This is a genomic window from Mycobacterium sp. E3198, from assembly GCF_001667015.1.
Lineage (GTDB): Bacteria > Actinomycetota > Actinomycetes > Mycobacteriales > Mycobacteriaceae > Mycobacterium.
Genome location: NZ_LZIS01000203.1, coordinates 1 through 56,598, shown reverse-complemented (window position 1 = coordinate 56,598; position 56,598 = coordinate 1). Strand labels below are relative to the sequence as shown.

Annotated in this window: 54 protein-coding genes and 2 pseudogenes (1 of these 56 only partly in view); 29 read left to right on the top strand and 27 right to left on the bottom strand. The window is 67.9% G+C overall.

The window, feature by feature from the left end; all coding sequences use genetic code 11:
- Window positions 1-155, top strand: partial view of an LGFP repeat-containing protein gene (locus A5673_RS22385; protein ID WP_068237634.1) — the 3' portion only. The gene continues 454 nt to the left of window position 1, outside the view; 155 of the gene's 609 nt are visible here — the last part of the coding sequence; its start codon lies off the left edge, out of view; its stop codon occupies window positions 153-155.
- A gap of 222 nt (window positions 156-377) precedes the next feature.
- Here A5673_RS22385 and A5673_RS22380 read toward each other — a convergent pair whose 3' ends face one another.
- The 4 genes from A5673_RS22380 to A5673_RS22365 all read right to left on the bottom strand — a co-directional run bounded on the left by A5673_RS22380 (window position 378) and on the right by A5673_RS22365 (window position 4,103).
- Window positions 378-1,646 (bottom strand): cytochrome P450, encoded by a 1,269-nt coding sequence (locus A5673_RS22380; RefSeq protein ID WP_156748480.1) that lies wholly within the window; start codon window positions 1,644-1,646, stop codon window positions 378-380.
- Between the two features lie 305 nt (window positions 1,647-1,951).
- A complete protein-coding gene (locus tag A5673_RS22375; RefSeq protein ID WP_156748478.1) occupies window positions 1,952-2,350 on the bottom strand; it encodes a hypothetical protein in 399 nt (132 codons plus the stop codon).
- Window positions 2,351-2,520: 170 nt separating this feature from the next.
- A complete protein-coding gene (locus A5673_RS22370) occupies window positions 2,521-2,724 on the bottom strand; it encodes a cold-shock protein (RefSeq protein WP_066969694.1) in 204 nt (67 codons plus the stop codon).
- 101 nt (window positions 2,725-2,825) lie between these two features.
- Window positions 2,826-4,103: a DEAD/DEAH box helicase gene (locus tag A5673_RS22365; protein ID WP_068237686.1), complete on the bottom strand. Its 1,278-nt coding sequence runs from the start codon at window positions 4,101-4,103 to the stop codon at window positions 2,826-2,828.
- 378 nt (window positions 4,104-4,481) lie between these two features.
- On the opposite strand from A5673_RS22365, the gene A5673_RS22360 reads away from it, so the two are divergent.
- A complete protein-coding gene (locus tag A5673_RS22360; protein ID WP_068237628.1) occupies window positions 4,482-6,053 on the top strand; it encodes a PPE family protein in 1,572 nt (523 codons plus the stop codon).
- A gap of 99 nt (window positions 6,054-6,152) precedes the next feature.
- Here the strand turns inward: A5673_RS22360 and A5673_RS22355 are convergent.
- A pseudogene (locus A5673_RS22355) lies at window positions 6,153-6,811 on the bottom strand (nitroreductase family protein).
- Between the two features lie 22 nt (window positions 6,812-6,833).
- A pseudogene (locus A5673_RS22350) lies at window positions 6,834-7,547 on the bottom strand (2OG-Fe(II) oxygenase).
- Between the two features lie 205 nt (window positions 7,548-7,752).
- Between A5673_RS22350 and A5673_RS22345 the strand changes: the two are divergent.
- Window positions 7,753-8,259, top strand: a complete 507-nt coding sequence (locus A5673_RS22345; protein ID WP_068237624.1) for an RNA polymerase sigma factor — start codon at window positions 7,753-7,755, stop codon at window positions 8,257-8,259.
- On the top strand, window positions 8,256-8,870 hold the full coding sequence (locus tag A5673_RS22340) for a methylated-DNA--[protein]-cysteine S-methyltransferase (RefSeq protein ID WP_068237621.1): 615 nt from the start codon (window positions 8,256-8,258) through the stop codon (window positions 8,868-8,870). Before A5673_RS22345 ends, A5673_RS22340 begins: the two co-directional genes overlap by 4 nt.
- 11 nt (window positions 8,871-8,881) lie before the next feature.
- Here A5673_RS22340 and A5673_RS22335 read toward each other — a convergent pair whose 3' ends face one another.
- Complete coding sequence (locus A5673_RS22335; protein ID WP_068237684.1) at window positions 8,882-10,258, bottom strand: aldehyde dehydrogenase; 1,377 nt, start codon at window positions 10,256-10,258, stop codon at window positions 8,882-8,884.
- A 122-nt stretch (window positions 10,259-10,380) separates the two neighbouring features.
- Here A5673_RS22335 and A5673_RS22330 point away from each other — a divergent pair, with 122 nt between their 5' ends.
- The 4 genes from A5673_RS22330 (at window position 10,381) to A5673_RS22315 (ending at window position 15,537) form a co-directional block, all read left to right on the top strand.
- Window positions 10,381-11,304, top strand: coding sequence for an alpha/beta hydrolase (locus A5673_RS22330; RefSeq protein ID WP_068237618.1), 924 nt, complete (start codon window positions 10,381-10,383; stop codon window positions 11,302-11,304).
- 58 nt (window positions 11,305-11,362) lie between these two features.
- Window positions 11,363-11,998 (top strand): TetR/AcrR family transcriptional regulator, encoded by a 636-nt coding sequence (locus tag A5673_RS22325; RefSeq protein ID WP_068237615.1) that lies wholly within the window; start codon window positions 11,363-11,365, stop codon window positions 11,996-11,998.
- Between the two features lie 213 nt (window positions 11,999-12,211).
- Window positions 12,212-12,646: an MmpS family transport accessory protein gene (locus A5673_RS22320; protein ID WP_197518451.1), complete on the top strand. Its 435-nt coding sequence runs from the start codon at window positions 12,212-12,214 to the stop codon at window positions 12,644-12,646.
- Window positions 12,643-15,537: an RND family transporter gene (locus A5673_RS22315; RefSeq protein ID WP_068237612.1), complete on the top strand. Its 2,895-nt coding sequence runs from the start codon at window positions 12,643-12,645 to the stop codon at window positions 15,535-15,537. The genes A5673_RS22320 and A5673_RS22315 overlap by 4 nt, the downstream gene beginning before the upstream one ends.
- An 81-nt stretch (window positions 15,538-15,618) precedes the next feature.
- On the opposite strand, the gene A5673_RS22310 is transcribed toward A5673_RS22315, so the two are convergent.
- The 6 genes from A5673_RS22310 to A5673_RS22285 form a co-directional block, all read right to left on the bottom strand.
- A complete protein-coding gene (locus A5673_RS22310) occupies window positions 15,619-16,401 on the bottom strand; it encodes an SDR family oxidoreductase (RefSeq protein WP_068237609.1) in 783 nt (260 codons plus the stop codon).
- Window positions 16,402-16,505: 104 nt separating this feature from the next.
- A complete protein-coding gene (locus A5673_RS22305; protein WP_068237606.1) occupies window positions 16,506-16,853 on the bottom strand; it encodes a DUF732 domain-containing protein in 348 nt (115 codons plus the stop codon).
- Window positions 16,854-17,017: 164 nt separating this feature from the next.
- Entirely contained in the window at window positions 17,018-17,890 is an 873-nt protein-coding gene (locus A5673_RS22300; protein WP_068237603.1) for a hypothetical protein, read from the bottom strand.
- Window positions 17,887-19,134 (bottom strand): acyl-CoA dehydrogenase family protein, encoded by a 1,248-nt coding sequence (locus tag A5673_RS22295; RefSeq protein WP_068237601.1) that lies wholly within the window; start codon window positions 19,132-19,134, stop codon window positions 17,887-17,889. The genes A5673_RS22300 and A5673_RS22295 overlap by 4 nt, the downstream gene beginning before the upstream one ends.
- A gap of 87 nt (window positions 19,135-19,221) precedes the next feature.
- Window positions 19,222-19,587 (bottom strand): DUF1801 domain-containing protein, encoded by a 366-nt coding sequence (locus tag A5673_RS22290; RefSeq protein WP_068237597.1) that lies wholly within the window; start codon window positions 19,585-19,587, stop codon window positions 19,222-19,224.
- 20 nt (window positions 19,588-19,607) lie between these two features.
- The gene (locus tag A5673_RS22285; protein ID WP_068237595.1) at window positions 19,608-20,627 is read right to left on the bottom strand and encodes an NAD(P)-dependent alcohol dehydrogenase; all 1,020 of its coding nucleotides are present in this window, start codon (window positions 20,625-20,627) and stop codon (window positions 19,608-19,610) included.
- A gap of 137 nt (window positions 20,628-20,764) precedes the next feature.
- Between A5673_RS22285 and A5673_RS22280 the strand changes: the two genes are divergently transcribed.
- The 3 genes from A5673_RS22280 to A5673_RS22270 all read left to right on the top strand — a co-directional run bounded on the left by A5673_RS22280 (window position 20,765) and on the right by A5673_RS22270 (window position 23,267).
- On the top strand, window positions 20,765-21,574 hold the full coding sequence (locus A5673_RS22280) for an acyl-CoA thioesterase II (protein ID WP_068237592.1): 810 nt from the start codon (window positions 20,765-20,767) through the stop codon (window positions 21,572-21,574).
- Window positions 21,575-21,641: 67 nt separating this feature from the next.
- The gene (locus tag A5673_RS22275; protein ID WP_068237589.1) at window positions 21,642-22,160 is read left to right on the top strand and encodes a nuclear transport factor 2 family protein; all 519 of its coding nucleotides are present in this window, start codon (window positions 21,642-21,644) and stop codon (window positions 22,158-22,160) included.
- Between the two features lie 6 nt (window positions 22,161-22,166).
- A complete protein-coding gene (locus tag A5673_RS22270) occupies window positions 22,167-23,267 on the top strand; it encodes an NAD(P)-dependent oxidoreductase (protein ID WP_068237586.1) in 1,101 nt (366 codons plus the stop codon).
- Here A5673_RS22270 and A5673_RS22265 read toward each other — a convergent pair.
- Window positions 23,264-24,247, bottom strand: a complete 984-nt coding sequence (locus tag A5673_RS22265; RefSeq protein WP_231971427.1) for an NAD-dependent epimerase/dehydratase family protein — start codon at window positions 24,245-24,247, stop codon at window positions 23,264-23,266. The two genes, A5673_RS22270 and A5673_RS22265, sit on opposite strands and share 4 nt — an antisense overlap.
- Window positions 24,247-25,218: an aldo/keto reductase gene (locus tag A5673_RS22260; protein WP_068237581.1), complete on the bottom strand. Its 972-nt coding sequence runs from the start codon at window positions 25,216-25,218 to the stop codon at window positions 24,247-24,249. Before A5673_RS22260 ends, A5673_RS22265 begins: the two co-directional genes overlap by 1 nt.
- 54 nt (window positions 25,219-25,272) lie before the next feature.
- Here A5673_RS22260 and A5673_RS22255 point away from each other — a divergent pair, with 54 nt between their 5' ends.
- From A5673_RS22255 to A5673_RS22200, 12 genes are all read left to right on the top strand, one after another.
- Complete coding sequence (locus tag A5673_RS22255; protein WP_068237677.1) at window positions 25,273-26,604, top strand: acyltransferase; 1,332 nt, start codon at window positions 25,273-25,275, stop codon at window positions 26,602-26,604.
- A gap of 153 nt (window positions 26,605-26,757) precedes the next feature.
- Complete coding sequence (locus A5673_RS22250) at window positions 26,758-27,075, top strand: hypothetical protein (protein ID WP_068237579.1); 318 nt, start codon at window positions 26,758-26,760, stop codon at window positions 27,073-27,075.
- Between the two features lie 235 nt (window positions 27,076-27,310).
- The gene (locus A5673_RS22245; RefSeq protein WP_068237578.1) at window positions 27,311-27,982 is read left to right on the top strand and encodes a TetR/AcrR family transcriptional regulator; all 672 of its coding nucleotides are present in this window, start codon (window positions 27,311-27,313) and stop codon (window positions 27,980-27,982) included.
- A gap of 449 nt (window positions 27,983-28,431) precedes the next feature.
- Entirely contained in the window at window positions 28,432-29,145 is a 714-nt protein-coding gene (locus tag A5673_RS22240; RefSeq protein ID WP_369806517.1) for an MlaE family ABC transporter permease, read from the top strand.
- A 1-nt stretch (window position 29,146) separates the two neighbouring features.
- A complete protein-coding gene (locus A5673_RS22235) occupies window positions 29,147-30,019 on the top strand; it encodes an ABC transporter permease (RefSeq protein WP_068237572.1) in 873 nt (290 codons plus the stop codon).
- Window positions 30,020-30,024: 5 nt separating this feature from the next.
- A complete protein-coding gene (locus A5673_RS22230; RefSeq protein ID WP_068237570.1) occupies window positions 30,025-31,341 on the top strand; it encodes an MCE family protein in 1,317 nt (438 codons plus the stop codon).
- Entirely contained in the window at window positions 31,338-32,378 is a 1,041-nt protein-coding gene (locus A5673_RS22225) for a virulence factor Mce family protein (RefSeq protein WP_068237567.1), read from the top strand. The genes A5673_RS22230 and A5673_RS22225 overlap by 4 nt, the downstream gene beginning before the upstream one ends.
- Window positions 32,375-33,934 carry a virulence factor Mce family protein gene (locus tag A5673_RS22220; RefSeq protein ID WP_068237565.1) on the top strand — a complete coding sequence of 520 codons (1,560 nt, stop codon included), beginning with the start codon at window positions 32,375-32,377 and terminating at the stop codon, window positions 33,932-33,934. The genes A5673_RS22225 and A5673_RS22220 overlap by 4 nt, the downstream gene beginning before the upstream one ends.
- Window positions 33,931-35,484 (top strand): virulence factor Mce family protein, encoded by a 1,554-nt coding sequence (locus A5673_RS22215; RefSeq protein WP_068237564.1) that lies wholly within the window; start codon window positions 33,931-33,933, stop codon window positions 35,482-35,484. Before A5673_RS22220 ends, A5673_RS22215 begins: the two co-directional genes overlap by 4 nt.
- Window positions 35,481-36,650, top strand: coding sequence for a virulence factor Mce family protein (locus A5673_RS22210; protein ID WP_369806514.1), 1,170 nt, complete (start codon window positions 35,481-35,483; stop codon window positions 36,648-36,650). Before A5673_RS22215 ends, A5673_RS22210 begins: the two co-directional genes overlap by 4 nt.
- Window positions 36,644-38,194 carry an MlaD family protein gene (locus A5673_RS22205; protein WP_068237563.1) on the top strand — a complete coding sequence of 517 codons (1,551 nt, stop codon included), beginning with the start codon at window positions 36,644-36,646 and terminating at the stop codon, window positions 38,192-38,194. The genes A5673_RS22210 and A5673_RS22205 overlap by 7 nt, the downstream gene beginning before the upstream one ends.
- A 210-nt stretch (window positions 38,195-38,404) precedes the next feature.
- Window positions 38,405-38,902 carry a type II toxin-antitoxin system Phd/YefM family antitoxin gene (locus A5673_RS22200; RefSeq protein ID WP_156748476.1) on the top strand — a complete coding sequence of 166 codons (498 nt, stop codon included), beginning with the start codon at window positions 38,405-38,407 and terminating at the stop codon, window positions 38,900-38,902.
- 290 nt (window positions 38,903-39,192) lie between these two features.
- Here A5673_RS22200 and A5673_RS22195 read toward each other — a convergent pair whose 3' ends face one another.
- Window positions 39,193-39,837, bottom strand: a complete 645-nt coding sequence (locus A5673_RS22195) for a TetR/AcrR family transcriptional regulator (RefSeq protein ID WP_369806516.1) — start codon at window positions 39,835-39,837, stop codon at window positions 39,193-39,195.
- Between the two features lie 107 nt (window positions 39,838-39,944).
- Here A5673_RS22195 and A5673_RS22190 point away from each other — a divergent pair, with 107 nt between their 5' ends.
- From A5673_RS22190 to A5673_RS22180, 3 genes are read left to right on the top strand one after another with little or no spacing between them, the layout of a single operon-like run.
- The gene (locus A5673_RS22190) at window positions 39,945-41,075 is read left to right on the top strand and encodes a VOC family protein (RefSeq protein ID WP_068237671.1); all 1,131 of its coding nucleotides are present in this window, start codon (window positions 39,945-39,947) and stop codon (window positions 41,073-41,075) included.
- Complete coding sequence (locus A5673_RS22185; RefSeq protein WP_068237554.1) at window positions 41,072-42,022, top strand: fumarylacetoacetate hydrolase family protein; 951 nt, start codon at window positions 41,072-41,074, stop codon at window positions 42,020-42,022. The genes A5673_RS22190 and A5673_RS22185 overlap by 4 nt, the downstream gene beginning before the upstream one ends.
- Window positions 42,019-43,554, top strand: a complete 1,536-nt coding sequence (locus A5673_RS22180; RefSeq protein ID WP_068237551.1) for a bifunctional 3-(3-hydroxy-phenyl)propionate/3-hydroxycinnamic acid hydroxylase — start codon at window positions 42,019-42,021, stop codon at window positions 43,552-43,554. The genes A5673_RS22185 and A5673_RS22180 overlap by 4 nt, the downstream gene beginning before the upstream one ends.
- An 81-nt stretch (window positions 43,555-43,635) precedes the next feature.
- On the opposite strand, the gene A5673_RS22175 is transcribed toward A5673_RS22180, so the two are convergent.
- Complete coding sequence (locus tag A5673_RS22175) at window positions 43,636-44,523, bottom strand: universal stress protein (RefSeq protein ID WP_068237548.1); 888 nt, start codon at window positions 44,521-44,523, stop codon at window positions 43,636-43,638.
- 180 nt (window positions 44,524-44,703) lie between these two features.
- A complete protein-coding gene (locus A5673_RS22170) occupies window positions 44,704-45,540 on the bottom strand; it encodes a DUF3097 domain-containing protein (protein WP_068237545.1) in 837 nt (278 codons plus the stop codon).
- A 231-nt stretch (window positions 45,541-45,771) separates the two neighbouring features.
- On the opposite strand from A5673_RS22170, the gene A5673_RS22165 reads away from it, so the two are divergent.
- Window positions 45,772-46,059 (top strand): DUF3349 domain-containing protein, encoded by a 288-nt coding sequence (locus A5673_RS22165; RefSeq protein ID WP_068237542.1) that lies wholly within the window; start codon window positions 45,772-45,774, stop codon window positions 46,057-46,059.
- On the opposite strand, the gene A5673_RS22160 is transcribed toward A5673_RS22165, so the two are convergent.
- From A5673_RS22160 to A5673_RS22140, 5 genes are read right to left on the bottom strand one after another with little or no spacing between them, the layout of a single operon-like run.
- Window positions 46,060-47,130 carry an ABC transporter ATP-binding protein gene (locus A5673_RS22160; protein WP_068237535.1) on the bottom strand — a complete coding sequence of 357 codons (1,071 nt, stop codon included), beginning with the start codon at window positions 47,128-47,130 and terminating at the stop codon, window positions 46,060-46,062.
- A gap of 2 nt (window positions 47,131-47,132) precedes the next feature.
- A complete protein-coding gene (locus A5673_RS22155) occupies window positions 47,133-47,957 on the bottom strand; it encodes a carbohydrate ABC transporter permease (protein ID WP_369806515.1) in 825 nt (274 codons plus the stop codon).
- A gap of 4 nt (window positions 47,958-47,961) precedes the next feature.
- Entirely contained in the window at window positions 47,962-48,897 is a 936-nt protein-coding gene (locus A5673_RS22150) for a carbohydrate ABC transporter permease (protein WP_068237528.1), read from the bottom strand.
- Window positions 48,894-50,216 carry a sugar ABC transporter substrate-binding protein gene (locus A5673_RS22145; protein ID WP_068237525.1) on the bottom strand — a complete coding sequence of 441 codons (1,323 nt, stop codon included), beginning with the start codon at window positions 50,214-50,216 and terminating at the stop codon, window positions 48,894-48,896. The genes A5673_RS22150 and A5673_RS22145 overlap by 4 nt, the downstream gene beginning before the upstream one ends.
- Window positions 50,206-51,138 carry a sigma-70 family RNA polymerase sigma factor gene (locus tag A5673_RS22140; protein WP_068237522.1) on the bottom strand — a complete coding sequence of 311 codons (933 nt, stop codon included), beginning with the start codon at window positions 51,136-51,138 and terminating at the stop codon, window positions 50,206-50,208. Before A5673_RS22140 ends, A5673_RS22145 begins: the two co-directional genes overlap by 11 nt.
- A 168-nt stretch (window positions 51,139-51,306) precedes the next feature.
- Between A5673_RS22140 and A5673_RS22135 the strand changes: the two genes are divergently transcribed.
- Window positions 51,307-51,657, top strand: coding sequence for a DoxX family protein (locus tag A5673_RS22135; RefSeq protein WP_068237516.1), 351 nt, complete (start codon window positions 51,307-51,309; stop codon window positions 51,655-51,657).
- A 13-nt stretch (window positions 51,658-51,670) separates the two neighbouring features.
- Here the strand turns inward: A5673_RS22135 and A5673_RS22130 are convergent, their stop codons facing one another.
- The gene (locus tag A5673_RS22130) at window positions 51,671-52,471 is read right to left on the bottom strand and encodes a ketosteroid isomerase family protein (RefSeq protein WP_068237513.1); all 801 of its coding nucleotides are present in this window, start codon (window positions 52,469-52,471) and stop codon (window positions 51,671-51,673) included.
- Window positions 52,471-53,031: a pyrazinamidase PncA gene (gene pncA / locus A5673_RS22125; protein WP_068237511.1), complete on the bottom strand. Its 561-nt coding sequence runs from the start codon at window positions 53,029-53,031 to the stop codon at window positions 52,471-52,473. Before pncA ends, A5673_RS22130 begins: the two co-directional genes overlap by 1 nt.
- A gap of 86 nt (window positions 53,032-53,117) precedes the next feature.
- On the opposite strand from pncA, the gene A5673_RS22120 reads away from it, so the two are divergent.
- Window positions 53,118-54,164 (top strand): DoxX family protein, encoded by a 1,047-nt coding sequence (locus tag A5673_RS22120; RefSeq protein WP_068237509.1) that lies wholly within the window; start codon window positions 53,118-53,120, stop codon window positions 54,162-54,164.
- A gap of 21 nt (window positions 54,165-54,185) precedes the next feature.
- On the opposite strand, the gene A5673_RS22115 is transcribed toward A5673_RS22120, so the two are convergent.
- Window positions 54,186-54,701, bottom strand: a complete 516-nt coding sequence (locus A5673_RS22115) for a gluconokinase (protein WP_231971426.1) — start codon at window positions 54,699-54,701, stop codon at window positions 54,186-54,188.
- The coding region (locus tag A5673_RS22110; RefSeq protein ID WP_068237506.1) for a phosphotransferase at window positions 54,677-56,598 on the bottom strand (1,922 nt) is incomplete at its 5' end. The genes A5673_RS22110 and A5673_RS22115, both read right to left, overlap by 25 nt.

Here is a 56,598-nt window from a genome sequence, read left to right as displayed (position 1 = left end):
GTTCGGCAGGTCCACTGGGCTTCCCAACCAGCGACCAGAACGCCGTCGGCGATCTACTCGTAACGACCTTCGAGCACGGGAAGATCGAGTACAACCCGAAAACCGGCCAGGTCGAGGTAACGGTAAACGACAAGGTCGTACCATCCGGGCTGTAGCCCGAATCAGGTGCATCAGACAGGTCGATTCGTGCATATTCCTCGAAACGCGTCTCCGGCAGGGGAGCGGCGCGGCGAAACGGAAGGCTTCATTACGGTCGGCAACTGCCGCACTCACGGCCGCGGGCGCGGCGGCCGTAACCGGACGGTGTGTCGCGCGGTGCTTAGCCGAAACTGGCGACCAGCGCGGCATTCACGGCAATTACCCGCCGGCGGTCTGACTCAATGCCAGCGCAGCGGCAAACTCGACAGTCGGACCGCGTCATCGAGGATAACCGGCGGCACGGACTCAGCATCTAACCCGAACGCGGGGATAGTGCGTAACCATTCGCTGACCAACAGAGTCAACGCTGTTTTCGCCAGACTGACGGCCACACAGCGGTGCGGGCCCCCGCCGAATGCCCAGTAGTCCGCCCGCGACCCGTGGCCGTCCGCCATGTCTTCTTGGATGGCCGCCCCTACGCATAGCCCGACCCGGGCCCCTGCCGGTATCTCGACACCCGCCACGGTGACGTTCTGAGCGGCCCTGCGGATGATCACCGGGGCCGGCGGCTCGCGGCGCAGCACGTCTTCGACGAATCCCTCAATCCCTGCGGGGTTTTCGCGGAGCGAAGCGCATAGCCGCGGGTCGCGGGCAAGGTCAAGAAACACGAAACCCACCGCGCTCCTAAACGGCGTAATGCCCGCAGCGATCAGCGTTTCAACTACCGCGCACGCCTCTGCTTCGTCGAACCCATTGTCGCCGGCAACCAACCCGGAAAGAACACCCGCAATATCAGGTCTGGCGCGGCGCTGCGCGAAAGCCTCCGCCAAATAGGCGAGCATCTCAAATTTTTGCACCAGATCCTCGAAACGGACACCTGTGACCGCGGCCAGAGGCGCCCGCTGGATCGCCCAAAGCGCTTTCTCCCAGCGCAGCAACCTATCCCCGTCTTGCGGCGGCAACCCCAACACTGTCAGAAGGACCTGAGCCGCGAATGGCTCCGCAACATCGGCGATCACCTCACAACTACCCTGCGGGGCGACCGCTTCGACCACCGCCGCGGCCTGATCTTGCAACGCGGGTTCCATCTCTTTCACCGCGCGGGAACTCAATAACGGCTGCAAGATCGCGCGCCAACGCGCATGGTCCGGCCGATCCAAAGCGTTAAGCGAAAACACTTCCGGGTTACGCAGCGCTGCGAGCACGTCATCGGCCCGTGTGAGGCAATAGCCGTTCATAAACGCGCTGTCCTCGATAAACACGACCGGCCCGCGCTTGCGCAGCGCGTCCCAAAGCTCGCTGCGATCGTCTGTGAAGAAATCAGGCAGCAACTCGTCACCGCTCCTCCCGCGCCAGCGGATATTCGCCGCACGGCGGCCCTGATTTACGCCACCCAACATACCCGACGCCTCGGGAACATCTTGGTCCGCGCCAACGGGAGGAGCGGTGACCGACAGGAGGTCAGGCAACAATTCATCTGATGCGATATGCAGTGGTTTACCTGACATAATGTCGCTTATCGGTACAACCGGATCATGGGCTTTGTATCGCGAGATGCGCCCGCGCCGAAGGCTGGCTGGTCAGCCGCCCCCGCCCCCGTCATCGTCCCCGTTCGCGTTGCCTCGCCGTCGAGGCGCGCGTCCCAACGATGAAGCCGCCGCTTTTCTGTTGACGCGCGCCCATAACGTGATGCTCCGACGGGGCCGTTCGGCAACCCCGACCCGCCGCCGCCCCGCCCGCCCCATCGTTCGCAATACGTCACAGTGACGAATTGGGTTCTGCCTCGGGTTGATTCCCGTATGCGGGCCGAGCCTTAACAGCGGTGCAAGTAAGCCGGGTCGATCGCGTGATAACCCGAGGTTGTAACGAACCAGAGCAAACAGAAAATCGCGATGACCGCACCGATTACCGCCGCCGCGACGGCCACCCAAAAATGCGCGCCCCGCACCCGAGCGGGCCCGCTCACACTTCTCAGCGCGAGCGCTGCCGCGACGACACCCAACAGACCCGCGGCGACCGTGCACAGCATGCCGACGCCCTCTAACGATCTGTCGACGATGCACCCGCTCGTCATCGCATGGCTGGCTAACGTGAAACCCACGCTGAGGGCCGCCCCCAGGCCACCGAGCGCCGCCGCGGTCAGCGCAAGGGCCACCAGACGATTTCGCGGTTTGGCGGGCTCGATCTGGATGGATTGCGGCGGATCAGTCATCCCAGCATGATATTCGAGCCGATGCCCCAAAGGTGTGATACAACCATCACCCAGATATTTCGTCACGGTGACGGAATGGCCTCGTGCACGCCGGCGCGTCCCCAAAGTTCGAGAAGAACCAGTGGGCTGGTGCGAAGCAACGCACCAGCCCACTGTCACGAGTGTGAGTTCTAGACGGCAGAGACTCCTATTGCCTGGGGTCCCTTGGCTCCTTGCCCGACCTCGAATTGAACACGCTGGTTCTCCTCGAGCGAGCGGTAGCCGCTCCCCTGGATCTCCGAGTAGTGGACGAAGAGGTCCTTCGCGCCGTCGTCGGGGGTGATGAAGCCGAAGCCCTTCTCACCGTTGAACCATTTCACAGTTCCCTGTGCCATTTACTTTCTTCTCTCTTAACTGTGGGATGTACCAAAAACATCCGCACGACCAAATTAGCACGAGCCAGTTCTTTATGAAAACCGTTGTGCGGCTTGAATAATTAACGGGGCGCGGCGCCGGATCGACGGCGACGCCTGCGACCGGCCGTACCCGAACGGTGGGGCTGCGACGGATGCGACGTGGCCGCCTTCCTCGGCGCGGGAGCCCGGTAGGGCGCCAGTTCACCGACCACCGCATGCACGGCGGCCGAGTCGACGGTGACCTCCTGGGGAGTGACACGGATGCCCGCGCGGCGCATCAGCGCGTGGGTGTCCTTGCGCTGCTCGGGCAGGACGACCGTCACGACGTCACCCACGTTGCCCGCCCGCGCCGTCCGCCCGGACCGGTGCAGGTAAGCCTTGTGCTCGGCGGGCGGATCGATGTGCACCACCAATTCGATCCCGTCGACATGCACGCCGCGCGCCGCGATGTCGGTGGCCACCAACACGCGCGCTTCGCCGGTGCTGAAGGCGGCGAGGTTCCGGTCGCGAGCCGGCTGAGACAGGTTGCCGTGCAAATCGACTGCCGGAACACCGGATTCGGTGAGCTGCTTGGCGAGCTTGCGGGCCTGATGCTTGGTGCGCATGAACAGGATTCGGCGACCGCTGCCGGAGGCGAGCCGGTGTACCAATTCCTTCTTGGCCTGGACCCCGGAGACATGGAACACGTGGTGGGTCATTTCTGACACCGGCGAGTCGGAGCCGTCGACAGAGTGCAGCACCGCGTTGCGCAGGAATCGGTTGACCAGCTTGTCGACGCCGTTGTCGAGGGTGGCCGAGAACAGGAGCCGCTGGCCGCCGCTCGGCGTGGCCGCCAGGATGCGAGTCACGCCGGGCAGGAAGCCGAGATCGGCCATGTGATCGGCTTCGTCGATCACCGTCACCTCGATCGCGTCGAGACTGATCAGCCGTTGCTTCATCAGGTCTTCGAGCCGGCCGGGGCACGCCACGACAATGTCGACGCCCGCTTTCAGCGCGGCCACCTGCCTGCCCTGCGGTACGCCGCCGAAGATCGTGGTCACGCGAAGGTTGTTGGCGGCGGCCAACGGTTCCAGCGTCGCGGTTATCTGGCTGGCGAGCTCGCGGGTGGGGGCTAAAACGAGACCCGACGGTCGGGACGGCCGGCGGGGATGTCCGGCCAGCCTGCTGACCATGGGGAGCGAAAAGGCGAGCGTCTTGCCGCTGCCCGTCTTGCCGCGGCCGAGGACGTCTCGACCGGCGAGTGTGTCGGGCAGCGTTTCGATTTGGATGGGAAAGGGGTGGGTGATCCCCCGCGCGGTCAGCACCTCGATGAGCGCTTCAGCCACGCCGAGATCGGCAAATGTCTTGCCAGTGGTCACTTTGATGTCTTTCAGCATCGGTTGTGCCAGGTCGGCGTCGAAAGCGCGCGATCTGTCAGCACAGGGTGGCGAGATTGCCGGTGGGCAAAATCGATCGCCGCGATACGAACTGTGCCGGGTTCAGTGCGTCAGCCACTGATGAGGGCTGGCGCCGGAAGGAGGAAGAAGCGTTTCACGACGTGCCGGCCATCGGGTGAGACAGCCAACGTTGACCAAAGCATAGCAGTAGGGCGATCTGGTCCCGACCAGCCCGGCGATGGGCTGGCGTCGATGCGGTTAAAATACTTTGCTTCACCCTCATCTACGGTAATAATAGACTTATACATCTGTATCTACGGTTCGCTATTGGGGAGGCCGTGTGACGCGGTTGGGTGGGCCATGACGGCCCCGGTCTGGATGGCGGTCCCGCCCGAGGTGCACTCGGCGACGCTATCCAGCGGGCCGGGAGCGGGCTCCTTGGTCGCCGCGGCGGCGGCCTGGAACTCGCTGAGCGCCGAATATGCCGCGGCGGCAGACGAACTCACCGGACTGCTCGCATCGGTACAGGCCGGCGCGTGGGAAGGCCCGAGCGCTGCGCAATACCTGGCCGCGCATGTGCCATACATCGCGTGGCTGGTGCAGGCCGGCGCCAACAGCGCCGCGGTGGCCGCCCAACACGAGGTCGCGGCAACGGCCTATGCGACGGCGCTGGCGACGATGCCGACACTGGCGGAGCTGGCCGCCAACCACGCCACCCACGCCGTGTTGGTGGCCACGAACTTCTTTGGCATCAATACCATTCCGATCGCCCTCAACGAGGCGGATTACGCGCGGATGTGGATCCAGGCCGCCACCACCATGAGCACCTATCAGGCCGTTTCGACAACCGCGGTGGCGGCCGCGCCGGACAGCACACCGTCGCCCCGGATCATGAAGGCGGATAACGGCGCCATGGGGAATTCGGGCGGCATGGGATCTGGGTCCGGCTCGGGGATGGGCGGCATGGGCAACATGCCCGGGATGGGCACCGGGTTGCCCACCAGCCCCGAGAAATGGCTACAGGCCATCTTTCCGTTCAATCCTTTTGGCCCCCCAGCGACGTTGAAGCCGAGCCTGTCGATGTTCCTGTCGCGCGCCGAGACCATGATTCCGATGTACGCCAACAACCCCGAACAGCTGGTGCAAGCCCTCGTGCTCCTCGGGACCCAGTTTGTCGTGCATCGAACCCTGTTATTGATCAACATCTTTTACAACTACCCCACGTTGATGGCGACCCTGCCCACCTTTGTCGCCAACAATCCGGTCTATTCCGTGGGCCTGATGGCTCCCCTCGCGACCGCCCCAGTAGGGGCCACCGGTGGGTTCGCCGGTCTCGCCGGGATCGGCGGCATCGCGCCACCGGCGCCGACTCCGCCGGCAACCGCACCGAGCCCGATCGCCTCGGTGGCGGGCGCGCCGGCGGTCGGCGTCGCTTCCTCCGCGGGAACTGTCTCATCGCCTTCCCCGGTTTCGATTTCGGCGGCGACGCCGACCGCCCCAGTCCCGCCGGGCGCCGCGCCAACGCCCCCGGGTGCGGGCACGGGCGGTGCGGTGGGCGCGCAGAGCTTTGCCTGCCAATACCTGATCGGCGCCTCCCGGGCCGGTGCACACGCGAGTGCCCGCGGCACCGCTCGGACGCCGGAGGCGCGGGACGCCGCGGCGCCGGCACCCGCCGCGGCGCCGGCCGTCGAGCGCACTCCGGCGGGGCGGCGAAAGTCTCTGGTACCCAAAGATATTGAGCGGGGCTACCGCTACGAGTACCTGGACGCCTCGCCGGTCGCCTCCGGCCAGGGCGCGGGGCAGATGGGCTTCGCCGGCACCGATGCCGACCCCACGATGGGCCGGGCTTCGGGACTGACCACGCTGGCCGGCGACAACTTCGGCGGCGGACCGAGCATCCCGATGCTGCCCGGCAGCGCAGAGATCGGCTAGCCCGACGCCACCACCGACTTGGAGTTCCACGGGGCCAGCCGATCGGGTAAACCCCTGTCCGAAGATGCGGCAAACCCCGGCTGTCCGTTCTCTTGAGAGCTAACGGCCGAACGGTGCGCCGTCAAAGCGCTCGCGGGTCGCGAATTCACCGACCGGCCGTCGTCGCAACTTCGTCACCTGGCGCACCGGCTTGCCGAGCGGCACGACCGCGGCGACGGCGTACGGGTCGGGCACGCCGAGCAGCTCCTTGACGCGCGGCTCCTCGGCCACGGCCATCGTGGTCAACACCCCGCCGTAACCCTCATTGCGCGCGGCCAGCAAGACGTTCCACGCGAACGGGTAGACCGAGGCCCCGGGCACCACGCCGACACGCTCGAGGTCCTGGTCGGTGGCGGCGACAACGCCGAGATCCACGCAGATCACCAACACCACCGGCGCCTCGCGGATCGGAGCCGACATCTGCGGGGGCGGCTCGGTCGCGTCGATCGTCGGGGCATCGACGCCGCTCGGCTGCAACGGATTCCATGGCGACTCGCCGTGTGCGAGCTGCGCGGTGTAGCGGCGGGCAGTCCGAGGTCGGCCAGGGCCGAGCGGGTCTGCGCGTCGCGGAGGACTATGACGCGCACGCCCTGCCGATTGCCGCCGGTCGGCGCAAACCGGGCGTTGTCCAGGATGCGCGCCAGCACGTCATCGGAAAGCGGGTCGTCGGCGAATTCGCGCACGGCGGGCGTGGACCGCATGACGTCGTACAACTCCATGGCACCATCGTGCCGTAGGTGGTCAGGCGGCGTCGTGGAAGATCAAGCCGAGCGTGCAGCGCTCACCGGAGCGCACCACCGAAACCCCGTGACGTACGGGGGCGGCCGACCAGCCGCGTGTCGAGCGGATCGGGCGTTCACGGGTGGTGAAGGCTTAGCCGTGCCCTTGCGGCAGCGTGGTGGCGGTGCCGCGGGACTGCGCTCGCGGTCGCTGCTCGACGAGCAGGAACTCGCCGCCGGTGTGCGCCACGCCCGGCTCGTTGAGATTGATCACGACCTGGAGCGGAAAGACGAGATCCCCGTAGAGGTCTCGATGCAGCGCATTCCAGTCACCGGGCCCGTATTTGAGCAGCAATGCCGTGGGTTTGGTTTGGCCGGCGCGGTGGCATAGGTCCAGCCACTCGTCGAGCGTGTCGGGCCAGGGCGGCTCGCGGCGCAGCTTGGTCCACCAGTCGCGGGCGATCGGCAGGAGCCGGGGGTAGAGCGCCTGCTTGAGCTGTTCGATCGGGGGCGGGTAGGGCCGCTTGAAGTAGCGGTATTCACCCTGCCCGTAGCGATGGCGCGTCATGTCGACGGTGGCGCGAAACAGGCCGTCGTCGGGGTAGAGACCAAGCACCGTCGCACACTCGGCCGGAGTCATCAGCTGCGGAAGCAGTGCGCCGCCAACGTCATTCATGTCGGCGGCGACGGCCGCCCAGTCTGCGGCGTTCACCCGTCGGTCCCATTTCGAGGGCATCAGAAGTCGGCGGCCAATGTGAGCTCACGGAGTGGGCTGCCGGTCATCGTGTGTCGTGTCTGCATCGTTGCACCTCCCCACACGGTAAACGATGGGCACCCGGGAAACGTGAGCTCTAGATTCGTTGCATCCGCATCTCACATTCGACAACGCTCCGGCGTCTTCCCAGTAAGAGTCGCTGAAAGTCAGGGAGGAACCACGAACGGTGAACGTTCCTCGGCACGTCAAACCGCCGTTCGAAGCCATCGTCGCTTGCCACGGTGCCACGGTGTTGCGGGTCGTTCGCGCCGTGGTCGGTCACGCCGACGCCGACGACGCCTGGTCAGACACGTTTCTGGCCGCCTTGAAGGCCTACCCGCAGCTGCCCGGCGACGCCAACGTCGAGGCGTGGCTGGTGACGATCGCGCATCGCAAAGCCATCGACGTCGCCCGCGCGACTTCGCGCCGGGCCGTCCCGCTCGCCGATCCCCCCGACTCCCCCGCCCGCGAGCGCGCCGACAGCCACGATCTCGACCTCGACGCCGCGGTGGGTGCGCTGCCACCCAAGCAGCGTCAGGCGGTGGCCTACCGCTATCTGGCCGGCCTCCCCTATGCCGACATCGCCGCGATTCTCGGCGGCAGCGTGGCCGCCGCGCGACGGGCCGCCGCCGACGGGATCGCCACCCTCCGACGCACCTATCCCCGCCTCGACACCGCAAGGAACCACGAATGAGCACACCCGATCTGACCAAGCACTACCCCGTCGACCGCGAGCACCTTCGGCGCCTGCATGCCCGGCTGGAAAGGGTCGCCCAGGCCAGCGACCTCCTCGACATCGCATACCGCACAGTTGATTCCGCGGTCGGGCCGCTGCTGTTGGCGGCCACCAACCGAGGGTTGCTGCGAGTGGCGTTCGCCAACGAGGACCGCGCCGGCGTGCTGCAGGACCTCGCACAGCGCGTCAGCCCGCGGGTGCTCGAGTCGCCGGCACGGCTGGATCCCGCTGCGCGGCAACTCGACGAATATCTCGCCGGCCGTCGCCGCCGCTTCGACGTCGCGCTGGACTGGTCGCTGTCCCAGGGTTTTCGGCGCACCGTCCTCGAGCACCTCAGCGCCGACGTCGGCTATGGGGAGACGGCCAGCTACGCCACGCTGGCCGGGCTCGCGGGCTCCCCCAGGGCCGTGCGCGCCGTGGGCACGGCGTGCGCGACCAACCCGATTCCCATTTTCGTGCCGTGCCATCGGGTGATCCGTTCCGACGGAACGATGGGCGCCTACCGCGGCGGCACCGCCGCCAAGCGCGTCCTGCTGGATCTAGAGGGCCAACCGCGAAAGTGCAACTAGCGGAACGTTTCTCAAGTGGAGGCGTCGGTACTTGCACTTTCGCGGGACACGGTCGCGGGCGACCAGTGCACCACCTTCATGGTGGTCATCTCGTCGAGGAGTTCGGGACCGAAGCCGAACCCCGTTCCGCTGGCGCGGCGCGGTTGGGACGCGCCCCCGGGTGCGCCGCCGAACACATTGTTGATCTTGACGGTGCCCACCGGCAGGCTGTGCCACGCCTCCTGCGCATGCGCCATGTCAGCGGTCAGCACGGTCGCGGCCAACCCGTAGCGGTCGTCGGCCGCCTCGGCCAGGGCGCCGGCGAAGTCGGGAACCATCCGCACCGCCGCCACAGGGCCGAACGTTTCCTCGCTCATCACCGACATGTCGGGCGTGCAGTCGGTCAGCACCGTGGGCGGATAAAAGGCCCCCGGGCCGGATCCCGGTTCACCGCCGGCCAAGACGTGGGCGCCGCGCCGGACCGCGTCCTCGACGTGCGCGTGCACCTGATCGCGATGACGCTCGTCGACCAACGGACCGATCCGGTCGGCCCACGATGCCGCCTCGCCCGCCAGCGCGCCGACGAACGCGTCGGCGATCGACTGGACGACATAGATGCGCTCCACCGACACGCAGATCTGACCCGCGTTGGCGAAGGCGCCCAGCGCGGCTTGGCCGGCCGCCCAGGCGGGGTCGACGTCGGCGTCGACGATCAACGCGTCGTTCCCGCCGTTCTCCAGCAGCGCCTTCGCGCCGCGGTCGGCGCAGGCGCGGGCGATCTCTCGGCCGGCCGCGCTGCTGCCCACGTGTGCGACCACGTCGACGCTGCCCGCCTCGGCCAGGCGCGCGCCGACCGTTTCGTCGCCGTCGACGATCTGCAGCACACCGTCGGGCAGCCGGGCGGCCAACAGTTCGGCGAACCGCCGGCCCGTCTGCGGGCAGCGCTCGCTGGGCTTGTGCACCACAGTATTTCCGGTCACCAGCGCCGCGCCGGGCAGCCCGGCCGCCACCGCGACGGGATCGTTCCACGGCGTGAGCACCGCCACCACGCCGCGTGGCTGCGGAAACATCAGGTCGGTCGCCGACCACCCGCCCTGCAAGCTGCGCCCGCGGTGCAACGGCCCGAGCTGGGCGTATTGCATGAGGGTGCCGACTCCGGCGTCCACGCCGCCGAGCGCGTCGTCGCGCAGCTTCCCGGTTTCCCGTTCGTTCAGTTCGGCGAGTTCATGGGCCGCGGCGCGGACATCGGCCGCCGCCGCAGCGATCGCGGCGGCGCGTTCGGCGGCTGGCGTGCGCGCCCAGCCGGGTGCGGCTTCCGCGGCGCGCCGGATCGCCTCGTCGCAGTCGGCCGGCTCGGTGATGGGCACCTGCGACACGGTGTCGCCGGTGCGAGGGTCCAGGACGCTGATGATCTTGGTCAGGGCGGAAGACACGACCCCGTTTACCCTCTCGGCGCGCGGGCCAATCAGTTAATGCCGACGGACATTATTGGCTTCAGGTAGGGTCGGCGAACCGGACCGAAGGGCACGCGATGGCAAACACCTACGCCGACAACGCCTTCACGTCGCGGCACGCGTTGGACCCCGGTTTGCGTGCGGCGGCCCGATTCTTGCCGCGGGGCTACGCCCTGCACCGCGGCTACAAGATCCAGCGCCGGCTGATGAACCTGATGGGCAACGCGGGGCGGATTCGCCACGTCCCGGTGGCCGCGGTCAACGAGCACGTCACCGTCCGGCTGCATCGTCCGGCCGGGCTTCCCGTCCGGGCGCCGGCGATGCTGTGGATCCACGGCGGCGGCACGATCATGGGCCACGCGGCCCAGGACGACAAATTCCTGCGGAAGATGTCGCATCTCGCCGGCGTCGCGGTGGCCGCGGTGGACCACCGGCTGGCACCCGAGCACCCCTACCCGATCCCGGTCGAGGATTGTTACGCGGCGCTGCGATGGCTGGCGCGCCAGCCCTGGGTCGACCCGGACCGCGTCGCGGTCGGCGGCGCCAGCGCCGGCGGCCACTTCGCGGCGGCCGTGGCGCAGCGGGCGCACGATCGCGAGGACGTCAACGTTGCGTTTCAGATGCTGGTGTATCCGATGCTCGACGACCGCACCGGCGCCGACCGCGGCGGGCACAAGCGGCTCATGTGGACCGAGACCGACAACCAGCAGGCCTGGCGGTGGTACCTGAACGGCGCGGATCCCGTTGAGGCCGCGCCGGCGCGCCGCGAGGATCTCTCGGGCCTGCCGCCGGCCTGGATCGGCGTTGGGACGCTGGACCTGTTCTATCGGGAGTGCCTCGACTACGCGCGACGGCTGCGCGAGGCGGGCGTTCGCGTGCACGAGGAGATCGCCCCGGGCGCGTTTCACGCGTTCGACCAGATCGCGGACAAGGCGCCGATTTCGGTGAAGTTCTTCGCCAGCCAGTGCGATCACCTGCGCGACGCCCTCGCCGCGCCGTGAACGGCCGGCTCCGATCAAGTTGACTGCAAAGTTTGCGGTTTGTGCAACTATTAGTGGCATGGGCAACCACTGCAATCCGATGGGCCTGCGCGAGCGGCGGCGCCGCCAGACGAGCGCGGACATCCGAGACGCCGCGGTGCGCCTGGCGACCGGCCGCGGTTTCGACAAGGTGACCATCGAGGAGATCTGCGCCGAGGCGGGAATCTCGACGCGGACGTTCTTCAACTACTTCCCCACCAAGGAGTCCGCGATCGCCTACGGCCCCTCCGACCTGCCCGCGGAGCTGGCCGAAGACTTCGTCGCCGCCGGGCCCGCCCCGTATCGGGTGGTCCTGGCGGAGCTGATCACGCTGGCGGCGCACCACCTCCGCGATATGCCACCGCGACGCGAACAGGCCGCCGGCATGCTCGAGCTCGCCAAAACCAGCCCCGCCGTGTTGGCCGCGTTTCTTGCCGAGCTGGAGCGGTTCCAGAACCAGCTGACCGACATCGTCGCCCGCCGCCAGGCGATGCGACTGGACGACGAGATACCCGCCTTGATCGCCGCACTCGCGCTGACGGCCGTGCGCTCCGGCATCGAACGCTGGGCCAGCGGTGAGCCGAAGGACGCCGACGACACGCCGATGCCCTACGTGGAAAGCGCTGCCGCGCTCGTCAACGGCATCTTCGCCAGTGACCGCCGGATAGTTACCTAGATCACCTTCGTTTGCATGGTCTGCAAATTATGCAGGCGATGTATTATGCTGTGGTGGCATCAGGCGGGGGTTCGCGATCCGGGCACGGACCTCCCGGGCCCCGACGGCCATATCACGGCGGCATATGAACTCCGTTGTGGCGCAACCTAATACGGTGATCACCGCGAAGGCGACGCACCAACGTTGATTTGACGACGAGAGGAATCCACGCAGGTGCAGCTATCCAAGGTCGTGCGCAATGCGTGGTTGCCGCTGTTGATCGTGGCGGTCGTGGTGATCGGCGGGTTCACCGTGGCGCGGGTCAAGTCGTTCTTCACGGCCAACGACACTGGTGTCCTGACGAGCCCACGGCAGGAGGATTCCAAGCCGTTCAAGCCGAAGGTCGTCAAGTACGAGGTCTTCGGCTCGGCCAGTCACGCCAACGTCAACTACCTCGATCTGGCCGCCGACCCGAAGCGGATCGACGGCGCGCCGCTGCCCTGGACCCTGGTGCTGTCCACGACGGCCCCGTCGGTCTTTCCGAACCTGTCGGCACAAAGCGACGGTGACCGCCTAGGTTGTCGCATCACCATCGACGACGAAGTCAAGGACGAGAAGATAACCAACGGCGTGCACGCCCTGACCTTTTGCCTGGTGAAGTCCGCATGAGCGCAAGCAGCGAACACCCGACCGATACCCTCCCCATCGCCAGGCACGCAGAGCGCCCGGCGATCCCACGGATGATCCGACGCTTCGCCGTGCCGGTCATCCTGGGCTGGATCGCGATCATCGCGGTGCTCAACACGATCGTCCCGCAGCTGGACGAGGTCGGGAAGATGCGCTCGGTCTCGATGAGCCCGGACGACGCGCAATCGGTCATCGCGACCAAACACATGGGTGAGGTGTTCCACGAGTACAAGTCCAACAGCTCGGTGATGATCGTGCTGGAGGGCCAAAATCCGTTGGGCGCCGACGCCCACGCCTACTACGACCAGATGGTCAAAAAGCTCGACGCCGACACCAAACACGTCGAGCACGTCCAGGACATGTGGAGCGATCCACTGAGTGGGGCCGGCGTCCAGAGCAACGACGGCAAGGCCGCGTACGTCCAGGTCTACCTGGCCGGCAACCAGGGTGAGGCCTTGGCCAACGAGTCGGTCGAGGCCGTCCAAGACATCGTCAAGAGCATGCCCACGCCCAGCGGGGTCAAGGCCTACGTCACCGGACCCGCTGCGGTGCAAGCGGATCAGCACATCGCCGGCGACCGCAGCCTGCAGGTGATCACCACCGTCACGTTCATCGTGATCATCGCGATGCTGCTGATGGTCTACCGGTCCATCGTCACGGTGCTGCTCACGTTGGTGATGGTGGTGCTCGAGCTGGCCGCCGCCCGCGGCATGGTGGCGTTCCTCGGCTACTACAACATCATCGGGCTCTCCACCTTCGCCACGAACCTGTTGGTGACGCTGGCGATCGCGGCCGCCACCGATTACGCGATCTTCCTGATCGGGCGCTATCAGGAAGCCCGGTCGATCGGCGAATCGCGAGAAGACGCCTATTACACGATGTTTGGGGGCACCGCGCACGTCGTGGCCGGGTCGGGTCTGACCATCGCGGGCGCGACGTTCTGCCTGCACTTCACCAACCTGCCGTACTTCCAGACGCTGGGCATCCCGTTGGCCATCGGCATGGTGGTCGTCGTCGCGGCGGCCCTGACGCTGGGCCCCGCGGTCATCTCGGTGGCGTCGCGCTTCCGCCAGACACTCGAGCCGCGGCGGGCGCAACGGATCCGCGGCTGGCGCAAGGTCGGCGCCGTCGTCGTCCGGTGGCCCGGTCCCGTTCTGATCGTGACGATCGCGATCGCGCTCGTCGGCCTGCTCACCCTGCCCGGGTACCGAACCAACTACAACGACCGCAAGTACCTGCCCGCCGATCTGCCGGCGAACGCCGGCTACGCTGCCGCCGACCGGCACTTCTCCAAGGCGCGGATGAACCCCGAGCTCCTGATGATCGAAAGTGACCACGACCTACGCAATTCCGCCGACTTCCTGGTCATCGACAAGATCGCCAAGTCGATCTTCCGGGTGCCCGGAATCTCGCGCGTGCAGGCGATCACGCGGCCGCAGGGCACGCCGATCGAGCACACCTCGATCCCGTTTCAGATCAGCATGCAGGGCGTCTCCCAGCAGATGAATCAGAAGTACCAAGCGGATCAGATGGCCGACATGCTGCACCAGGCCGACATGATGCAGACCACCATCGACAGCATGGAAAAGATGCAGAGCATCACCGCGCAGATGGCCGACAGCATGCACATCATGGTCAGAAAGATGCACGAGATGACCATCGACATCGAGGAATTGCGCCAGCACATGGCGGATTTCGAGGACTTCTTCCGGCCGATCCGCAGCTATTTCTACTGGGAAAAGCATTGCTACGACATCCCGGTCTGCTTCTCGCTTCGCTCGGTGTTCGACGCGCTCGACGGCATCGACACGATGACCGATGACATCCAGAGCCTGCTGCCCGTCATGGACCACCTCGACACCCTGATGCCTCAGATGGTGGCGCTGATGCCGTCGATGATCGAGAACATGAAGGCCATGAAAACGACGATGCTGACGATGTATTCGACCCAGAAGGGTCTGCAGGATCAGCAGAACGAGGCCCAGAAGAACTCCAGCGCCATGGGCAAGGCGTTCGACGCGTCCAAGAACGACGACTCGTTCTACCTGCCCCCGGAGACCTTCAACAACGCCGAGTTCAAGAAGGGCATGAAGAATTTCCTGCCGCCCGACGGCCACGCGGTGCGCTTCATCATCAGCCACGACGGCGATCCCATGACGCCGGAGGGCATTTCGCACATCGATGCGATCAAGAAGGCCGCTTACGAAGCGCTCAAGGGCACGCCGCTGGAAGGCTCCAAGATCTACCTGGGCGGCACCGCGGCGACCTACAAGGACATGCAGGACGGCAGCAACTATGACCTGCTGATCGCCGGAATCGCCTCGCTGTGCCTGATTTTCATCATCATGCTGATCATCACGCGAAGTGTCGTGGCCTCAGCCGTGATCGTGGGCACCGTCCTGCTCTCGCTCGGGGCGTCCTTCGGGCTCTCGGTGCTCATCTGGCAGCACCTGATCGGCATCGAACTGCACTGGATGGTGCTGGCGATGTCGGTCATCATCCTGCTGGCCGTGGGCGCCGACTACAACCTGCTGTTGGTGTCCCGGTTCAAGGAGGAGATCCACGCCGGCCTGAACACCGGCATCATCCGGGCGATGGGCGGAACCGGATCCGTGGTCACCTCGGCGGGACTGGTGTTCGCCTTCACGATGATGACGATGGCGGTCAGTGAGCTCACGGTCATCGGCCAGGTCGGCACGACCATCGGCCTCGGCCTGCTCTTCGACACGCTGATCGTGCGGTCGCTGATGACGCCGTCGATCGCCGCGTCGCTGGGCAAGTGGTTCTGGTGGCCCCAACGGGTGCGCCAGCGGCCGGTCCCGTCGCCCTGGCCCGCGCCGGCAACGGAGCGCGAATCGTTCGCGGTGGTCTAACCCGCTGCGCCGAGCCTGCGCACAGCGCGTGCTGAACCCCGATTTTCTAGCGCTGGACGCAGTTTCGATGTGTGGCTGCCGCTAGGTAACCCACTCGGGCTGCTGGCTGGCGTCGACCGCGGAGAAGTCCTTGTGCGCCAGGCCGGCGGTCGTGCCGCCGTCGACGACGAACTCGGACCCGGTCGAGTAACTCGATTCGTCGCTGGCCAGGTACACGACCAGGTTCGAGACCTCCCTGGGCTGGGCGATCCGGCCCAACGCGGTGTTGAAGATGTCCTCGGGGACCCACTCGGTCATCGGCGTCTTGATGAGCCCGGGATGGATCGAGTTGACCCGGATGCCGCTCGGGCCCAGCTCCAGCGCCGCCGACTTCGTCAGGCCCCGGACCGCGAATTTGGTTGCGGTGTAACCGTGGCAGGCGATGGTTCCGGCCATGCCCTCGATCGAGGAGATGTTGATGATCGATCCCCGCCCGGCTTCCTTCATGGGTTTCACCACCGCGCGAATGCCGAGAAACACGCCCGTCAGATTGATGTCCAGGATCCGATGCCACTCCGAGAGCGCGTAGTCCTCCAGGGTGCCGATGTTGATGATGCCCGCATTGTTCACCAGCACGTCGACGCCGCCGTACTCGGCGATGGCGGTGGCCACCGCCGCGTCCCAGTCCTCCGGTTTCGTGACGTCGAGGTGCACGTAGCGGGACGCCTCCCCGACCTCGGCCGCCACCGCCTTGCCCTCGTCGTCGAGGATGTCGCCGAACACCACCTTGGCCCCCTCGGCCACCAGCGTTCGCACGTGCGAGGCGCCCATCCCCCGCGCGCCGCCGCTGATGAGCGCGACCTTTCCCGCCAAGCGTTCTGCCACTGGTCTTCTCCTGTCGTGCCCATGGGTTTGTTGCACCATACATATGCACGCAGATGTATGACCAGGGTTTCGTCAGCGGCCGCTTGGCCGGCAGCTCGCGGCGGCTACTTGCCTTTCGGCCGCGTAGGGCTGTGCTTTCCGGGGCAGTAATCCGCGGTGGCGGCGCCGACGAACATCTCGGCTTGCGACTGGTTCAACCGGTGCGCGCCGGTCAGCTGGTCGATCTCATCCTTCTGGGTGTACCCGGCGTTGAGGTCCTGGCACATCACGCGAGCCATGTTCACGGTCTGGTCCGTGTTGCCGAGGTTGATGCCGTGGGAGCTCAGGAAGTTGGTGAAGTCCTGGTCCGTCTGGTCGGCGTGCGCCACCCCCGCCGGCACCAGCAGCACCGCCACCAGCGCGCCGAACGCGCACACAGGCAACTTTTTCTTCGCACCGCGTTGATTCATCATTCCCCAATAGTTTCTGCTGTTGATGGTTTCAGATGACGATGATATCCGACGTCAATCATTTTTTCGCGCGAATGCGGCGCTGGTCAACGGCCCGACGAGCAGAAACCGCCGGCGCACCCCGAAGGTTTACCCGCCGTTCGCTTTGGGTTTCCGGTTGATTTCAATCAGTCGACGACGTCGAAGATCGCCGCGGCGGAGGTGATCGCCTTGTCCGCATTTCCCTCGTCGTGCAGCAGCATGCGCACCCCGACACGCCCGCCTCCTGCACCGGCAAGGTGCGCCGTGCCTGCCACGCGGAAGGGACCCACCTTGCCGCGGGACATGAACATGACGTGCCAGCTGATGACCTGGACCTTCCTGGTTCCGGCAACGTCGGCGGCCAGGTCGGTCGCGGCGGTCTCGAGGACGACGTGTTGGGGTCCGATGTGCAGCGCGGCGTCCGGCGAGGCGAGCTCGGCGCTCAGCGCCGGCAGCACCCAATGCCCGTCGTCGCGCTTGCTGGCACCGAAGGCTGCCCACAGCGGCGGCAGGTCGGGCGAGTCCTCGATCACCAACTCGGTGCCCGAAACGTCCATCTTGCCAAGGCCTTCCGGCGGGACACCGATGACCGCTCCCTGTCCCTCGTTGAAGGCGATCACTCGCTCGGGATTGTCGGCGTCCACGATCTTGCATCGGCCGTATCCCATGGTCCGGCCCTGGTGCACGATGCCGGATCCGACGATTTCGATTCTCGTGACGTCGTAGCCGGGGTCCACGATCTGTACCGACGCGATGACCGGGTTGGGGACCGCGACCATGTCGGTCTGGCATCCCTCGGGCGACGAGATGGCCAGCGGCGCGACCAGCAGGCCGCCCGCCTCGTTGCGCATGTCGCGGCGGATGGTGACGGTGTCGTCGGATTCGCCCATGTTCATCGACGAGTGGTTGCGGCCGATGTAGCGGTAGCTGAGCAGGCCGGTCCAGCGCCGGAACAACTCGTCGCGATAGGCGTCGGTGTCGCCCGCGAGCTCCCGGATGTCACGGAGTTGGTCGCTCACTTCTGGCCTCCCTCTGCGGCTTTGCCCCGGCGCACCTGGTTGAACGGCACGCCGCGGTCGGCGGCGTACTCGCGGGGAAAGTTCAATACGCGCTCGCCGATCACGTTGCGCGCCATCTCCGTCGTGCCGCCCCCGATGCTGGCGATCTGGCGGCCCAGGTAACGCGTGCCGACGTCGAGCAGCCCCGCGTCGTCCTCGACGACGGCCGCCGGGCCGGCGACGGCGTGGGCGGTGTCGTTCTCGACGTCGTGGGCCAAGGCCATGCCCAGCCTGATGATCGACCCCGCGGCCGGCGGCAGGGAACCGGCGACCACGGCGTGGAAGACGTGCTCGCTGAGTTGCTTCTGCACCGCGCGGTGGACCAGCGCCCGGCCGACCATCTCCCGGACGCGTTCGCTGTCGCCCTGCTTCGAGCGGTCGACCAGCGACATCAGGTCGATCGAAATGTCCTCGGCCTCAGCGATTCCTGGGCCGCTGGTGTATTCCGAGCCGTCGCCCATGGTGCGCCGTTCGTGGTAGAGCTGTCGGGAGGCGACCTCCCACCCCGTGCCGGGTTCCCCGACGACGGCGTCGTCGCCCACGTCGACGTCGTCGAAGAATTCCTCGCAGAATTCGACCGAGCCGTTGACCTGACGGATCCGGTTGATCGTCACCCCGGGGTGCCGAAGGGGGACCAGGAACATCGTCAGGCCGTTGTGTTTGGGTGCGTCCCAGTCGGTTCGGGCCAGGCACAGGCCGTAGTCGGCGGCGAACGCCCACGTGCTCCACGTCTTGGCGCCGTTGATGATCCAGCGCCCGTCCCGGCGTTCGGCGCGGGTGATGACACCCGCGAGGTCCGACCCGCCGCTGGGCTCGGACAGCAGCTGGACCAGGACCTCGTCGCCGCGCAGCGCCGCCCGGATGTGGGCGCGCTTCTGCTCCTCGCTGCCCATGTCGAGGATCGTCGCGCAGCAGATGGCGAAGGACGGGATGTTCAGGAGCAGCGGCGTCTCGTAGGCCAGGGCCTCGGCGTCGAACGCCTTTTTGTACTGGTAGCCCAGTCCCAGCCCGCCATACTCCCGCGGAAAGCAGATGCCGGCGAATCCCCCGTCGTACAACTTGCGTTGCAGTTCGCGCGCGCGCCGCCACGACGACAGTTCGTCGCGCTCCAGGACCATCGCGTCGTCGGAGTCGAGCCGCGGCAGGTTCTCGGCCAACCAGGCCTTGGCCCGAGCGCGGAATCCTTCGACCGACTCGGCGCTCATCGAAGTCGCCTGCGGGTCATCGCCGATGGCCTCCTCGAGCTTGTGCTGGGCGACTGTACAGCACCGCCTGGCGACTGTACACCTCGCCTAGGGCGCGTTGAGCTGCACTGCCGCGCGGATGAGTGCCGTCAGCGCCTGGTCGTCGATCTTGTCGCCCTCATGGAAGTCGATGGCCCGGCGCGTGTTGCCGTCGAGGCTGGAATTGAAAAGACCCGAGGGGTCGTCCAGCGAGGCACCCTTCGCGAATGTCATCTTGACCACGTTCTTGTACGTCTCCCCGGTGCAGATCATGCCGTCGTGATACCAGACCGGCACACCGCGCCACTTCCACTCCTCGACCACATCGGGATCGGCCTGCTTGATCAATCTTCTGATGTGAGCGAGCATTTCGCCGCGCCAATCGCCCAGCTCCTTGATTCGGGCGTCGATGCGCTGCGAGGGAGAGTCCGTCATGGTGTCGTTGCCTTTCTGCCTCAGGGGATGGTGATCGCGATCTTGCCGACGTGCCGGCCGGCCCGCATCACCTCGAGCGCCTCGTCGAGCTTTGCCCAGTCGAAGACATGGCTGATGTGGGGCTTGATCCCCGCACGCGACATCGTCTCGCACAACTGTCGGTGCGCGCGCACGCTGCCCACCGTGATCCCGACGATGCGCAGATTGTTGAGCATCACCTCCGCGACCGAGATGGGCGCCGTGTCGAATCCGGTCAGCACGCCGATCACGGCGACCGTGCCGCCCACCCGCGCCGAATGCACCGAATGCGCCAGGGTGGCGGGCCCACCGAGGTCGACGATCAGGTCGGCGCCTCTGCCACCGGTCAGCCGCTTGACCTCGGTCTCCCAGTTCGGGGTCGCGCGATAGTTGACGAGATGCGTTGCGCCCAGGTCCGATCCGACCTTCAGCTTCTCGTCGGACGACGACGTCAGAAGCACGGTGGCGCCCAGCGCCTTCGCGAGCTGGACCGTGAACAGCGATACGCCACCGGTTCCCTGGGTGACCACGACGTCGCCTTCGCCGATGCGGGCTTCGTTGAGGGCGCTCCAGGCCGTCACGCCGGCGCACGGCACCGTCGCGGCTTCGACGTCGCTGAGGTGGCCGGGCGTGGGCACCAGACCCGTGGCGTCGGCGACGCGGTACTGCTGCAGCCACCCGTCTTCGGTGTCCCCGGGCAGCTCCTGTTTGGACTCCGGTGTCGGCGGCCCGTCGAGCCACCGGGGGTGAAACGCCCCCATCACCCGGTCCCCGAGCCGCGGCCAGTCGACCCCGGGTCCGACCGCCACCACTTCCCCGGCGCCGTCGCTCATCGGCACGCGCGGCCACGGCCCGGGGAGCAGCCCCATCAGGTTGATGTTGTCGTGGAAATTGAGGCTCGAGGCCCGCACTCTGACCAGCACCTGCCCCGGACCGGGTTCCCCGACCGGCCTGTCGACGGCCTCGAGGGGCGCACCGGGGGTGTTCATCACCATCGCTCGCTGGCGATCCGGAATGCTCATGCGAGACCCGCCTCCTCAGGTATGCGCGGCTCGGCCGAGGCCCCAATTTAGCGGCCACGCGCGGCGACAAGTAATCTGCCGTCGACTCGCATCGCTGTGCGATTACCGCCCGATGCTATGGCGATCAAGGAATCGGCATGACCGGCACGCACCCGTTTGACGACGCCGTCCAACTCGACGCGATCGACGCCGAGGTCTGGCGGGGCAGCACGCATCCGGAATGGGCCAACATGGTGGGCCCCTTCGGCGGAATCACCACGGCCGTCATCGTGCGGGCCATCGAGACGCACCCCGATTGCATCGGTGAGCCGCTGGCGTTGACGGTCAACTTCGCCGCGCCCGTCGCCGACGGCGCCTTCGACCTGTCCCTCCGCGTCGTGCGCACCAACCGCACCAATCAGCACTGGTATGTGCAGCTGTGCCAACACGGCGAGGCCAAGGCCACGGCGACGGCGGTGTTCGCGACCGTGCGCGAGAGCTGGGCCGACACGGAAGCCCGCCCTCCCGGCGCGCCACCGCCGGAGGCGATCACACCTACCGGCATGGGCCACGTCGTTCGCTGGGCAGACCTCTACGACATGCGGTTCGTCGAAGGCCCGATGCCCGGCGCGGACGGCCCACCCGACGCATCGTCGACGACGACGTTGTGGGCGCGCGATAAAGCGCAGCGCCCCATCGACTACCCGGCGCTGGCCGCCCTGTCCGACGTCTTCTACCCGCGGGTCTTCCTGCGCCGCGGGGCAATCATGCCGGCGGGAACCATCTCGCTGACCACCTATTTCCTTGCTGACCGGCCCCAGCTCGACGCCGTGGGCGGCGACTACGTCCTGGCCACCGCACACGCGCACCGCTTCTCCGGCGGCTACTTCGACCAGAGCGCGCAGCTGTGGACACGAGACGGTGTCCTGCTGGCCACCACCCATCAGATCGTTTACTTCAAAGGTTGACGGGTTACAGTTTCGGCGTGAAATGTCATGCTCGGCGGAACCGCCTGTCGACCAGGATCGAGCCGCAATGACGGAGCAGACCACCGACGCCGGCGCCACCGCGCTGCTGGCCATCGAGGCGATCAAGCAGCTCAAGGCCCGCTACTGCCGCTACCTGGACGCTAAGGACTGGACGGCGTGGCGGTCGGTGTTCACCGACGATTTCCTGAGCGACACGTCCGAGGCCGGCGGCAAGCTGATCCGCGGCGCCGACGACTTCGTGGCGTTCACCCGCCGGGGCATCGGGCGCCCGGCACAGGCGACCGCCCACCAGGTGCACGCGCCCGAGATCGAACTGACGTCGGCGACCACGGCGCGCGGCGTGTGGGCCCTGCAAGACGTGGTGCGCTTCGGACCGGGGGTGAGCCTGGTCGGCTACGGCCACTACCACGAGACCTACGAGAACGTGGGAGGGCACTGGCTCATCAAGAGCTCCAAGCTGACCCGGCTGCGCGAGGACATCGTCACCCCGGTGTTCTCGGTTTACATTTCCGACCGGATCCGGCGGGTGGCTGGCAAGCTCGCCGGGCGGATGATCGATCGGTAGGCATCGATGACTGTTGACACCATTTTGATCACCGGCGCGTTCGGCCAGGTCGGCCGGCGATGCACGCAGCTCCTGCTCGAGCGGGGGCGCACCGTCGTGGCGATGGACCTGCGCACCGATAAAACGCTTGCGGCACAAGCGGAATTGGGCGCCGGTGCACCCGCCGGCGCGCTGATTCCGGCCTACGTCGACCTGCTGGACGCCGAGGCGGTGAGCGATCTGGTCGCGACACATCGGCCCGGGGCGATCATTCACCTCGCCGCCATCGTGTCGCCGCCGTCGTACCGCAATCCCGGGCTGGCGCGGCGCGTCAACGTGGGCGGTACGGAAAACCTGCTGGCGGCGGCCGCGACGCTGCCCCGCCCCCCGCTGTTTCTGATGGCGTCCAGCGCCGCGGTCTACGGGTCGCGCAACCCGTATCGCTACCCGGAGCGGATCACCCCGGACACGCCGGTGCAGCCCATCGACCAGTATGGCCAGGACAAGGTGCTGGCCGAGGCCGCAATCCGGGCGAGCGGCTTGCCGTATGCGCTGTACCGATTGGGCGGGATCATCTCGCCGGACACTCAGGCCGACATCAACGGTGACTACCTGACCCTGATGCGCTCGATGCCAAGCGACAACCGCATGCACGCGGTGGATGCGCGGGACGTGGCGCTGGCGTTCGCCAACGGCGTGGATCGCGAAGCGACGATCGCGGGCAAGGTCCTGCTCATCGGCGGCAACGAAACGTACGTGCTGTTGCAACGCGACCTCGAGGACGGCCTGATGACGGCGGCCGGGCTGGGCCCGCTCGGACCGTCGGCGAGCCTGCCCGGCGACCCGGGCGACGACCGCGGTTGGAGCTTCACCGGCTGGTACGACACCACCGAAGCGCAGGCGCTGCTCGACTTCCAAGAGCACGATTGGCACCAGACCCTGGCCTGGATCGCCGAATCCCAGGGCCGCCAACGCTTCGTGTTGCAGGCCCTCGGCCCGGTGTTGCGGCCGGCCATGCGCGCCGCACTCAAGCTGCAGCGTCGGGCCGAGCGGCGCGGCCCGTACGCCGACCCGTGGGCGCTGATCGAGAAGAAGTACGGCTCCGCGGCGCTGGCCTCCACCGACTAGGTCTGGGAGGCGAAGAAGACCGCGGCCTTGCGGATCGAGTCCTCGACGGGTTCCGGTTTCCACCCGAGCTCGCGTTCGGCCTTGCCGTGGTCCAGTGGCGACATCAGCTCCGCCATGCGGATTCCCGCGTAGGCGAAGGGAAGGTCACGGCGCAGCACACGCGCAAGCGCGTCGTTGACCCGCGCGCCGGCGCGCAGCGAGGCCACCGGGATGCCGATCCGCGGCGGCCGCCGGCCCACGGCGGTGGCCGCGATCTCGTGCAACTCCCGGACGCTCATGTACTTGTCGGAGATGATGTAGCGCTCGCCGCTCCGGCCGCGCTCCGCGGCCAAAAGCATTGCCCTGGAGGCATCTTCGATGCCCACAACTTCCGACGAGTAACCGAAGTAGAACGGGAAGCGCCCCTTGGCGACAAGGGCGAGCAACGATCCGTGCGGGGTCGGTGCCCAGTCGCCGGGGCCGTAGGTGGTGGAGATGCACATCGCCACGCCGGGCAGCCCTTTGTCCCGCGCGTACGACAGCAACAGATTTTCGCCGGCCACGCGCGCTTCGATGTAGGCGCCGCCCTCGTCCCAGTTGTGCGGATCGTCTTCGGTGACCGGGCCGGTGTCGCTGATCGCCAACGAGCCGGTGGTGCTGGTGTAGACGAACCTGGTGAGATCGGCGTCCAGGGCGGCATCCAGCACGTGCCGCAGCCCGTCGACGTTGGTCCGGAACAGGGGTGCCGGATCGCGCAGCCACATTCGCGCATCGACGACGCAGTAGTAGACGACGTCGCATCCGCTCATGGCGGCGCGCAGGGCGTCGTCGTCGAACACGTCCCCGTAGCAGCGCTCGACCGGCAGGTCGTCGATTCCTTTGGTGGAGCTGCTGCGGCGCAACATAACTCGGACGTCGGAACCCGTCGCGACGAGCTGGCGGGTGACATGGGATCCCAGGAAACCGCTGGCGCCGATCACCAGCTTCTTGCGACCCCCCACTAGCGGTCGATCCATCCCATTTGCGCGGCGGCGTGGTGGCCGCCGACGGGCGGGGTGAGCCGGTCGAGCCGCGCCAGTTGGTCGGGGCTGAGCTCGACGGTGTCGGCGGCGACGTTTTCCTCGAGCCTCGACACCCGTTTGGTTCCCGGAATCGGGACGATGTCAGGCCCTTTCGCCAGCAGCCAGGCCAGCGCGACCTGAGCCGGGGTGGCGCCGGCGTCGGCGGCGATGTCACGCACCTCGTCGGCGCACCTGAGGTTGTGCTCGAAGTTCTCGTCGAAGAAGCGGGGGTTGGTCTTGCGGTAGTCGGTGTCGGGGAGTTCGCCGGTGGAGCGGATCGCGCCGGTGAGGAAGCCGCGACCCAGCGGCGAGTAGGGAACGAATCCGATGCCCAGCTCACGCAACACGTCGAGGACCCCGTCCTCGGGGTCTCGCGTCCACAGCGAGTATTCGGACTGCACGGCGGTGATGGGGTGCACGGCGTGGGCGCGGCGAATGGTGTTGACCCCGACTTCGGAAAGGCCTATGTGCCGGACCTTTCCGGCGGCGACCAGCTCGGCCAGCGCCCCGATCGTGTCTTCGATGGGTGTGTCGCGGTCGAGGCGGTGTTGGTAGTAGAGGTCGATGCGGTCGGTCGCCAGCCTGCGCAGGGACCCGTCCACGGCGATGCGGATGTTGGCCGGGCTGCTGTCGAGGCCAACACGACCGGTATGGGAGATCAGGCCGAACTTGGTTGCCAGCACCACCTGATCCCGCCGGCCCGCCAGGGCGCGGGCGAGGAGCTCTTCGTTGACATAGGGACCGTAGACCTCGGCGGTGTCGATCAGCGTGACGCCGAGGTCGATGGCGCGGTGGACGGTGCGGATCGCTTCGGCGTCGTCGGTGCCGGCGCCGGCATAGGCGACGGACATGCCCATCGCGCCCAGACCGAGGCGTCCGACTTCAAGTTCGGCGAGATGAGCCCGTTTCATGGGCCCATTGTGCGCTGGGCCGCCACGAGCCGCGGGACGGGTACCGTTGCGCTCGTGCCCGACGCCGCCCGACCGGTCCGCAATCTGGCGGTCGACTTCTATCGCGCGTCGGGCGTGGTCCTCATCGTGCTGGGGCATTGGCTGGCCGGCTCGGTGACCTACCACGACGGATCTTTCGGTCGGCAGAACCCGCTCGTCGATATGCCGTGGACCCAGTGGCTGACCTGGCCGTTTCAGGCGGTGCCGACGTTCTTTCTGGTGGCCGGATATGCCAGCGCGTTGTCCTGGAAACATCGGCACGAGGCCGACGGCGTGTCCCGCCAGACCTGGCTCCGGCACCGATTGTCCCGGGTGTTGGGCCCGACCGCCGTGTACGTCGCGCTGGTGTCGATCATCGTGGTGGCGCTGGGCGCGGCGCACGTGGCCGGCTCGGTGCTGGAGTATGCGGGGTGGGCGGTGGCCATGCACCTGTGGTTCCTGGCCGTCTATCTGATCGTGGTGTCGTTGACGCCGATCGCGGTTGCCGCACAACGGCGTTGGGGGCTTATAGCGCCGGTGGCGCTGGTGGCGGCGGCCGTGGCCGTGGACGCCCTCGCGATCGGTCTGCACCTGCACCGCCTCGGCTGGTTGAACTACCTGCTGTGCTGGGGGACGTTCTACCAGCTCGGAATCGCCTGGCGCGCGGGCCTGTTGACCGGCCGGAGATCCGCACTGCTAGCGGTCGGTTCGGCGATCGCGCTGGCGCTGCTGATCGGGCTGGGACCCTACCCGGTCAGCATGATCGGCGTGCCCGGGCAGACCATCGACAACACGACGCCGCCCAACGCGGCACTGCTGGCCTTCGGATGCGCGCAGGCCGGAGTGGTCATGACCCTCGCACCGGCGCTCAACCGCGCGCTGCGCGCGGGTCCGGTCAAGCGGGCGCTGGCCGTCGCGAACGACAACGTGATGGCGCTGTACCTCTGGCACATGATTCCGGTCGTGATCGTCGCGGTGGTCGCCTACCCGGCGGGCCTGCTGCCGCAACCGCCGGAGGGCTCCGGCGCGTGGTGGCTGGCCCGGTTGGAGTGGGTGCTGGTACTGAGCGTGGTGACCGTGCTCGAGCTGGCGTTGCTGTACTGGGGGCGGCGCTTCTTCGCCGCCCCGCTGCCCATGCCCGGCGCGCCCCTGACGGATCGTTCGGGGGAAATCTGCCTGCTGGCCGGAGTCGCACTGGCCGCCGCCGGCCTGCATTTCTTCGCCTACCTGGGCTTTGCGCCGGACGGGCGGTTCCCGTGGCTGATTGCGGCGCTCTTCGCCTCGGGGGCGCTGCTGGCCTCGCTTCGCCCAACGAAGGTCGGCCGGCGGTCGCCCGACGCGGCGCGCACGACCGGACGAATTGTTTGAATCTTCCCTGAATCGGCTTTGCCGACCGACTTACGACCCCCCGACAGGGGCCGTAATGCCCTGGTCGGGAGCGGTATATGGGGGCAGACTTCGGGTAGGTTCGGCGCCATTTCGACGCCCGGGCCAGACGGAGATCGCCAAGGGAGTACACCGATGTTAAACAGCCTGACGCTCCACAACAACGAGGTCGCCCAGCAGCGTGCGCAGGACACCGAGCTCCTCAAGGACTCGGGTGTGCACAAGCTTGTCGTCACCGATCGCGACGGCAACTGTTTGGCCTTCGTATTGGCTTGGGACAGCTTCGAATACGACGCTGAGACCGACACTTACGTGTGTGTTGCGGACGGCGACGGCAGGGAGCTCATGACCGTGTACGCCGCCGGCGATATCAAGTCGGCACCGGGCGCGAACATGTACGTGATCACCGCACCGGACGGTTCGCAGGCCACGGGGCATCTCAGGCCCTGTTGACCTCCCCGGCGTACCGGGCGGCTTTGACCCGAGCGTTTCGCGTAGCGACCCGCGCTCGCGCGACCCGTCACGATCCGTCACGGGCGCAGCAGTCCGTGACGCCCCATGCCCACCCGACCTTTTGGGCGCGTGCGACACGGCCGCCGGCCCGACAATGTGCGGACGGGTTTCGGTGGGCGCCGGGTTATGATAGACCGTTCGTACGGTTAGTCCACGCCGAAGGTTCGAGCTCAAGATGCCCAGATCGCCTGGAAGACGCGGCGAAATTCTCGACGCTTTTGTCCGCTACGTCGCCGAACGTGGTTACGACAGAACGAATATCGGTGACATCGCCGACGAGCTCGGCATGTCCAAGGGCACCATCGTTCATCATTTCGGGACCAAGGCGCAGATGTTGCGCGAACTCGAAGAAACGCACCTGGCCCGCCAGCTCGATGTGCTGCGGATGGCGTGGGACCGACTGGCCGCGCCGCACGAACGCATCGCCGCGATCATCTACGCCTCCGCGCTGCTGCAGGTGACCGAGCGCGATGCGACGGTGGCAAGCCAGCGCGAGGTGGTGCAGTTGTCCGATGACCCGGCCATGCAGCAAGTGCGCAAGTTGCGTCATCAATTGCAAACGATGGCGATTGACGAGATCCGGAACGGCATAGAGATCGGCGTCTTCCGCACGGTCGACGTCGAACTGGCGGCGCTGCAGCTGTGGGGATCGCTGGAGTGGATGTGGGTGTGGTTCCACCCCGCCGATTCACGGACACCCGAACAAGTCGGGGCGGCATTCGTCGACGTGTTCCTCGGCGGCCTGCTGCTCGACCGGCTAGGGCTCAGCAGGTGGGCGAATCCGGCCGCGGACGTCGTTGCGGTGGTGCGCGAAAGCCTCGCCGCGGCGGGCGCCACCACCGATTGACCGTCTGACGGCGGAATAGCGTGCGCCGGACGGCAATTGCCGTCCCACGAGCGCGCGCCGGCCGCACCGGGTCCTTCAGCCATTTGACCGCTTACCTTCGCGGGCCGCCGATTCCCGCGTTTATTGACTGACCGTACGGTCTAATGCCATAGTTGCTGGGTGGGGCAAGCGAATGCGGCATGCGGCATGGAGGCAGACATCGTCGACCGGCGTGGGGAGCCAAGCGATGCGCCGCATCGCGCCTCACGCCTGGATGCGCCGCGCCATAGGTCATCGCCATCCCGGCGAACGGCGAAACACTTTTTACGACAGCGCTTTTCGCGGAGTGCGGCTTGTGTTCCCCTCCCCTGTCGGGATTGCCGACGCCCATGACCACCTCCAGCGTGATTGGCAGCAAAGCACTCCAGCGGATCCGGCCCGGGACCGAAGTGGCCGGCGGCTTCTTCCGCATGTGCGTGCTGACCGGTAAGGCCCTGCGGCAGCCGTTCGAGTGGCGTGAATTCATCTGGACCGGCTGGTTCCTCATGCGGGTGTCGCTGCTGCCCACCATCGCGGTGTCCATCCCGGAAACCGTGCTGCTCATCTTCACGCTCAACCTCCTGCTCGCCGAGATCGGCGCCGCCGACGTCTCCGGTGCCGGCGCCGCGATCGGCGCCGTCACCCAACTCGGCCCGATCGTGACGGTGCTCGTGGTTGCCGGCGCCGGGGGCACCGCGATCTGCGCCGACCTCGGCGCGCGCACCATCCGCGAGGAGATCGACGCCCTCGAGGTGCTCGGCATCGACCCGATCCACCGGCTGGTGGTCCCCCGCGTCGTCGCCTCGACGATCGTCGCGGTCCTGCTCAACGGCCTCGTGGTCGCCGTCGGCCTGGGGGGCGGCTACCTGTTCAGCGTGTACCTGCAGAACGTCTCGAGCGGTGCGTATCTCTCGACGCTGACGGCGCTGACGGGCCTGCCCGAGGTGGTGATCGCATTCACCAAAGCCGCGACGTTCGGGCTGATCGCCGGCCTGGTCGGGTGTTACCGCGGGTTGATCGTCCATGGTGGGTCCAAGGGCCTCGGCACCGCCGTCAACGAGACGGTGGTGCTCTGTTTCATCGCGCTCTTCGCGGTCAATGCGGCGCTGACCACCATCGGTGTCCGGTTCGGGACAGGGCGCTGACATGACCGCGACCTCGGTAGCCACCCCGGCGCGGTTCCACTTTCCGCGGGCCACCCTCGTTCGGTACAGCGAAGCCCCGGCCCGGGCACTGGTCGAGCTCGGGCAGATGGTGTGGTTCGCGCTGAGCGCGGTCGGGCAGATCCCCTTCGCCCTGCACCGCTACCGCAAAGAGCTGCTGCGGATGGTCGCCCAGATGGGGATGGGCAGCGGCGCCATGGCCGTCGTCGGAGGCACCGCCGCCATCGTCGGCTTCATCACCCTGTCCGCGGGCTCCCTCGTCGCCATCCAGGGCTACGCGACGCTCGGCAACATCGGCGTCGAGGCCTTCACCGGATTTCTGGCCGCGCTGGTGAACGTCCGGTTTGTCGCGCCGGTGGCCGCCGGGCAGGCGCTGGCCGCCACCGTCGGCGCCGGCGCGACGGCCGAACTGGGCGCCATGCGCATCAGCGAGGAGATCGATGCGCTGGAGGTGATGAGCATCCGGTCCGTCGCCTATCTGGCGTCCACCCGGATCGTGGCGGGCCTGATCGTCATCATCCCGCTGTACGGGCTGGCGATCACCATGGCCTTCGCCTCCCAACAGGTCACCACGGTTTTCTTCTACGGACAGTCCGCCGGCACGTACAACCACTACTTCCATACCTTCCTGCGCCTCAACGACGTGGGCTGGTCGTTCGCGGAGGTGATCCTGGTTGCGGTGGTGGTGATGACCACCCACTGCTACTACGGCTACAACGCCAGCGGTGGACCGGTCGGCGTCGGCGAAGCGGTCGGCCGGTCGATGCGGCTGTCGCTGATCACGATCGTCGTCGTGGTGGTGCTGACCGCGATGGCGGTCTACGGAAAAAGCCCGAACTTCAACCTCACCGTGTAACCGCCATGACGTCCCCGGCCCCGAAACTCAAGGAGAACCCGCCACGCATCCCGCCGTACAAGACGGCCGCCGCGGTGTTCTTGGTGGTCGCCATCGTGGCGTTGGCGTTGGTGTGGCTGCAGTTTCGGGGCGAGCTCACGCCGAAGACGCACCTGACGATGATTGCTCCGCGGTCGGGTTTGGTGATGGATCCGGGGTCGAAGGTCACCTACAACGGGGTGGAAGTCGGTCGGGTAGCCAACATTTCGGAGATCCAGCGTGATGGGACACCCGCGGCCAAGTTCGCCCTGGACGTCAATCCCAAGTACATCAGCCTGATTCCGGCCAATGTGGAGGCCAATATCAGGGCGACCACGGTGTTCGGCAACAAGTATGTGGCCTTGAACTCCCCGAAAAACCCCACACCACAACGCATCACGCCCGAGCACGTGATCGACGCGAGGTCGGTGACGACGGAGTTCAACACCTTGTTCGGGACGATCACCTCGATCGCGGAGAAGGTGGACCCGGTCAAGGTGAACTTGACGCTGGCCGCGGCCGCGCAGGCACTGACCGGTCTGGGCGACAAGTTCGGGCAGTCGATCGTCAACGCCAACGCCATCCTCGACGACATCAATCCGCAGATGCCGCAGATCCGACATGACATTGCGCAATTAGCGGCCCTGGGCGACACCTACGCCAACGCCGCACCGGATCTGTTGGACGCCCTCAACCACGCCGTGGTCACGGCGCGCACGCTGCACCGGCAGGAAGCCGACCTGGATACCGCGTTGTTGGCCGCGGCAGGGCTGGGCAACACCGGCGAAGACATCTTCCGGCGTGGCGGGCCCTACCTGCAGCGGGGACTCGCCGATCTGGTGCCCACCGCCCGACTGTTCGACACCTACAGCCCCGAAATCTTTTGCACCGTTCGCAATTACTACGACGAAGAACCCGCGGCCTATGCGACGACGGGCGGCGGCAACGGCTACGCGCTGCGAACCATGACCGAGCTGACGTCGGGGTTGGGCGGCATCCTGACGCTGCCGGGGCTGGCCGGCACAGTGCTCACCCAGGGACTGCTCGGGCTGGCCGGGCTGGTGGGCGGGGCGCCGAATCCCTATGTGTTTCCCGACAATCTGCCGCGCGTGAACGCTCGGGGCGGCCCGGGCGGTGCGCCCGGGTGCTGGCAGGCCATCAACCACGACCTGTGGCCAGCACCCGAATTGATCGTGGACACCGGCGCCAGCCTCGCGCCGTATAACCATCTGGACACCGGCTCGCCGTACGCCATCGAGTACGTGTGGGGCCGCCAAGTCGGGGACAACACGATCAACCCATGAAAATCACCGGCTCCGCCATCAAACTCGGCATCGTCTCGCTGGTGCTGCTGCTCATCACCGTGTCGATCGTCGTCGTATTCGCTCAGATGCGCTTCAACAGCACCAACAGCTATTCCGCCGAGTTCAACAATGCGAGCGGGCTGAAAAACGGCCAGTTCGTCCGCGCCTCCGGGGTGGAGGTCGGCAAGGTCAAGGCGGTGCAACTGGTCGACGGGGGCCGCAAGGCGGTGGTGCACTTCGACGTCGACCGCTCGATCACGCTCTACCAGTCGACGACCGCGCAGATCCGCTATCTCAACCTGTTCGCCGACCGCTACCTCGAGCTCAAGCGCGGCGAAGGCGCAGGCGCCGACCGGGTGCTGCCGCCGGGTGGCTTCATCCCGTTGTCCCGCACCTCACCGGCGCTGGATCTCGACGCCCTCATCGGTGGTTTCAAGCCGCTGTTCCGCGCCCTGGATCCGGAAAAGGTCAACACGATCGCGTCGGCACTCATCACCGTGTTTCAGGGTCAGGGCGGCACCATCAACGACATCCTCGACCAGACGGCGCAACTGACCGCGCACATCGCCGAGCGCGACCAGGCGATCGGCGAGGTGGTCAAGAACCTGAATGTCGTGCTGGACACCACTGTTCGGCATCGCAACGAGTTCGACCAGACGATAGACAACTTCGAGAAATTGATCACCGGGCTGCAGAACCACGCGGACCCGCTGGCCGCCGGCACCGCGCACCTCAGCAACGCCGCCGGGACGGTGGCCGACCTGCTGGGGGACAACCGCGCCCTACTGCACAAGGCGATCAACTACCTGCAGGCCCTGCAGCAGCCGCTCGTCGACCAACGCGATCAGCTCAGCGATCTGATCCACAAGACGCCGACCGCGCTCAACCTGATCGGGCGCAGCATCGGGCTCTACGGCGACTGGGTGAACTTCTACGTCTGCGACCTCACGATCAAGTGGAACGGGCTGCAGGCCGGCGGCCCGGTCCGCACCGTCCGGATCTGGCAGCAGCCCACCGGTAGGTGCACGCCGCAATGAGAACCCTGACGGAATTCAACCGCAGTCGTGTCGGGCTGATGGGCATCACAGTGCTGGTGCTCGCGGTCGCCGTCGGCCAAAGCTTCACCAGCGTCCCGATGCTGTTTGCCAGTCCGAGCTACTACGGGCAGTTCACCGACACCGGTCAGCTGAACAAGGGCGACAAGGTGCGCATCTCCGGCGTGAACGTCGGCAAGGTGGAGGGGCTCGACATCGACGGCGACCACGTCCTCATCAAGTTTTCCCTCGGCCCCAACACGATCGGCACCGAAAGCCGGCTCGCGATCAAGACCGATACCATCCTCGGCAAGAAGGTGCTCGAGATCGAGCCGCGCGGAACGCAGACGTTGCGGCCGGGCGGCGTTTTGCCGCTGGGCCAAAGCACCACCCCCTATCAGCTCTACGACGCGAACTTCGACATCACCAAGGCCGCCGCCGGCTGGGACATCGACACCGTCAAGCGGTCGCTGAACGTCTTGTCGCAGACCGTCGACCAGACCTACCCGCACCTGTCCGCCACCCTCGACGGCCTGGCCAAGTTCTCCGACACCATCGGCAAGCGCGACGAGCAGATCAAGCACCTGCTCGCCCAGGCCCATCAGGTCGCCAGCGTGCTCGGTGACCGCAGCGAACAGGTCAACCGGCTCCTGGTCAACGCGAAGACGTTGCTCGCCGCGTTCAACGAACGCGCCCGCGCCATTTCCGCTCTGCTGCAGAATGTTTCCGCCTTCTCGGCTCAGGTGCAGGGATTCATCAACGACAACCCGAACCTCAACCCGGTGCTGGAGCAGTTGCGCGCCATCAGCGACGTGCTGGTGGCGCGCAAAGACGACCTGGCCCAAACCCTCACCTACGTCAGCCAATTCGCCGCGTCGCTCGGTGAGTCGGTCGCGTCGGGACCCTACTTCAAGATCGTGCTTTCCAACCTGCTGCCGTACTGGATCCTGCAGCCGTTCGTCGACGCCGCCTTCAAGAAGCGTGGCATCGACCCCGAGGACTTCTGGCGCAGCGCCGGCCTGCCCGAGTTCCGCTGGCCCGACCCCAACGGCACCCGGTTCCCCAACGGTGCGCCGCCGCCCGCGCCCCCGGTGCTGGAAGGCACGCCGGATCACCCGGGTCCGGCCGTCCCGCCGGGCACGGCGTGCTCGTACACCCCGCCCCCCGGCGCGGCACCGCGGCCGTGGAACCCCTTGCCGTGCGCGGGCATCGACGTCGGGCCGTTCGGCGGCAGCTTCCCGGCGCCGATCGACGTCCAGCCGTCGCCGCCGAACCCGAACGGCCTCCCGCCGACACCGGGGATCGCGATCGCCGGACGGCCGGGCGCGCCGCCCCCTGACGTGCCGGGCACACCGGTGCCGCTGCCCACCCAGGCGCCTCCGGGCGCGCGCACCGAGAACCTGCAACCACCCGGCCCCGTCCCGCCACCGTCGGCATTCGCGCCCGGGCTGCCGCCGGGGCCGCCCGCGCCGCCGGGGCCCGGCGAGCAGCTACCGGCCCCGTTCATCACGCCGGGCGGCACCGGAGGGAGCGGCGCAACGGGAGGTAGCCAGAATTGAGCACCACCTCGAGGTTTCGCAACCGGCGGTCCCGGCGGGTGATCGCGGCGGTGGTCGTGGCGCTGGCTCTGCTCGCGGGGTTCGTCGGGTTGCGGCTCTACGACAAGTTCACCACCAACACTGTGGTTGCCTACTTCCCGTCGGCGAACGCGCTGTATGCCGGGGACAAGGTCCAGATCATGGGCGTCCGCGTGGGCTCGGTCGACAAAATCGAGCCGGCCGGCGACAAGATGAAGGTGACGTTCCACTACGACAACAAGTACAAGGTCCCCGCCAACGCGTCCGCCGTGATCGTGAACCCAACCCTGGTGGCGTCGCGCAACATTCAGTTGGAGCCGCCATACCGCGGTGGTCCGGTGCTGGCCGACAACGCGGTGATTCCGATCGAGCGCACGCAGGTGCCGACGGAATGGGACCAGTTGCGCGAAAGCGTCGCCAACGTCATCGACAAACTCGGACCGACCCCCGAGCAGCCCAAGGGCCCGTTCGGTGAGGCCATCGAGTCGTTCGCGGACGGCCTGGCCGGCAAGGGCAAGCAGATCAACACGACGCTGAACAGCCTGTCGCAGGCGTTGACCGCGCTCAACGAGGGTCGCGGCGACTTCTTCGCGGTGGTGCGCAGCCTCGCGCAGTTCGTCAACGCCCTGCACAAAGACGACCGGCAGTTCGTCGCGCTCAACACCAACCTGGCCCAATTCACCGACGAACTGACCGGATCCGACCGCGACCTCGCCAACGCGCTGCAGCAGTTCGACAGCCTGCTGACCACCCTGCGCCCGTTCCTGGACAAGAACCGCGAGGTGTTCTCGCATGACGTCGACAACCTGGCCAACCTGACCACCACGCTCGTCCAACCCGATCCGCTGAACGGTCTGGAGACCGCGCTGCACGTGCTGCCGACGCTGGAGACGAACCTCAGCCAGATTTACCACCCGGCGCACGGCGCGGTCATGTCCATCCCGGCGATCCCGAACTTCGCGAACCCAATGCAGTTCGTCTGCAGCATGATTCAGGCCGGCAGCCGGCTCGGCTATCAGGATTCGGCCGAGTTGTGTGCCCAGTACCTCGCGCCGGTTCTCGACGCGATCAAGTTCAACTACCTGCCGTTCGGTCTGAACCTGTTCACCCCCGCCGAGACGCTGCCGAAGGAAGTCGCCTACTCCGAGCCCCGGCTGCAGCCGCCGAACGGGTACAAGGACACGACGGTGCCCGGGATCTGGGTGCCCGACACCCCGTTGTCACACCGCAACACCCAGCCCGGCTGGGTCGTCGCGCCGGGCATGCAGGGCACCCAGGTGGGGCCGATCACCGGCAACCTGTTGACCCCCGACTCGCTGGCCGAGTTGATGGGCGGCCCGGACGCCGCGCCGCCGCCGCCCGGCCTGCAGACGCCGCCGGGACCGCCGAACGCCTACGACGAGAACCCCGTGCTGCCGCCGATCGGCGTGCAGGCCCCGCAGGTGCCGATCCCCCCGCCGCCACCGGGGCCGGGCGTGGTCCCCGGGCCGGTCGCACCGACTCCCGCGCAGGCGGCGGGAGCGGGATCATGATGCGCGCCTGGGTCATTCGCTGCCGGCACCGGACGCGGCAGGGGCTGGCGCTGCTGGCCGCTGTCGTGGCGCTGACGTCCTGCGCGAAATGGCATGGCATCGCGAACGTGCCGATGCCCGGTGGCCCGGGCAGCGGCCCCGGCAACTACACGATCTACGTGCAGATGCCCGACACGCTGGCCCTCAACGACAACAGCCGGGTGCGGGTGGCCGACGTGTTCGTCGGCACGGTGCGCGCGATCAGCCTGAAGAACTGGATCGCCACGCTGACGCTGCGTCTGGACAAGGGCGTCAAGTTACCCAAGAACGCGACCGCCAAGATCGGGCAGACCAGTTTGCTTGGCTCTCAGCACATCGAGTTGGCCGCGCCCCCGAATCCGTCCCCACAGCTGCTGAGGGACGGCGACACCATCCCGCTGAGCAGCGCGTCGGCGTATCCAACGACGGAGCAGACGCTGGCCAGCCTCGCCATGATCTTGCGCGGCGGCGGCATCCCCAACCTCGAAGTGCTGCAGAACGAGGTCTACAACATCGTCAACGGGCGGGCCGAGCCGATCCGCGCCTTCCTGGGCAAGCTGGACACCTTCACCGCCAGGCTCGACGAGCAGCGAAACGACATCACCCGGGCCATCGATTCCACCAACCGGCTGTTGGCGTACGTGGGCCCCCGCTCCGACGTTCTGGATCGGGTCCTCACCGAATTCCCGCCGCTGCTCAAGCATTTCGCCGACAAGCAGAACCTGCTCATCAACGCCGTCGACGCGACGGGACGGCTCAGCCAGGTCGCGGACCAATACCTGTCCGCCTCGCGGGGCGACCTCCACGAAAATCTGCAGGCGCTGCAGTGCCCCTTGCGGGAACTCGGCCGTTCCGCGCCATATCTGATCCGGGCGCTCAAGCTCATCCTCGTCCGGCCGTTCGACATCGACGCCGTGCCGAAGGCGTTCCGCGGCGACTACTTCAACCTGTCGCTGACGCTCGATTTGACCATGAGCTCCGTCGATAACGCGATCCTCACCGGCACGGGATTCTCCGGAGCGCTGCGCGCGCTCGAGCAGTCCTGGGGCCGCGACCCCGAAACGATGATCCCCGACGTCCGGTACACGCCGAACCCCAACGACGCGCCGGGCGGCCCGCTGGTGGAACGGGCGGATCGGCAATGCTGACCCCCTTCATCAAGCGTCAGCTGATCATGTTCGCCATCCTGTCCGCGGTCACGGCGGTGGTACTGGGCGGCTACTACCTGCAAATTCCGACGGCGGCCGGGATCGGCCAGTACACGCTGAACGCGGACCTGCCCGCGTCGGGGGGTCTGTACGAGACGGCCAACGTCGCTTATCGCGGTGAGACCATCGGCAAGGTCATCGCGGTCGAGCCGACCGAGACGGGCGCGCGGGTGACCATGCGCATCGCCGACCGCTACAAGATCCCGATCGACGCGTCGGCCAACGTGCATTCGGTGTCGGCGGTCGGCGAGCAGTACCTCGATCTGGTGTCGACCGGGAACCCGGGCAAGTACTTCGCGCCCGGACAGACGATCACCCACGGCACCGTGCCCACCGAGATCGGCCCGGCGGTGGACGCCGCCAACCGCGGGCTGGCCGCGCTGCCCAAGGAGAAGATCTCCTCGCTCCTTGACGAAACAGCCCAAGCGGTAGGCGGATTGGGTCCCGCCTTGCAGCGCCTGGTCGATGCGACGCAGGCGATCGCCGGCGACTTCAAGACCAACATCTCCGACATCAACGACATCATCCAGAATTCCGGGCCGATCATCGACAGCCAGGTCAACTCGGGTGACTCGATCCAGCGCTGGTCGCACAACCTCGACATTCTGGCCGCGCAGAGCGCGGAAAACGACCAGCACGTGCGCAGCATCCTGACGCAGGGCGCACCGACCGCCGATCAGGTCAACGCCGTGTTCGGCGACATCCGCGAATCGCTGCCGCAGACCCTGGCGAACCTCGAGATCGTGCTGGACATGCTCAAGCGCTACCACAAGGGCGTCGAGCAGTTGCTGGTCGCCTATCCGCAGGGCGCCTCGGAAGGCCAGACGGTGACGGCGCCCTTCCCGGGCTACGCGTCGCTGGGCACCTCACTGACGATCAACCAGCCGCCGCCATGTCTGACCGGATTTCTCCCGGCGGCCGAGTGGCGATCTCCGGCGGACACCAGCCTGGCACCGATGCCGTCCGGAACCTATTGCAAGATCCCGCAAGACGCCCCGGCCAACGCCGTGCGCGGGGCACGCAACCTGCCGTGTGTCGACGTTCCCGGCAAGCGCGCCGCGACGCCCCGGGAATGCCGCGACCCCAACCCGTACGTCCCGCTGGGCACCAACCCGTGGTACGGCGACCCCAACCAGATCCTGACCTGCCCGGCACCCGCGGCGCGCTGCGACCAGCCGGTGAAACCGGGCCAGGTGATGCAGGCGCCGTCGGTCAACAACGGGCTCAACCCGGCGCCCTCGGACCGGGTCGCGGGCACGCCGCCCCCCGTCAGCGATGTGTTGCAGCGGCCGGGATCGGGGACGGTCCAGTGCAATGGGCAGCAGCCCAACCCCTGCGTCTACACCCCGGGCGGGCCTCCCGCCGCCGTGTACAGCCCGCAGAGCGGCGCGCTCGTCGGGCCCGACGGCGTCAAATACGCGGTCGAAAACTCGACCAAAACCGGCGACGACGGGTGGAAGGACATGCTGGCGCCGCCCCGCTGAGTCACTGTTTGTCCAATTCGTCTGATTTGCAACGTTGTTCGCTGTGTTCCGAGCAGTTGGCGACGAGCGGCGTGCGGCTCGGCGGGCGGCCCGCGCCCAGAGCCGGACCGGCCGCCTGGGGTTTGACACTGACCGCACGTACAGTCATATAATTACATGGGGTTGCGGGCCGTGCCGCGGCCGCCGGTGACCTACCGAGATCGGAGCGAAATGCCGGAAGTGATTGGCCTGGGCCAACTCCGGAGCGACGCGTGTACGTATCTCGAGCGGGTTGCCGCCGGGGAAGCGATCGACGTGGTCCGTCGCGGCAAGCTGGTGGCGCGCATCGTGCCCGTCGGCGACTGGCGGGTGGCGCCGATCCCGGCGCGAACCGTCAAAGTCTCCGCGTCGGAGCCCGGCGGTTGGGTCGGGCTCGAGGAACTGCGAACGCGCGCCGGGCGCTGCTTCGATCGGGTGGCGGCCGGCGAGACGATCTACGTCGTGCGGGGCGGCAGGTTACTGGCGCGGATCGTGTCGGCCGGTGACCCGATGATGGCCCCGCGAGCCGCCGACGCCGGGCGCCGAATCGAGCTCGACGAGCTGCGCAAGCGCGCGGGGCGCTATTTCGACAAGGTCGCCGCCGGGCAGACGATCGAGGTCAGCCGCGGCGGCAAGCTGGTTGCGCACATCGTGTCGGCCGGCGGGAACGACGCCCGCAAAGGGGCCTGACAGCCCCACCGGTTTCGCTCCCATTTATGTGGGTAGGCTACCCTAAGCATTACATAGGAAGGCTTACTTACCGTGCCGCTGAGGTTCCCGTTTCATCCCCACGCCGACCCGTCCCGCCGCGCCTGGCTGCCGTGCCCGAATTGCGGCTGGGGCCACAACAGGTGCTCCGAATGCCGAAGTCACCGCAACTGCGGCTCGCACTGGCAGTACTTGCTCAGCAACCGCGCGACGCTGGTGAAGCTGCAGTGCCCGGGCTGCGCCAACGTGTGGTCGACCGACACGCGACACCGCTAAGGCCGGGAGAACGGGTCGTCGGGAAGCGGGCGCTGGCAGATCGCGTGTGCCTCGTCGGCGCCGAGCCCGAACAGCCGCAGCACCTTTTCGGTGACGCTGTCGGCGGCGCGCGCATCGTCGCGATCCGGATCGTCCCGCAGCAGCTTCCCGAGCCCCAGCAGCGCGCCACCGGCAACGGCCAGGGCAAGTTTCGGGTCGTCGATCGTGAACCTCCCGGCGTCGGCGCCGGCCAAGATGTCGCGCAATGCCCGCGGGGCGAGGCCGCGGTCGGATGACAGCAGCGCGAGGCCGTTCGCCAGCAAGATGTCGCTTTCCTGTGGGCGGCGACGAAACAGGCGGCCGGTCAGCCGGAAACTGGTGGCGAACGTCTCGGCGGGGTCGACGATCGCCTCGGTGAGCCGGTCCAGCATCGCCCCGTGCGCGTCGAGCACGTCGGCGACCGCCGCCTCGAACAGCTGTTCCTTGCTGTCGAAGTGGTTGTAGAACGAGCCCATCCCGACGTCGGCCACCCGGGTGATCTCCAAGACCGGCACGTTGACCTTGCCCTCGGCGATCAGCCGCTGGGCTGCGCCGATCAGGGCCGCGCGGGTGCGCTGTTTCCGGCGTTCCAAGCGGCTGGGCGGCTCCACGCCCTCGGGTATCGCGCTCACCTTGAGCAGTATGCCTCACTTCTGATGATTTCGTCAGCAGCTCTTGACCGAGAGGTTGTTCGTATGTGACGATTTCGTCAGTTAGTTTGGAGATCGCGATGAACCTGACCAAAAACGCCCACCAGGAGCTGCACAGCGAACACGGCGCGCTGCGGGGCGAACACCCCGGCCGGTCCCGCAACCCGGTCGTCAAAGTGGCCGACCTGGCCTGGCTGGAGTTCGAAAAGCCCGACCTCACGCGCGCCGAGGCGTTCGCCCAGGCCTTCGGCTTCCAGACGGCGCGGCGCCTGCCCGACGAACTGCACTTGCGCGGCACCCGCCCGAGCGGTCCGTGCGTGATCCTGCGCCGGGGCCGGCAGACGCGATTCGCCGGCGTCGCGTTCCAGGCGGGTGACGAGGCCGACGTCCTGCGGCTGGCCGACAAGTCCGGCGCCACCGTGCGGCCGCTGCCCGAGAGCATCGGCGGGTTGTCGGTCGATCTGACCGACCCCAGCGGCACACCCGTCCGCGTCGTCGCCGGCACGCACCAGCTGCCAGACCTGCCGGGCCAGCGACCCCACGCGTTCAATTTCGGTGACGACGTGCGGCGCACCAACGTCGGCCAGCGTCCCCCCCGGGTGCCGGCGCGGGTGGAGCGGCTGGGTCACCTGGTGATGCAGTCGACCAAGTACCTCGAAACACTGAACTGGTACCTGGACAACCTCGGGATGATCGTCAGCGACTTCCTGTTCTTCCAGGGTCAGCGCCAGCGCGGGCCGACCATGAGCTTCATTCGCTGCGATCGCGGTTCTACCCCGGCCGACCACCACACGCTGGCCATGGCGCTGGGTCCGGCCAACCGTTACGTGCACTCCGCATACCAGGTCAGCGACCTCGACGCCCTGGCCGCCGGCGGCGAATACCTCAGGGAGCGAGGCTATTTCCGGTCGTGGGGCATCGGCAGGCACATCCAGGGCAGCCAGATCTTCGACTACTGGCGCGATCCCGACGGTTTCCTGGTCGAGCACTTCGCCGACGGTGACCTGTTCGACAACACCGTCGAGCCCGGCTGGGCGCCCTTCACCGCGTCCGGTCTGGCTCAGTGGGGGCCGCCGGCGACGAAGGACTTCCTCGGCTTGGGCGTGAAATCGGCTCGGCACGAGTTGGTTTCGCTGATCAGCGCGCTGCGCACCAGCAACGAATTCGATGTCAACCGCCTCGTCGGCCTACTGAAAGTGCCCACCTCATGACCGTTTCCGTGCTGCACACCGCCGACTCGTGGTGGCTCAAGACTCCCGACGGCGCCGCGAAGATCGACACCGCCGCCACCACCACCGCCGCGCTGCTCGGCGACCGGACGGCATTGGACGCCGCTATCCGGGCCGCCGCCGCCGGCACGGACGCCGTCACCGTGGACAGCCTCACGTTGGTCTCACCGGTCACCAGGCCGTGCCGGGTGGTGGCGCAGATGACCAATTTCACGTCGCACGTCAGGGACGCGGGCATGGACCCGGCGACGGTGCCGCTCACGTTCTTTCGCAAGGCGTCGGCGTCGATCAACGGCCCGTTCGACGACATCGTCAAGCCCGCACACGTCAAGCTCCTCGACTACGAGGTGGAGATCGGGTTGGTCATCGGACGGCAAATCCCCATCGGCACGACGATTTCCGACGCCAACCTCGCCGACCACATCGCCGGTCTGGTCGTCACCAACGACGTCTCGGCGCGCGACATCCAGCTTCCGCAGACCCAGTTCTACGAGGCCAAGTCCTACCCCACGTTCACGCCGGTCGGGCCGGAGCTGGTCTTGCTGACGGCCGACGAGCTGAAGCGGTTCGGCGACCTGCGGCTACGCCTGAGCGTCAACGGCCGCGAGCGGCAAAACGCGCTCGTCGAGGGCGACATGCTGTACCGGCCGCTGGAGGCGCTGCAGTCGCTCACCCAATTCCAGGAGCTCGCCCCCGGCGACCTGATTCTCACCGGTACCCCGGTCGGCACCGCGCTGAGCGCGCCGCCCAAGCCGATGCAGATCGTCGGAAACCTGTTGCCACCGGCGGTGAAGTGGAAGATGTTCTTCTCCCGCCAGGCCGGCAACCGCGACTACCTGCAGGACGGCGATGTCGTCGAGGCGTCGGTTGCCACCGACGACGGCACGATCGATCTCGGAACCCAGCGCACCACAATCCGATTCGCGTGACGGACCACCCCATTCGGCGCGTCCCGGTCGTCATCGTGGGCGCCGGCCCGACCGGCATCACCGCCGCCACGTTGTTGGCGCAACACGGGGTGGACTGCCTCGTGCTCGACCGCTGGCCCGGGATCTACCCGCAGCCGCGTGCCGTGCACCTCGACGACGAAATCTATCGGGTCATCGCCCGTCTCGGCGCCGGCGACGAGTTCGCCGCGATTTCGCGGCCCACGCTGGGTCTGCGGCTGCTGGACAACCGATCCCGGCCACCCCGGGTGCTCGCCGAGTTCAACCGCGATCCGGCCCGCAGCCCCAACGGCTTCCCCCAGGCCAACATGTTCGATCAACCCGAATTGGAAGCGGTCCTGCGCGCGAACCTGAAGCGGTACCCGAACGCCGAGATACGCGGCGACGCGGAGGTCACCGAGCTGACCGACAACGGCGACGGCGTGCGCGTGAGTTTCACCGACCGCCGCGACGGCCGCGGGCGGCACGTCGAGGCCGGCTACCTGCTGGGCTGCGATGGCGCCAACAGTGTGGTGCGGGCCCAGATCGGCTCGGCGATGCGGGATTTGAACTTCGAGCAGCGTTGGCTGGTCGCCGACGTGGCCAGCGACGCCGACCTGCGTCAGTGGGACGGCGTGCACCAGGTGTGCGACCCCGTCCGCGCGGGAACGTACATGCGCATCGGGCCCGCCCGCTACCGGTGGGAATTCCGGTTGCTGGCCGGCGAAAGCGCCGACGACTTCGACACTTTGGCCGCGCTGCGGCCGTTGATCGCCCCGTGGGTCGGTGGCGTCGCGGACGGCGAATTGCACCTGCTGCGGGTCACCGAGTACACCTTCCGCGCGCAGATCGCCGACCGGTGGCGGCGTGGAAACGTCTTCCTCCTCGGCGACGCGGCACACCTCACTCCCCCGTTCATCGGCCAGGGCATGGGCGCGGGCACGCGGGACGCCGCCAATCTCGCCTGGAAGATCGCCGGCGTCCACGACGGCACCCTTTCCGCGGACGTGCTCGACACCTACGAGCGGGAGCGCAAGCCGCACACCCGGTACATGATCCGGCTGGCGCTGGGCGTCGGCTGGGCGATGACCGGGGGTGGTCGAGTCGGCGACGCGGCGCGCCGCGTGGTGCTGCCCCGGCTGCGGCTGATCCCGGGCCTGCGCGACAAGGTGGTCGATTCGACCACCCCGGCGCTGCGCGCCTCCGCGCTGGTGTGCAAGTCGCGTCGCCCGCGCCGGCTCGCCGGCACGCTGTGCCCAAACCCGTTGCTGCCCAACGGTCGCCGGCTCGACGACCTGATCGGAACGGGTTTCGCGCTGATCAGCGTCGGTGAACCCCGCGCCGCGGACCAAGCGCTGTTGCGCCGGCGCGGCGTCGCCGTCGTGGCCGCGCAACCCGGCGGCCCGCTGGACGCGTGGCTGCGCCGGGGCCACGCCAGCGCGGCGTTGGTGCGCCCGGACCGCACGGTCCTGCGCGCCGGACGCGACCCCGCAGCGCTGTGCGCGTTCGCGGCCACCATCCTGCACGGCGGCTAGCTCGGCGAGCAGACGCAAAATCGCACGCGAATGGAATTCAGCGTGCGATTTTGCGTCTGCTCGCGGTGGGAACGGGGCCCGCTAGGACTGGGGCGACGGCCTGGCGACGATGACCGGGACCCGCACCGAATGCAGGACGGTGTTGCTCACCGAGCCGAGCAGCATGCCGGTCAGGCTCCCCCGCCCATGGCTGCCCAGCACGACGAGCTGAGCGGACGCCGCCTCGTCGATCAGGTGCCGGGCCGGCCGATCGCGGACGACGCGGCGATGCACCGTCACGTCCGGGTAGCTTTCCAGCCAGCCCGCCAGGCTCTCGCCGAGGCTGCGCTGCGCCTCCTCCTCGACCGTCGCCCAATCCAGATACGGAACTTCGGTCGTGATGTCGCTCCACGCGTGCAGGGCGACGAGGTCGACACCGCGGCGAGAGGCTTCGTCGAACGCGAGCTCCGTCGCGCGCTCGGAAATCGCGGACCCGTCGACTCCCAGGAGCACAGGGGCGTCCTCCTGGTCGGGTAGCCCCTCGTCATGAACGACGGCGACCGGGCAATTCGCGTGGCGCACCACCGTCGAACTGACCGAACCGAGCACGCCGCGGGCCAGCAGCCCCCGACCGGAGGTCCCCACGACGATCATTTCCGCCTCGTCGGACATCTTGATCAGGGCCGCTGCCGCGTTGGAATACACCAACTCCCGGCCGATCGAGACCTTCGCGTCGGCCGGCATCGCGTCCTCGGCGATCTTGACCGCGTGCATGATGGCCTTTTTGCCGTCGTCCTCCAGCCGCACCACCAGGGCTTCGGGATACGGCACCGGCGGATAGGTGGCGGTCGGGGTAGCCACCGCGTGGACGACCGTCAGTGGGACGTTGCGCATTGCCGCCTCGTGGGCCGCAAAGCAGGCGGCCGCATCGGCCGCCGGCGAGCCGTCGACCGCGACGACGATGCCCAGCCGCTTCGTAGATGTCGACACTTGGTTTCTCCCTTCGTCAGCAGTGACGCTATCGGGCGGCGGCCCGTCGGTCGTGAGGCTTTAGTCCTCAACCCACGGGGACATAGGGCGGTCGCTGGAAGCCGTTGGGGCCGTTGAATTCCCCGAGATGTAACCGCCGCGTCACCCGCCGGTCGCCGCAAAGCGCGCCGAAGGTGGGATTCAGGCGCCGGCCGGTTGCGTCACGAAGTCGATGAGCTCCTCGACGCGGCCGATGAGCGCCGGCTCCAGATCGTTCCAATCGCGCACGCTCGAGCGAATTTTCCGCCAGGCACGCGCGATGTCCGCCTGGCTGGCGTGCGGCAGGCCCAGCGCCGCGCAGGCCCCGTGCTTCCATTCCAGCTGCCGAGGCACCGTCGGCCAGGCCGCCAGGCCAAGCCGCTGCGGCTTGACCGCCGCCCAGATGTCGACGTAGGGATGGCCAACGACGAGGGTGTCGGGACCACCCGGTCCCCGTCGTACCGCCTCGGCGATTCGTGCCTCCTTCGAACCCGCGACGAGGTGATCGACGAGCACCCCGAGCCGGCGGCCGGGGCCGGGCCGGAACTCCGCCACGATGCCCACCAGATCGTCGATCCCACCGAGATGCTCGACGACCACGCCCTCGATGCGCAGGTCCGCACCCCACACCTGGGCGATCAGTTCGGCGTCGTGGCGGCCCTCGACGTAGATGCGGCTGGCCCGCGCGACGCGGGCACGCGCGCCGGGCACCGCGACCGAGCCGGACGCCGTCCGGCCCGTGGCGACGGGTGCCGCGCGACGCGGCGCGGTCAGGATCACCGGGCGTCCCTCGAGCAAATACCCTGGGCCGAGCGGAAAGCCGCGGGTGCGGCCGTGCCGGTCCTCCAGCTCGACGCGACCGTGCTCGACCCGCACCACCGCGCCGACGTAGCCGCTCTCCACGTCCTCGACGACCAGGCCGAGCTCCGCCGGGTGCTCGGTCGAGCGTGGCTTGCGCCGCCCGGCGGCGAGGACATCGGTTCCATAGCGATCAACCACCCGGCAATACTAGGAAGCGTTGCGGCCAAACGCCCTTAGGGCGCGCCGACTCCGCCGCCGGCTCTCCACTCGTCGAAATTGTTAAAGCGCTAAGGATTCGGGCGCAAGCCTGAAAAATCCATAAATTAGTCGTAAGTAACTGCGTGGTCTTACCGGGCTGATGACGTCGCTACTGCTAGGTTGCTAAGTGCCGCCAATGCACAGGCGTGTGGCGGTGAGCGAGGTGGACGTATGGACCTGTCGCATTGGGTGTCGAGCATTGTCGCCTTCGTGCGCGCCGGTTACCCCACCGGCATGCCGGTAACCGGGTACGTGCCGCTGGCGGCGTTGTCGCGTCGACGCGTATCCAACGACGAGATCACCACCATCACAAGAGAACTGATCATGCGCCGGTGCCCGCCGATCAGTACCGCCGACGTCGGCGTGGCGATCACCCACGTCACCAACGCGATGCCCTCGCAGGATGACATCGATCGCGTGCAGCGCCGGCTGCAGGCGATCGGGTGCGCCCGCGGGTAGCTAGGAGATTCGCCGGCCGTCCGTGCCGAAGAAATGCAGGTGCCCGGGTTGCGGATGCATGCGCACCCGGCTGCCCTTTTCCGGCGGGTGCCGCGCGTCGGCGCGCGCGACGACGGGCTGGCTGATCACGTTGCCCGAGCCGGTGATTCGACCGTAGAGGTAGGCGTCGGCGCCGAGCTCCTCGACCACGTCGACCTCCATCTCCACGCCGAGGCCGCCCAGTTCGAAGTGCTCGGGGCGGACCCCGACCACGACCTCGGTTGCGGTGCCGGCCATCCCACGCGGCAGCGCGATCGGCCAGTCCCCCAGTGACACCGCGGAGTCCACGATCGGCAGGGTGAACAGGTTCATCGCCGGCGACCCGATGAACCCCGCGACGAACACGTTGTCCGGGTTGCGGTAGAGCTCGCGCGGTGCCGCGAACTGTTGCAGCACGCCGTCGCACAGCACGGCGACCCGGTCCCCCATGGTCATCGCCTCCACCTGGTCGTGGGTGACGTAAACCGTGGTGGTTCCCAGCCGGCGCTGCAGCGCGGCGATCTGGTTGCGGGTCTGCACCCGCAATTTGGCGTCGAGATTGCTCAAAGGCTCGTCCATCAGGAACACGTGCGGCCGGCGCACGATCGCGCGGCCCATCGCCACCCGCTGGCGCTGCCCGCCCGACAGGTCTTTGGGTTTGCGATCCAGGTAGGGTTGCAGGTCAAGCAGTTTCGCCGCGGCCAGCACCTGCTCGCGGATCTCGGCCTTGGGGGTCTTCGCGATCTTCAGCGCGAAGCCCATGTTCTGCGCCACGGTCATGTGCGGGTAGAGCGCGTAATTCTGGAACACCATCGCGACGTCGCGATCCTTGGGATCGACGTTGGTGACGTCCCGGTCCCCGATCCGGATGCGCCCGGAATCCAGCGTTTCGAGTCCGGCCACCATCCGCAGCGAGGTCGTCTTTCCGCATCCGGACGGCCCGACCAGAACGACGAACTCGCCGTCCGCCACGTCGAGGTCGAGGCCGTCCAGGGCGGGGCGATCCGCCCCCGGATAGCGGCGCGTCGCCCGCTCGAAACTCACCGAGGCCATGGCTATCCGTTCATTCCGGTGACGGCGATGCCGCGCACGAACGAGCGCTGCGCGACAGCGTAGATGATGACCAGCGGCACCATGATCAGCATGGAGGTCGCCATGATCACCGGCCAGCGCGCGACGTACTCGCCCCGCAGCCGCACCAGGCCCAGCGTCAGGGTGGCGAGGCTGTCACGCTGGAGCATCAGCAGGGGCCAGAGGAAGTCGTTCCAGACGTTGACCCAGGTGAGCACCGCCAGCACCAGCACCGCCGGCCTGGCGTGCGGCAGCAGGATCCGCCAGTAGATCTGCCACGGCGAGCAGCCGTCCAGGATCGCCGCCTCCTCGAGATCGGTGGGCAGCGTTCGGAAGAACTGCCGCATGAGGTAGGTGCCGAACGCGCTGCCGAACAAACCCGGCACGATCATCGCCCACGGCGTGTCCACCCATCCCAGCGTCCGCATCAGGATGAACTGCGGGATCACCGTGACGGTCAGCGGCACCATCAGGGTGCCCAGGTACAACACGAACAGCGTGTCGCGACCGCGAAACCGCAGCCGCGCAAACGCGTATCCCGCCAGCGAACAGAAGAAGACCTGCCCGGCCGTGACGCACCCCGCGTACAGCACGGTGTTGAAGAACATGCGCCCGAACGGCATCAGCGAGAACACCTCGGTGTAGTTCGACCACCGCGGATGCGCCGGCAACAGCCTGGGCTCGGTCACCTCGCCTTCCCGCTTCAACGAGCCGGACACCGCCCAGGCGATCGGGAACAGCCAGCACCACGCGATCGCCAACAGCGCGGTGTAGATCACCACGGCGCGAAAAACGTTGCGCGTGAACACCCGCTCAGCCGAGGCCACCGGACACCTCCAGAGAACGCTGCCGGGTGAGGCGCAGCTGCACGACGGTCAACACGAGCAAGATCGCGAACATCACCCAGGCCAGCGCCGACGCGTAGCCGAATTCCAGGAACGAGAAGGCGTGCTGAAACAACATGATGCCCAGCACGTAGGTAGAGCTTTCCGGCCCGCCGTTCGGCCCGTCGAGGACGTAGACCATGTCAAACGCCTGGAACGCGTGGATGATCGAGATGACCACCACGAACGACATGGCCCCCCGGATCAGCGGCACCGTGATGAACGCGAACTGTCGGACCTCGCCCGCTCCGTCGATTCTGGCCGCCTCGTAGAGATTTTCGGGCACTCCCTGCATCGCGGCCAGCAAGATGACGGTGGCGAACGGCACGCTGCGCCAGACGCTGACGACGCAGAGCGACGCCATGGCCCAGTGGGGGTCCACCAGCCAGGGGATCGGGCCGATGCCGACCCAGCCGAGCATGATGTTGAGTAGCCCGTCATCGGTGTTGAAGACGAACTGCCACACGACCGCCATCACCACCGACGAGATGGCCAGGGGCAGAAAGACGATGGTGCGAAAGACGCCGATGCCCTTGATCTTTCGGTTCAGCAGCGCGGCCACGACGAGGCTGATGACGACGGTCGGTACCACTGTGCCCAGCGTGAAGATCACCGTGTTGCGGATGGCGATGAGAAACAGCGGGTCTGAGGTGAACAGCTCCGTGAAGTTCTTCAGCCCCACGAACTTCGGCGGCCTGAACACGTCCCAGCTCTGAAAGCTCATGTACAGCGAGAACACCAGCGGGAAGACCATGAACACCGCGACCGCAGTCAGGTTGGGCGCCACGAAGAGGCGACCGGCCCGCGCGCGCCGCCGCAACGGACCGGATCCTTTGGCATTCTTGCGGGTATCGGTCGACGTCATGGATTGCGCAGCACCTCGTCGAGGGCGGGCGACAGCCCCGCCAGCGACGTCGCCGGCCGGGATCCGCGCAGCACGGGTCCGAAGCTGCGGTCCATCAGGGCGGCGATCTTTTCCCACGCCGGGGTGACCGGCATCCCCTCCGAATGGGCCGGCCCCTGGGTGAGCACGGCCAGATTGCCGATCCTGTGGTGCGATTCGGCGAAGCCGGCCGAGTTGAGCGCGGAGCGCAGCACCGGCACGAAGAGGGTGGATTCACCCGTCAGCGCCTGGCCGACGGGCCCGGTCGCGAATTTCACGAATTCCCATGCCTGCTGCTTGCGTTGGCTGCTCGCGGAGATTGCCAGCCCCGTCGATCCGATGTTGGAGCAGGCGGGCTGCCCTTGCCGGCGCGGTCCCACCGGCAACGGGGCGACATCGAAATCCAGGTCCTCGGCGCGGATGAACGTCTGGTAGCGCCAGTGGCCACCCATCGCGATCCCCGCCCGGCCCGACGCGAACAGATCGGGTGTGGACATCGACTGCACCTCGGATGCGTTGGGCGCCACCCGGTGTTTGTTGGACAGGTCGGCGTAGAACTGGACGGCGTCGGTGAAGGCGTCGTCGCCGAAATTGAAGTGGGTCGGGTTCGTCAGCGGGGTGGCCCACGGGACGCCGTTGTTCATGGCGAACAACCCGGCCGAGTAATACGAGGAAAACAAGTTGACGAAACCCCACTGCGTGGTTCGCCCGGACCTGTCGCGCTTGGTGAGAGCCGTGGCAGTGTCCAGGAACTCGGTGAAGGTCCACGGCCGCTCCCAGGTGCCGGGCGGCGCCGGCAGCCCGGCCTCGGCGAAAAGCCGCTTGTTGTAGAACAGGTAGTTCCCCGACCACTGCTCCGGGAGCGCGTACTGCCCCCCGTTGAACGCGAACGTGTCGTACAGCGACGGGATGCTGTCCGATCGCAGTTCGCCCGCGAAGGCCGGGTCGCGCGCGAGCATGGCGTTGAGGTCGCACAACACCCCCCGGTCGGCCAGTTCGGCATAGGTCAATTCCCACGCCATCAACACGTCGGGGCACTTGCCGCCGGCGCAAAACGTCGATAGCTGCTGCATGACGCCCGGCGCCGACAGCACCGGCCGAACCTTGATGTCGGGATGTTGGCGCTCGAACTCCTCGACGATGCGCAACCGGCGATCCCGCTCGTCGGGATTGGCGGCGAAAAAGAAGGTCAACGCGTCGTCGTCCGGAGCGCAACCGGCGGCCCACGGCGCCAGCGACGCGGCGGTGAGCGCGCCCGCGCCGCGCAACAGGCTGCGTCGCCCGAACGGCCTATCGAGCATGGCTCTCCCGACGTTGCCCGACCGCCGGCAGCGCGAGAACCGCCCGGCTCAGGCGGTCCGGATCTCCGGTGATGTCGATGGTGTGAATGCGGTTGTCGGTTCCGATGCCGATCCGCAGGAGGACCTGCGCGCGCCCGTGGGGCGCAAGGACGACGCCCGGGGCACCGTCGATGAGCAGCACGACGCCGGCCCGCGCGCGCCGGGTGAAGTGGCGGGTCTCCTCGGCGACGACCCGCGCGCCGCGCAGCTCGACCGGCACGCCCGCCCCGACCAGCGCCGGGTCGACCCGGCGCACCACGTCGGGCGCCAGCAACTCGAGCAGGGTGGCGATGTCCCCGCCGCGGGACGCCGCCAGAAACGCCTCCACGACCTCGAGATGCGCGGCCGCGCGGGCGGGTTCGGCGGCCGGACCGGCGTGCAACCGGCCGCGCGCCCGGCTTGCGAGCTTCTTGGCGGCCGCCGGCGATCGGCCCAGCAGGCCGGCAATGGTCTCGAAGGGCATCGCGAATACGTCGTGCAGCACGAAAGCGACACGCTGAGCGGGTGAGAGCCGGTCGAGCACGACCAGCAGCGCTTTGCTGACCGAGTCCGCCACCAGCGCCGCCTCGTCCGCGGGCGGCACCGCGGTTCCGGCGAGCCGGTCGAGTTCGTCGGGGTCGGCGAGCGGTTGCTCGGCGCGCCGCTTGCGTGCCCGCAGCTGGTCGAGCGCCTCATGGGCGGTGATCGTCGTGAACCAGCCGGTGAGGTTGGCCACTCCTGCAGCTCCGTCGATTCCGTACCGGCTGGCCTTCAGCCACGCCGACTGCACCGCGTCGTCGGCATCGGCCGCCGAGCCGAGCAGCCCGAACGCGACCGACCTCAGGTGTCGCCGATCCGCGTCGAACCGTTGCGCGAGATCGGCAAGATTTTTGGGTGCGCTCATAGGTCACCTTTCCTGCGCGGGAGTCGTCAAGAAGGTGAACGCATCCATCGAACTCTCTGTCGCAAAGGAGACCAGCACCATGACCCTACCGATTGTGCGCCGCGACGCGCTCCGCGGCCATTCGGCTCGCCGCTGCGGAAATAGCTGTAGGACAAGGGATTGACTCAGATGCATACCGCCTACGTCATCGTCACGCTAACAACTGCCGTCGTCACGGCCGGAATCGCCGTCGCCGACCTCATTCCGGCCGGGTTCGTCCTGGCCAACTCGGCCGAGGTCGGGGTGCCGCGCTCGTGGCTGGCACCCCTGGCGGCGGCGAAGCTGGCCGGGGCCGCCGGGCTGGTGGTGGGGCTGCTGGGCCTGCGGGCGCTGGGCATCGCGGCCGCCGCCGGGCTGGTCTTGTTCTTCGTCGGCGCGGTGATCACGCACCTGCGGGCCCATGTCGTTTACAACATCGCGTTTCCCGGCGCCTATCTGTGCCTGTCCGCCGCAACGCTGGCCCTGATGGTCGCGCGCTGAGCCCGGCCACTCCTCACGCCGGAAAGTAGCGGATCCGGTCGATCGCCTTGCCGGGCCACGCCGCATTCACCAACACGATCCCGCGGCCGTGGGCGGAGTTGACCGAGACCGCGACCGTCGCACCGGCGCCGATCACCTTGGTCCACTTGGCACCGCAGAGTTGCTCGACGAGCTCGCTGATGTCGAGCGGGTCGTCGTCGCCCAAAGTTGTTGGGGCACCGGGCGCTAACACACGCACGGCCGCGGGCTCGTCGTGCCGCGAGACGGCGCCCAGGAACGCCTCCGCCAGCCTCTTGGGCCGCGCCCCGGGCCGCCGAAGACCGGCCAGGAAGCCGACGGTCCCCCGCAACCCCTGGTTGGCCACCAGGCCACGCGACAGCTGCAGGGCGGGTGACGCCGCGCGCGGCCCGGTTCGCAGGAATTGCAGCATCATCGCCGGCAACTCCCAGTAGGCGCGCAATCTGCCAATCTTCCAGCTGCCGTTGGCCTCTCGGAGGTCGTAGCGCAACAGGGCGGGAATGTACATCGTCACCGCCGGGCCCATCGATACCTCGAGTTCGAGATCGCGCAGAACGGTTGTGCCGAAGACGATGTCGAGGTCGCGATGAAACGTGATGTCGCGCGGACCGATGAAGGTGTCATAGAACCGGCCGATCTGGGTGTGCCCCCGGTGCGGCCGGGATCCCACCGGGTCTTCGATTTGGCCGTCGGGGGTGAACAGCCCGACCCACCCGGCGCGGTCGTGCGCGGCGGCCGCCTGCGGTGAGCGCTCCACCGCGGCGAGCAGGCGCCCCCGGTCGAGCGGCACCACCATCAGCTTCCGCCCACCAGCTCGACGCCGACGGTTCTCATCTCCTCCAGCGCCGCCGCGGCGGAGTCCGCCGCCACCGCCGCCGTCAGGTCCACCAGTACCCTCGTGGTCAGGCCGGCCCCGGCCGCGTCCTCGGCGGTTCGCCGGACGCAATGATCGGTGGCGATCCCGACGACGTCGACCTCGTCGACCCCGCGCCGGCGCAACCACTCGAGCAGCGAGGTGCCGTTCTCGTCGACGCCCTCGAAGCCGCTGTAGGCCGCGCCCGAGGCGCCCTTGCGGAAGACGGCCTCGATCGGGCCGGTGTCGAGGTCGGGATGAAACTCCGCACCGGCGCTGCCCGCGACGCAGTGCGGCGGCCACGACGACGAAAAATCGGGGCGCTCGGAGAAGTGATCGCCCGGGTCGACGTGGCAGTCCGCGGTCGCCACGACATGGTCGTAGCCTGGCCGGCCGGCCAGATACTCGTTGAGGGCGGAGGCCAGGCGCGCGCCGCCACGAACCGGCACGGAGCCGCCCTCGCAGAAGTCGTTTTGCACGTCGACGATGACCAACGCTCGCACGGGTCCACCCTAGCCTCGACGGGCGGCTAGCTGGCCGTTCAGCCGGGCACGGTTTGTTTGCCGGGCGGTCGGGTAACCCAGCTGCCATGTTGATCCGCAGAATCGCGAGGCCCCTGCTGTCGGCGGTGTTCATCGGCCAGGGAATCGACTCGCTCCTCAATCCCAAGCCCGCGGCCGAGGCCGCGGCGCCGGCGGTCGACGGTCTTCGGGCCCTGCCGGACCCCGTCGGCAGCAGCATTCCCAGCGACCCCCAGACGTTCGCCCAAATCAACGCCGCCGTTCAAATCGGCGGCGGCCTGTTGCTTGCCACCGGCAAAGCGCCGCGGATCGCCTCGGCGGCCCTCGCCTTCACGGTGCTGCCGGCCAACCTCGGCGCGCACATGTTCTGGAGCGAAAGCGACCCGGCGCTCAAGGCCCAGAAGCGCAAGGACTTCCTGACCGATCTCAGCCTGCTGGGCGGGCTGATGATCGCCTCCGCCGACACGGCCGGCAAGCCGTCGCTGGGCTGGCGGGGACGGCAGGCGGCCGAGCGGCTCTCCGAACGGGTTTCCTCGGCGCTGCCCGGATCCGACGACAGGTTCGACGAACTCGGGGAGCGGATCGTGCACGGCCTGCAGGCGGGCGCCGAGCGGGGGCGCGAGCTGGCCAGCACCGCCGCCGAACGGGGCGCGCCCTACGCCGAGGCCGCCGTCGAGCGCGGTCGCGAACTGGCCAGCACCGCGGCCGAACGGGGCGCCCCGTACGCCGAGGCCGCCCTCGAACGGGGCCGCGAGCTGGCCAGCACCGCCGCGGGCGCCCCGCTGGCCAAAAAGGCCCGCAAACGCGGCGAGGAGCTGGCCAGCACCGCCGCGGAGAAGGGTGCTCCGCTGGCCAAGAAGGCGCGCAAACGCGGCGAGGAGCTGGCCGGCACGGCGGCGGACAAGGGCGCCCCGCTGGCCAAGAAGGCCCGCAAACGCGGCGAGGAACTGGCCGACACGGCGCGCGACCGCGGGGTGGAGTTCGCCGAGATCGCGCGGCTGCGCGGCAGCGAACTCGCGAACACGGCGGCCGCGCGCGGCAGTCAACTCGCCGACGCCGCTCGGGAACGAGTCAACGATGGGGCCAAGACCCGTCGGCGCCGCCGCCCCTGGTAGCCGCCCGACCCGGCGGCGCTACTACCCCGCCCGCGCCACGAAGGTGTCCACGATGGCGTCGACCGCCTGGCCGGCGTCCGCGGTGACGCCCGCCTCGTCGGGGCCGAGGGGTTCCAACGCCTGGAACTGCGACCGCAACAGCGCCGCCGGCATGAAGTGGCCGGCCCTGGCGGCCAACCTGGCGCCGATGAGTTCCGGTGAACCGCGCAGGTGCAAAAACTCCACCCGCGGGCAGTGCGCCCGCAGCTGGTCGCGGTATGTGCGCTTCAGCGCCGAGCAACTCACCACCCCGCCGTCGCGATGATCGGACAGCCACGCGCCGACGGTTTCCAGCCAGGGATAGCGGTCGTCGTCGGTCAGCGGCTCACCGGCGGTCATCTTGGCGATGTTGGCCGGCGAGTGCAGGGCGTCGGCGTCGACGAAGGGCACGTTGAGCCGCCGGGCCAACGCCGCCACCACCGTCGACTTGCCCGATCCCGAGACGCCCATCACCACGACGGGTGGGCCGGCGGCTACTGCGGCAGGTTGCGGTTCCATTCCACCCAACCGACACCGGCGCGGCCGTCCGCCGTGCTGACGCTGACCCAGGCCCGCGGAAACTGGCTCACCCGCCCGTCGGCGGCGACCAGGCGCACCGGCGCCTGCCCGCGCACCTCGATGTCCGCGGTGACGCCGCCGGGGTGCAGGCCCAGCGTCGCGTTCAGCGGTAACCCGTTGTCGCCGAAGGCTTCCCGCGAGGCAACGGTGTCCAGCTCGACGACGTCGCCGTCGGCGTCCTGGGCGTAGCCGATGCTGAACGCCGGCGCGCCCGGGATGCGGATGTTCACGCCGTGCAGGTGGGTGCCGTCCTCGAGGTGCAGCGCGCTCCAGATCCAGTCCATGCTCCACCAGTCGCGCACCCCCCAGGAGTGGTCACGCTGCCCGGGCGCCGAGTCCACGCGGTAGCTCTCGCCGTCCACCGTTACGGTTCCCGTGACGCTGCAAGGGATTTCGTAGCGCGTCGTGAGCCGATACTTGTACGGGGTGCCGTCGGTAGCCCACACCAGGCTCATCGTCATCTCGACGGGTGTTCCCGGCTCGCCGCGCAACAACGCCGACGGGTCGGAATACGCCTGTGCCCGTGCCCGCACGTCGACGCGGTAGGCCTGCAGCGGTGCGCTCGCGGCGTGGCTCAGATCGAAGTCGTCGGTGCGCACCAGCCACGGGTCCTCCGGCAGCGGGACTTCGGCGTCGAGCGCGACGGTCGGCAGGCCGGGTCCGCACAGCAGCGCGTGCACGAGGGCGGTGCGCTGGTTGGCGATCAGGCCGATGCGAAACCAGCCGCCCAATCCCTGTGCCGCGTCGGCGAAGTCGGCGTACCAGCTCTCGCTCCACAGCGGTTCCGCGGTCGGGGTGTGGGCGAGTTCGTCCTCCTCCGTGGGCCGCAGCGGCTCGGCCTTTGCCGCCTCGGGCAGCGTCGCCAACGCGTCGGTGTCGAGCACGTGGTCGCAGTTGCGTTCCAGCATCGTCATGAACATCCGGTCGCCGCGGTCGGTGCGCTCCACCAGCATCGACGAGACGATCGCCATCATCACGCCGAAAAAGCTCTGGCGCCGAACGCCTTCGGCGACGTCGGCGAGGCTGATCGGCGCCGCTGGGCCCAGCGCCTCGTGATAGGCGCGCAGCAATTCGTCGTACCGCTCCCGGCGGTCAGGTGTGCGCAGCGCGCAGCCGAGGAAGTACGCCAGATCCGTCAGCGCGGGCCCCCAGGACACGGTCTGCCAATCGACGACGGTCAGCGGGCGGTCGGCCCCGGCGGTGCCGAACAGCATGTTGTCCAGCCGGTAGTCGCCGTGCACCAGGCCCCGGATCCGGTCCGCCGCCGACTCCTGGGCGAGGTAGCCGTCGAACGCGGCCACCAGGCGTTCGCATACGACGCGGTGCTCGGGCGCGATCTGCCCGCCGTACCGGTCGATGAAACCGGCGTACAACGGCGCGATCATCGCCTGGCCCAGGGGCGAGTCGCGGTTGAGCCACGGCGCGTCGGCCAGCGACGGGTCGCCGAGCAGCGGCCCGTGCAGCCGCCCCAATTCGACGACGCCGAGCAGCGCCTGTTCGCTTGTCGCTCCGGCGATTTCGTCGCCGACGACGGCGGGTCCCGCGTCGCCGAGCAGCAGGTCGAACGCGCCCGTGGCGGTGTCGACGGCGGCGTGATAGCACGGCGCCACCGGCCCGCCCAGGCGCGGCGCGATGTCGCCGTAGAAGCGGACCTCGCGCTCGTAGAGCCCCAGCGCCGCCCCCGTCTGCCGGCTCACCGGGTCGGACGCCGCGACCTTCAGCACCACCGACTCGGGCCCCTCGGCGTCGGCGTCGGCGTAGGTGAGCCGGACGCGGTAACACTCGCTCATCTGGCCGGTGCCGATGCGTTCCACGGCGAAGTCGGCAATGGGTCCGG

What these genes read in the sequence shown, in the direction of transcription:
- A5673_RS22380 (WP_156748480.1), bottom strand. Translation starts at nt 1,646, where the DNA reads ATGTCAGGTAAACCACTGCATATCGCATCAGATGAATTGTTGCCTGAC.
- A5673_RS22375 (WP_156748478.1), bottom strand. Translation starts at nt 2,350, where the DNA reads ATGACTGATCCGCCGCAATCCATCCAGATCGAGCCCGCCAAACCGCGA.
- A5673_RS22370 (WP_066969694.1), bottom strand. Translation starts at nt 2,724, where the DNA reads ATGGCACAGGGAACTGTGAAATGGTTCAACGGTGAGAAGGGCTTCGGC.
- A5673_RS22360 (WP_068237628.1), top strand. Translation starts at nt 4,482, where the DNA reads ATGACGGCCCCGGTCTGGATGGCGGTCCCGCCCGAGGTGCACTCGGCG.
- A5673_RS22340 (WP_068237621.1), top strand. Translation starts at nt 8,256, where the DNA reads ATGAGCACACCCGATCTGACCAAGCACTACCCCGTCGACCGCGAGCAC.
- A5673_RS22330 (WP_068237618.1), top strand. Translation starts at nt 10,381, where the DNA reads ATGGCAAACACCTACGCCGACAACGCCTTCACGTCGCGGCACGCGTTG.
- A5673_RS22325 (WP_068237615.1), top strand. Translation starts at nt 11,363, where the DNA reads ATGGGCAACCACTGCAATCCGATGGGCCTGCGCGAGCGGCGGCGCCGC.
- A5673_RS22315 (WP_068237612.1), top strand. Translation starts at nt 12,643, where the DNA reads ATGAGCGCAAGCAGCGAACACCCGACCGATACCCTCCCCATCGCCAGG.
- A5673_RS22305 (WP_068237606.1), bottom strand. Translation starts at nt 16,853, where the DNA reads ATGATGAATCAACGCGGTGCGAAGAAAAAGTTGCCTGTGTGCGCGTTC.
- A5673_RS22295 (WP_068237601.1), bottom strand. Translation starts at nt 19,134, where the DNA reads ATGAGCGCCGAGTCGGTCGAAGGATTCCGCGCTCGGGCCAAGGCCTGG.
- A5673_RS22290 (WP_068237597.1), bottom strand. Translation starts at nt 19,587, where the DNA reads ATGACGGACTCTCCCTCGCAGCGCATCGACGCCCGAATCAAGGAGCTG.
- A5673_RS22285 (WP_068237595.1), bottom strand. Translation starts at nt 20,627, where the DNA reads ATGAGCATTCCGGATCGCCAGCGAGCGATGGTGATGAACACCCCCGGT.
- A5673_RS22280 (WP_068237592.1), top strand. Translation starts at nt 20,765, where the DNA reads ATGACCGGCACGCACCCGTTTGACGACGCCGTCCAACTCGACGCGATC.
- A5673_RS22275 (WP_068237589.1), top strand. Translation starts at nt 21,642, where the DNA reads ATGACGGAGCAGACCACCGACGCCGGCGCCACCGCGCTGCTGGCCATC.
- A5673_RS22270 (WP_068237586.1), top strand. Translation starts at nt 22,167, where the DNA reads ATGACTGTTGACACCATTTTGATCACCGGCGCGTTCGGCCAGGTCGGC.
- A5673_RS22260 (WP_068237581.1), bottom strand. Translation starts at nt 25,218, where the DNA reads ATGAAACGGGCTCATCTCGCCGAACTTGAAGTCGGACGCCTCGGTCTG.
- A5673_RS22250 (WP_068237579.1), top strand. Translation starts at nt 26,758, where the DNA reads ATGTTAAACAGCCTGACGCTCCACAACAACGAGGTCGCCCAGCAGCGT.
- A5673_RS22245 (WP_068237578.1), top strand. Translation starts at nt 27,311, where the DNA reads ATGCCCAGATCGCCTGGAAGACGCGGCGAAATTCTCGACGCTTTTGTC.
- A5673_RS22240 (WP_369806517.1), top strand. Translation starts at nt 28,432, where the DNA reads ATGTGCGTGCTGACCGGTAAGGCCCTGCGGCAGCCGTTCGAGTGGCGT.
- A5673_RS22235 (WP_068237572.1), top strand. Translation starts at nt 29,147, where the DNA reads ATGACCGCGACCTCGGTAGCCACCCCGGCGCGGTTCCACTTTCCGCGG.
- A5673_RS22230 (WP_068237570.1), top strand. Translation starts at nt 30,025, where the DNA reads ATGACGTCCCCGGCCCCGAAACTCAAGGAGAACCCGCCACGCATCCCG.
- A5673_RS22225 (WP_068237567.1), top strand. Translation starts at nt 31,338, where the DNA reads ATGAAAATCACCGGCTCCGCCATCAAACTCGGCATCGTCTCGCTGGTG.
- A5673_RS22220 (WP_068237565.1), top strand. Translation starts at nt 32,375, where the DNA reads ATGAGAACCCTGACGGAATTCAACCGCAGTCGTGTCGGGCTGATGGGC.
- A5673_RS22210 (WP_369806514.1), top strand. Translation starts at nt 35,481, where the DNA reads ATGATGCGCGCCTGGGTCATTCGCTGCCGGCACCGGACGCGGCAGGGG.
- A5673_RS22205 (WP_068237563.1), top strand. Translation starts at nt 36,644, where the DNA reads ATGCTGACCCCCTTCATCAAGCGTCAGCTGATCATGTTCGCCATCCTG.
- A5673_RS22200 (WP_156748476.1), top strand. Translation starts at nt 38,405, where the DNA reads ATGCCGGAAGTGATTGGCCTGGGCCAACTCCGGAGCGACGCGTGTACG.
- A5673_RS22190 (WP_068237671.1), top strand. Translation starts at nt 39,945, where the DNA reads ATGAACCTGACCAAAAACGCCCACCAGGAGCTGCACAGCGAACACGGC.
- A5673_RS22185 (WP_068237554.1), top strand. Translation starts at nt 41,072, where the DNA reads ATGACCGTTTCCGTGCTGCACACCGCCGACTCGTGGTGGCTCAAGACT.
- A5673_RS22165 (WP_068237542.1), top strand. Translation starts at nt 45,772, where the DNA reads ATGGACCTGTCGCATTGGGTGTCGAGCATTGTCGCCTTCGTGCGCGCC.
- A5673_RS22160 (WP_068237535.1), bottom strand. Translation starts at nt 47,130, where the DNA reads ATGGCCTCGGTGAGTTTCGAGCGGGCGACGCGCCGCTATCCGGGGGCG.
- A5673_RS22150 (WP_068237528.1), bottom strand. Translation starts at nt 48,897, where the DNA reads ATGACGTCGACCGATACCCGCAAGAATGCCAAAGGATCCGGTCCGTTG.
- A5673_RS22145 (WP_068237525.1), bottom strand. Translation starts at nt 50,216, where the DNA reads ATGCTCGATAGGCCGTTCGGGCGACGCAGCCTGTTGCGCGGCGCGGGC.
- A5673_RS22140 (WP_068237522.1), bottom strand. Translation starts at nt 51,138, where the DNA reads ATGAGCGCACCCAAAAATCTTGCCGATCTCGCGCAACGGTTCGACGCG.
- A5673_RS22135 (WP_068237516.1), top strand. Translation starts at nt 51,307, where the DNA reads ATGCATACCGCCTACGTCATCGTCACGCTAACAACTGCCGTCGTCACG.
- A5673_RS22130 (WP_068237513.1), bottom strand. Translation starts at nt 52,471, where the DNA reads ATGGTGGTGCCGCTCGACCGGGGGCGCCTGCTCGCCGCGGTGGAGCGC.
- A5673_RS22120 (WP_068237509.1), top strand. Translation starts at nt 53,118, where the DNA reads ATGTTGATCCGCAGAATCGCGAGGCCCCTGCTGTCGGCGGTGTTCATC.
- A5673_RS22115 (WP_231971426.1), bottom strand. Translation starts at nt 54,701, where the DNA reads ATGGAACCGCAACCTGCCGCAGTAGCCGCCGGCCCACCCGTCGTGGTG.